Annotated in this window: 58 protein-coding genes, 2 tRNA genes and 1 riboswitch (2 of these 61 cut by a window edge); of the genes, 31 read left to right on the top strand and 29 right to left on the bottom strand. The window is 35.9% G+C overall.

The window, feature by feature from the left end; translation table 11 throughout:
• Positions 1–1,857, bottom strand: the 5' portion of a protein-coding gene (gene ppk1 / locus DF947_RS02945) for a polyphosphate kinase 1 (protein ID WP_109928176.1). Its footprint begins 201 nt before the window's first position; the window shows 1,857 of its 2,058 coding nt (coding positions 1–1,857); the start codon lies at positions 1,855–1,857; its stop codon lies beyond the left edge, outside the window.
• A gap of 100 nt (positions 1,858–1,957) precedes the next feature.
• Positions 1,958–2,572 (bottom strand): hypothetical protein, encoded by a 615-nt coding sequence (locus DF947_RS02950; protein WP_109928177.1) that lies wholly within the window; start codon positions 2,570–2,572, stop codon positions 1,958–1,960.
• Positions 2,573–2,648: 76 nt separating this feature from the next.
• Here DF947_RS02950 and DF947_RS02955 point away from each other — a divergent pair, with 76 nt between their 5' ends.
• From DF947_RS02955 to DF947_RS02970, 4 genes are all read left to right on the top strand, one after another.
• Complete coding sequence (locus DF947_RS02955) at positions 2,649–3,140, top strand: YajQ family cyclic di-GMP-binding protein (protein WP_109928178.1); 492 nt, start codon at positions 2,649–2,651, stop codon at positions 3,138–3,140.
• 67 nt (positions 3,141–3,207) lie between these two features.
• Positions 3,208–3,654: a GNAT family N-acetyltransferase gene (locus DF947_RS02960; protein WP_109928179.1), complete on the top strand. Its 447-nt coding sequence runs from the start codon at positions 3,208–3,210 to the stop codon at positions 3,652–3,654.
• A 69-nt stretch (positions 3,655–3,723) separates the two neighbouring features.
• A complete protein-coding gene (locus DF947_RS02965; protein WP_109928180.1) occupies positions 3,724–4,320 on the top strand; it encodes a DUF4142 domain-containing protein in 597 nt (198 codons plus the stop codon).
• 172 nt (positions 4,321–4,492) lie between these two features.
• Positions 4,493–6,091 carry a S8 family peptidase gene (locus DF947_RS02970; RefSeq protein ID WP_109928181.1) on the top strand — a complete coding sequence of 533 codons (1,599 nt, stop codon included), beginning with the start codon at positions 4,493–4,495 and terminating at the stop codon, positions 6,089–6,091.
• A gap of 64 nt (positions 6,092–6,155) precedes the next feature.
• Here the strand turns inward: DF947_RS02970 and DF947_RS02975 are convergent, their stop codons facing one another.
• The 3 genes from DF947_RS02975 to DF947_RS02985 are packed head-to-tail and all read right to left on the bottom strand — an operon-like array spanning position 6,156 to position 9,885.
• On the bottom strand, positions 6,156–8,279 hold the full coding sequence (locus DF947_RS02975) for a xanthine dehydrogenase family protein molybdopterin-binding subunit (RefSeq protein WP_109928182.1): 2,124 nt from the start codon (positions 8,277–8,279) through the stop codon (positions 6,156–6,158).
• A 2-nt stretch (positions 8,280–8,281) separates the two neighbouring features.
• Positions 8,282–9,265, bottom strand: coding sequence for an FAD binding domain-containing protein (locus DF947_RS02980; protein ID WP_109928183.1), 984 nt, complete (start codon positions 9,263–9,265; stop codon positions 8,282–8,284).
• Positions 9,262–9,885: a (2Fe-2S)-binding protein gene (locus DF947_RS02985; RefSeq protein ID WP_109928184.1), complete on the bottom strand. Its 624-nt coding sequence runs from the start codon at positions 9,883–9,885 to the stop codon at positions 9,262–9,264. Before DF947_RS02985 ends, DF947_RS02980 begins: the two co-directional genes overlap by 4 nt.
• A gap of 172 nt (positions 9,886–10,057) precedes the next feature.
• Between DF947_RS02985 and DF947_RS02990 the strand changes: the two genes are divergently transcribed.
• A complete protein-coding gene (locus DF947_RS02990; RefSeq protein WP_109928185.1) occupies positions 10,058–10,705 on the top strand; it encodes a YceH family protein in 648 nt (215 codons plus the stop codon).
• Positions 10,706–10,770: 65 nt separating this feature from the next.
• Here DF947_RS02990 and fabF read toward each other — a convergent pair whose 3' ends face one another.
• Genes fabF through DF947_RS03015 form a run of 5 tightly spaced genes read right to left on the bottom strand, consistent with a single transcriptional unit; the run spans position 10,771 to position 14,163 of the window.
• Positions 10,771–12,030, bottom strand: a complete 1,260-nt coding sequence (fabF, locus tag DF947_RS02995) for a beta-ketoacyl-ACP synthase II (RefSeq protein ID WP_109928186.1) — start codon at positions 12,028–12,030, stop codon at positions 10,771–10,773.
• A complete protein-coding gene (locus tag DF947_RS03000; RefSeq protein ID WP_109928187.1) occupies positions 12,027–12,260 on the bottom strand; it encodes a DUF2798 domain-containing protein in 234 nt (77 codons plus the stop codon). The genes fabF and DF947_RS03000 overlap by 4 nt, the downstream gene beginning before the upstream one ends.
• 11 nt (positions 12,261–12,271) lie before the next feature.
• Positions 12,272–13,039, bottom strand: a complete 768-nt coding sequence (locus DF947_RS03005) for an SDR family oxidoreductase (RefSeq protein WP_109928506.1) — start codon at positions 13,037–13,039, stop codon at positions 12,272–12,274.
• A gap of 11 nt (positions 13,040–13,050) precedes the next feature.
• The gene (locus DF947_RS03010; RefSeq protein WP_109928188.1) at positions 13,051–13,536 is read right to left on the bottom strand and encodes a PaaI family thioesterase; all 486 of its coding nucleotides are present in this window, start codon (positions 13,534–13,536) and stop codon (positions 13,051–13,053) included.
• A gap of 39 nt (positions 13,537–13,575) precedes the next feature.
• The gene (locus DF947_RS03015; protein WP_109928189.1) at positions 13,576–14,163 is read right to left on the bottom strand and encodes a TetR/AcrR family transcriptional regulator; all 588 of its coding nucleotides are present in this window, start codon (positions 14,161–14,163) and stop codon (positions 13,576–13,578) included.
• A 245-nt stretch (positions 14,164–14,408) separates the two neighbouring features.
• On the opposite strand from DF947_RS03015, the gene DF947_RS03020 reads away from it, so the two are divergent.
• From DF947_RS03020 to DF947_RS03030, 3 genes are all read left to right on the top strand, one after another.
• The gene (locus tag DF947_RS03020) at positions 14,409–15,320 is read left to right on the top strand and encodes a helix-turn-helix domain-containing protein (protein WP_109928190.1); all 912 of its coding nucleotides are present in this window, start codon (positions 14,409–14,411) and stop codon (positions 15,318–15,320) included.
• An 82-nt stretch (positions 15,321–15,402) separates the two neighbouring features.
• Complete coding sequence (locus tag DF947_RS03025; RefSeq protein ID WP_109928191.1) at positions 15,403–16,236, top strand: SDR family NAD(P)-dependent oxidoreductase; 834 nt, start codon at positions 15,403–15,405, stop codon at positions 16,234–16,236.
• A gap of 141 nt (positions 16,237–16,377) precedes the next feature.
• Positions 16,378–17,229, top strand: a complete 852-nt coding sequence (locus DF947_RS03030; RefSeq protein ID WP_109928507.1) for an SDR family NAD(P)-dependent oxidoreductase — start codon at positions 16,378–16,380, stop codon at positions 17,227–17,229.
• A 161-nt stretch (positions 17,230–17,390) separates the two neighbouring features.
• Here DF947_RS03030 and DF947_RS03035 read toward each other — a convergent pair whose 3' ends face one another.
• The 4 genes from DF947_RS03035 to mutS all read right to left on the bottom strand — a co-directional run bounded on the left by DF947_RS03035 (position 17,391) and on the right by mutS (position 21,751).
• On the bottom strand, positions 17,391–17,996 hold the full coding sequence (locus DF947_RS03035; protein ID WP_109928192.1) for a thioredoxin family protein: 606 nt from the start codon (positions 17,994–17,996) through the stop codon (positions 17,391–17,393).
• 6 nt (positions 17,997–18,002) lie between these two features.
• Entirely contained in the window at positions 18,003–18,470 is a 468-nt protein-coding gene (locus DF947_RS03040; RefSeq protein WP_109928508.1) for a TlpA disulfide reductase family protein, read from the bottom strand.
• Between the two features lie 132 nt (positions 18,471–18,602).
• A complete protein-coding gene (locus DF947_RS03045; protein ID WP_109928193.1) occupies positions 18,603–19,100 on the bottom strand; it encodes a C40 family peptidase in 498 nt (165 codons plus the stop codon).
• Between the two features lie 71 nt (positions 19,101–19,171).
• Complete coding sequence (mutS, locus tag DF947_RS03050; protein WP_240615311.1) at positions 19,172–21,751, bottom strand: DNA mismatch repair protein MutS; 2,580 nt, start codon at positions 21,749–21,751, stop codon at positions 19,172–19,174.
• Positions 21,752–22,135: 384 nt separating this feature from the next.
• Here mutS and DF947_RS03055 point away from each other — a divergent pair, with 384 nt between their 5' ends.
• Entirely contained in the window at positions 22,136–22,450 is a 315-nt protein-coding gene (locus DF947_RS03055) for an HPF/RaiA family ribosome-associated protein (RefSeq protein WP_109928195.1), read from the top strand.
• 120 nt (positions 22,451–22,570) lie between these two features.
• On the opposite strand, the gene DF947_RS03060 is transcribed toward DF947_RS03055, so the two are convergent.
• From DF947_RS03060 to DF947_RS03080, 5 genes are all read right to left on the bottom strand, one after another.
• Positions 22,571–23,347, bottom strand: coding sequence for a Fic family protein (locus DF947_RS03060; protein WP_109928196.1), 777 nt, complete (start codon positions 23,345–23,347; stop codon positions 22,571–22,573).
• Positions 23,348–23,404: 57 nt separating this feature from the next.
• A complete protein-coding gene (locus DF947_RS03065; protein WP_109928197.1) occupies positions 23,405–24,130 on the bottom strand; it encodes a menaquinone biosynthetic enzyme MqnA/MqnD family protein in 726 nt (241 codons plus the stop codon).
• A 165-nt stretch (positions 24,131–24,295) separates the two neighbouring features.
• Positions 24,296–24,922 carry a histidine phosphatase family protein gene (locus tag DF947_RS03070; protein WP_109928198.1) on the bottom strand — a complete coding sequence of 209 codons (627 nt, stop codon included), beginning with the start codon at positions 24,920–24,922 and terminating at the stop codon, positions 24,296–24,298.
• 94 nt (positions 24,923–25,016) lie between these two features.
• A complete protein-coding gene (mqnE, locus tag DF947_RS03075) occupies positions 25,017–26,210 on the bottom strand; it encodes an aminofutalosine synthase MqnE (RefSeq protein WP_109928199.1) in 1,194 nt (397 codons plus the stop codon).
• A gap of 363 nt (positions 26,211–26,573) precedes the next feature.
• Positions 26,574–27,068, bottom strand: a complete 495-nt coding sequence (locus tag DF947_RS03080; protein ID WP_240615312.1) for a hypothetical protein — start codon at positions 27,066–27,068, stop codon at positions 26,574–26,576.
• Positions 27,069–27,191: 123 nt separating this feature from the next.
• Between DF947_RS03080 and DF947_RS03085 the strand changes: the two genes are divergently transcribed.
• Positions 27,192–28,307, top strand: a complete 1,116-nt coding sequence (locus DF947_RS03085; protein ID WP_109928201.1) for a trans-sulfuration enzyme family protein — start codon at positions 27,192–27,194, stop codon at positions 28,305–28,307.
• 165 nt (positions 28,308–28,472) lie between these two features.
• On the opposite strand, the gene DF947_RS03090 is transcribed toward DF947_RS03085, so the two are convergent.
• Positions 28,473–29,477: a hypothetical protein gene (locus DF947_RS03090; protein ID WP_109928202.1), complete on the bottom strand. Its 1,005-nt coding sequence runs from the start codon at positions 29,475–29,477 to the stop codon at positions 28,473–28,475.
• A gap of 211 nt (positions 29,478–29,688) precedes the next feature.
• Positions 29,689–29,799: riboswitch (SAM riboswitch) on the top strand.
• 283 nt (positions 29,800–30,082) lie between these two features.
• Between DF947_RS03090 and DF947_RS03095 the strand changes: the two genes are divergently transcribed.
• From DF947_RS03095 to DF947_RS03105, 3 genes are all read left to right on the top strand, one after another.
• Positions 30,083–31,414, top strand: coding sequence for an O-acetylhomoserine aminocarboxypropyltransferase/cysteine synthase family protein (locus DF947_RS03095; RefSeq protein WP_205940722.1), 1,332 nt, complete (start codon positions 30,083–30,085; stop codon positions 31,412–31,414).
• A gap of 42 nt (positions 31,415–31,456) precedes the next feature.
• On the top strand, positions 31,457–32,515 hold the full coding sequence (locus DF947_RS03100) for a homoserine O-acetyltransferase family protein (protein WP_109928204.1): 1,059 nt from the start codon (positions 31,457–31,459) through the stop codon (positions 32,513–32,515).
• A gap of 154 nt (positions 32,516–32,669) precedes the next feature.
• Positions 32,670–33,914 (top strand): homoserine dehydrogenase, encoded by a 1,245-nt coding sequence (locus DF947_RS03105; protein ID WP_109928205.1) that lies wholly within the window; start codon positions 32,670–32,672, stop codon positions 33,912–33,914.
• Positions 33,915–34,152: 238 nt separating this feature from the next.
• On the opposite strand, the gene DF947_RS03110 is transcribed toward DF947_RS03105, so the two are convergent.
• Positions 34,153–34,923 (bottom strand): queuosine precursor transporter, encoded by a 771-nt coding sequence (locus tag DF947_RS03110; protein ID WP_109928206.1) that lies wholly within the window; start codon positions 34,921–34,923, stop codon positions 34,153–34,155.
• A gap of 170 nt (positions 34,924–35,093) precedes the next feature.
• Here DF947_RS03110 and DF947_RS03115 point away from each other — a divergent pair, with 170 nt between their 5' ends.
• Positions 35,094–36,320 (top strand): multidrug effflux MFS transporter, encoded by a 1,227-nt coding sequence (locus tag DF947_RS03115; protein ID WP_109928207.1) that lies wholly within the window; start codon positions 35,094–35,096, stop codon positions 36,318–36,320.
• 87 nt (positions 36,321–36,407) lie between these two features.
• On the opposite strand, the gene DF947_RS03120 is transcribed toward DF947_RS03115, so the two are convergent.
• Positions 36,408–37,097 carry a PepSY-associated TM helix domain-containing protein gene (locus DF947_RS03120; protein WP_205940723.1) on the bottom strand — a complete coding sequence of 230 codons (690 nt, stop codon included), beginning with the start codon at positions 37,095–37,097 and terminating at the stop codon, positions 36,408–36,410.
• A complete protein-coding gene (locus DF947_RS03125) occupies positions 37,063–38,586 on the bottom strand; it encodes a DUF2271 domain-containing protein (RefSeq protein WP_109928208.1) in 1,524 nt (507 codons plus the stop codon). Before DF947_RS03125 ends, DF947_RS03120 begins: the two co-directional genes overlap by 35 nt.
• Positions 38,587–38,823: 237 nt before the next feature.
• Between DF947_RS03125 and DF947_RS03130 the strand changes: the two genes are divergently transcribed.
• The 8 genes from DF947_RS03130 (at position 38,824) to DF947_RS03165 (ending at position 45,734) form a co-directional block, all read left to right on the top strand.
• Positions 38,824–39,969 carry a methionine aminotransferase gene (locus DF947_RS03130; RefSeq protein ID WP_109928209.1) on the top strand — a complete coding sequence of 382 codons (1,146 nt, stop codon included), beginning with the start codon at positions 38,824–38,826 and terminating at the stop codon, positions 39,967–39,969.
• Positions 39,970–39,987: 18 nt separating this feature from the next.
• A complete protein-coding gene (locus tag DF947_RS03135; protein WP_205940724.1) occupies positions 39,988–40,791 on the top strand; it encodes a nitrilase family protein in 804 nt (267 codons plus the stop codon).
• A 53-nt stretch (positions 40,792–40,844) separates the two neighbouring features.
• Entirely contained in the window at positions 40,845–41,879 is a 1,035-nt protein-coding gene (locus tag DF947_RS03140; RefSeq protein WP_109928210.1) for a N(4)-(beta-N-acetylglucosaminyl)-L-asparaginase, read from the top strand.
• A gap of 48 nt (positions 41,880–41,927) precedes the next feature.
• The gene (locus DF947_RS03145; protein ID WP_109928211.1) at positions 41,928–42,794 is read left to right on the top strand and encodes a YegJ family protein; all 867 of its coding nucleotides are present in this window, start codon (positions 41,928–41,930) and stop codon (positions 42,792–42,794) included.
• Positions 42,795–42,838: 44 nt separating this feature from the next.
• Complete coding sequence (locus DF947_RS03150; protein ID WP_240615313.1) at positions 42,839–43,624, top strand: copper homeostasis protein CutC; 786 nt, start codon at positions 42,839–42,841, stop codon at positions 43,622–43,624.
• Between the two features lie 184 nt (positions 43,625–43,808).
• Entirely contained in the window at positions 43,809–44,333 is a 525-nt protein-coding gene (locus DF947_RS03155) for a hypothetical protein (RefSeq protein ID WP_109928212.1), read from the top strand.
• A 102-nt stretch (positions 44,334–44,435) separates the two neighbouring features.
• A complete protein-coding gene (locus DF947_RS03160) occupies positions 44,436–44,957 on the top strand; it encodes a hypothetical protein (protein WP_109928213.1) in 522 nt (173 codons plus the stop codon).
• Positions 44,958–45,734, top strand: a complete 777-nt coding sequence (locus tag DF947_RS03165; protein WP_109928214.1) for a CPBP family intramembrane glutamic endopeptidase — start codon at positions 44,958–44,960, stop codon at positions 45,732–45,734. It abuts the gene before it with no gap.
• Here DF947_RS03165 and DF947_RS03170 read toward each other — a convergent pair.
• From DF947_RS03170 to DF947_RS03180, 3 genes are all read right to left on the bottom strand, one after another.
• The gene (locus DF947_RS03170) at positions 45,731–46,132 is read right to left on the bottom strand and encodes a DUF983 domain-containing protein (RefSeq protein ID WP_109928215.1); all 402 of its coding nucleotides are present in this window, start codon (positions 46,130–46,132) and stop codon (positions 45,731–45,733) included. The two genes, DF947_RS03165 and DF947_RS03170, sit on opposite strands and share 4 nt — an antisense overlap.
• Before the next feature lie 100 nt (positions 46,133–46,232).
• Positions 46,233–46,814, bottom strand: a complete 582-nt coding sequence (locus DF947_RS03175) for a Crp/Fnr family transcriptional regulator (RefSeq protein ID WP_109928216.1) — start codon at positions 46,812–46,814, stop codon at positions 46,233–46,235.
• Positions 46,815–46,825: 11 nt separating this feature from the next.
• On the bottom strand, positions 46,826–47,812 hold the full coding sequence (locus tag DF947_RS03180; protein ID WP_109928217.1) for a D-alanine--D-alanine ligase: 987 nt from the start codon (positions 47,810–47,812) through the stop codon (positions 46,826–46,828).
• 231 nt (positions 47,813–48,043) lie between these two features.
• On the opposite strand from DF947_RS03180, the gene DF947_RS03185 reads away from it, so the two are divergent.
• The 6 genes from DF947_RS03185 (at position 48,044) to DF947_RS03210 (ending at position 51,793) form a co-directional block, all read left to right on the top strand.
• A complete protein-coding gene (locus tag DF947_RS03185) occupies positions 48,044–48,817 on the top strand; it encodes a PASTA domain-containing protein (protein ID WP_109928218.1) in 774 nt (257 codons plus the stop codon).
• 17 nt (positions 48,818–48,834) lie between these two features.
• Positions 48,835–49,890 (top strand): endolytic transglycosylase MltG, encoded by a 1,056-nt coding sequence (gene mltG / locus DF947_RS03190; RefSeq protein WP_109928219.1) that lies wholly within the window; start codon positions 48,835–48,837, stop codon positions 49,888–49,890.
• Positions 49,890–50,297, top strand: a complete 408-nt coding sequence (locus DF947_RS03195; protein ID WP_109928220.1) for an acyl-CoA thioesterase — start codon at positions 49,890–49,892, stop codon at positions 50,295–50,297. The genes mltG and DF947_RS03195 overlap by 1 nt, the downstream gene beginning before the upstream one ends.
• Positions 50,298–50,306: 9 nt before the next feature.
• Positions 50,307–51,296 (top strand): YihY/virulence factor BrkB family protein, encoded by a 990-nt coding sequence (locus DF947_RS03200; protein ID WP_109928221.1) that lies wholly within the window; start codon positions 50,307–50,309, stop codon positions 51,294–51,296.
• Positions 51,297–51,390: 94 nt separating this feature from the next.
• Positions 51,391–51,477: transfer RNA gene (locus tag DF947_RS03205), tRNA-Ser, on the top strand.
• 229 nt (positions 51,478–51,706) lie between these two features.
• Positions 51,707–51,793, top strand: a tRNA-Ser gene (locus tag DF947_RS03210).
• Between the two features lie 76 nt (positions 51,794–51,869).
• Here the strand turns inward: DF947_RS03210 and DF947_RS03215 are convergent.
• The 3 genes from DF947_RS03215 to DF947_RS03225 form a co-directional block, all read right to left on the bottom strand.
• Entirely contained in the window at positions 51,870–52,514 is a 645-nt protein-coding gene (locus tag DF947_RS03215; RefSeq protein WP_109928222.1) for a sensor histidine kinase, read from the bottom strand.
• Between the two features lie 240 nt (positions 52,515–52,754).
• Complete coding sequence (locus DF947_RS03220; protein ID WP_109928223.1) at positions 52,755–53,147, bottom strand: response regulator transcription factor; 393 nt, start codon at positions 53,145–53,147, stop codon at positions 52,755–52,757.
• 44 nt (positions 53,148–53,191) lie between these two features.
• Positions 53,192–53,956, bottom strand: coding sequence for a DeoR/GlpR family DNA-binding transcription regulator (locus DF947_RS03225; protein ID WP_109928224.1), 765 nt, complete (start codon positions 53,954–53,956; stop codon positions 53,192–53,194).
• A gap of 156 nt (positions 53,957–54,112) precedes the next feature.
• Here DF947_RS03225 and DF947_RS03230 point away from each other — a divergent pair, with 156 nt between their 5' ends.
• The 3 genes in view from DF947_RS03230 to DF947_RS03240 are tightly spaced (at most 26 nt apart) and all read left to right on the top strand, a layout consistent with a single transcriptional unit that may run on beyond the window.
• Positions 54,113–55,708, top strand: coding sequence for a glycerol-3-phosphate dehydrogenase/oxidase (locus tag DF947_RS03230; RefSeq protein ID WP_109928225.1), 1,596 nt, complete (start codon positions 54,113–54,115; stop codon positions 55,706–55,708).
• A 21-nt stretch (positions 55,709–55,729) separates the two neighbouring features.
• Positions 55,730–57,220 carry a glycerol kinase GlpK gene (gene glpK / locus DF947_RS03235; RefSeq protein ID WP_109928226.1) on the top strand — a complete coding sequence of 497 codons (1,491 nt, stop codon included), beginning with the start codon at positions 55,730–55,732 and terminating at the stop codon, positions 57,218–57,220.
• 26 nt (positions 57,221–57,246) lie between these two features.
• Positions 57,247–57,671, top strand: the 5' portion of a protein-coding gene (locus DF947_RS03240; RefSeq protein ID WP_109928227.1) for an MIP/aquaporin family protein. 307 nt of this gene lie beyond the right edge of the window; only the first 425 of its 732 coding nucleotides appear in the window; its start codon is at positions 57,247–57,249; its stop codon lies off the right edge, out of view.

The following is a 57,671-nucleotide window of genomic DNA, read 5'->3' on the forward strand; positions in this document are numbered from 1 at the left end:
ATGTTCGAAATTTCTACTCATTAAATCAGCCGAGGAAAGGTACATATCGTTTTTGCCATTGTTACTAAAGATGTAAACCCGGGCATGCTCCAAAAACTTATCGATTATGCTAATTGCAGTAATATTTTCGCTAAAACCTTTAACGCCAGGTACGAGGCAACAAATTCCTCTAATAATTAATTGAACCTTAACACCAGCATTACTCGCCTCATAAAGTTTCGAAATAATTCCTTCATCGGCCAAACTATTTACCTTTAATAAGATATAAGCTATTTTTCCAGCTTTGGCATTTCTAATTTCCCGATTGATGAAATTCACCAACTTAGATCTACTTTCTAAAGGCGAAACAATCAGGTGCTTAAATCCTTTGGTAACTGTTCTTTTGCTCAAGGCATCAAAAAGCTTTACCAAATCGTTGGTGATTTCTTTTTTAGCAGTAAAAATACTATGATCGCAGTATAGGCCTGCGGTTTTCTCGTTAAAGTTTCCGGTAGCTAAATTGGCATAATAAACAGGCTTATCTTTTTCAATTCTTTTAACCAAACATATTTTTGAGTGCACCTTATAATCTGTTAACCCATAATTTACCTTTACGCCCTCTTCCATCAAACGGGTTGTCCAAAAAATATTTGCCTGCTCATCAAATCGGGCTTTTAGCTCTAATAAAACAGAAACATTTTTGCCATTTTTGGCCGCATTAATTAGGGCATTTATCACTTTCGAGTTTTCCGCAAGGCGATAAAGCGTGATTTGAATATCGGTAACCTTTGGATCTATCGCAGCCTCCCGAAGAAATAAAATAATGTAATCGTAAGATTGATAAGGCAAATTAATCAAATAATCCCTTTGCGCTATTTTAGCAAAAACACTCTCCGTTCTATGCAAACCGTGAACCTTTAAAGGCACATTTGGGGTGTACTCAAGCTCTTTTTTACCAACGTTCGGAAATGCAATGAAATCGCCAAATTTATGATATCGATTTCCCGGGATCAGACTTTCCGCTTCGAGCTTTAGTTTGTTAACCAAAACAGTAAGCATGTTTAAGGGCATTGCAGAATCATAAAGCAATCGCATGGGCTTACCTTTTTTTCGTTTTTCCAAACTGGTTTTTAAATCCTCGATAAATTTATCGTTGATGTTTTTATCTATATCAAGTTCTGCATCTCTGGTTAACTGAATGGAATATGCTTCCAAATTATCGTAAGTAAAAACATAAAATATATCATCCAAACAATAACGAATAATATCCTCGGCCAAAATGATAAATTTTAAATCGTTTGTTTCAGGCAGAACCAGGAATCTGGGCAAGCTTGGTGGCATTTCTATCAATGCATACTTCTCTTTTATTTTACTATCTGTTTTAGAAAGTTTTACAAAAAAATATAGAAATCGATCTTTAAGCTCAGGAAACGGTTTATCCATATCCAACATAATCGGAACTAGGTTGGACAGAATTTTATCACGAAAATGATTTTTAACAAACTCCCCACGACTTACGTTGAGTTGGGTATCATTTAAAATGAAGATTCGATTTTGAGCAAGTTCATTAATTAAAGTCGCCTGAAAAAGCTGATCGAACTTACGTTCTTGTTTAACAACGATATTTTTTATTTCGTTTAGAATTTTTTTTGGATTAAAGCCAAGTAATGCCTTTGCTTTTTCATTCAAATTAGTAAGCCTAGACATTGTGGCTACTCGAACGCGATAAAACTCTTCTAAGTTTGATGAAAATATGGAGAGAAACTTAATACGTTCGATAAGAGGAACCGTTTCATCGGCTGCTTCCTGTAACACACGTTCATTAAAATACAACCAGCTTATCTCTCGATTAAAAAATGGTAACTTCTTCTTGCTCATCTAAAAAAATAAAAATCCCTGCCAAAACAGGGATGTCTCAAAACTGCACATTAATTTGTTAAATTGATGTTAATTCATATGCCTATTAACGTTAACAAATTTATTTTTTTACGGCTGGTTTCACAACCTTTTTTGGTGCTGCTGATGGTTTAGCGGTTGCCTTTGTGGCCGTTTCTTTTGCAACAGTTGAAGAAGCTTTTACAGCAACTTTTTTAACAGGAGTAGCTTTAGCTGGTGTTGCACTTACTGCACTTTTAGCTTTTTCAATAGGCTTTGGAACTACTTTTTTAATTGCTGTAGTTGGTTTTGAAATTGCTTTTTCTGCCTTTTCTTCGGTAGCAATTGCACTAACTTTTATACTTTGAACTACTGGTTTAGCTTTAGCTACAGCTTTTTTCACAACTTTCTGTGCAGATTTTTCTGCCTTATTTGCAATTTTAACAATAGGTTTTTTAGCTTCCTTCCTTGCTGACTTAGAAGACTTAACCAATTCATCAATTTTTTGACCAACATCGGCTTTAATCATCGTAAATTTCTTTGTCAGTTTTTTAGCAACTCGTTTACTCGCTCTTCCCACTTCATCGCTAATATCGGAGACATCATGACCGAGACTTTTAATTACATCCAAAAACTTATTGGTTATAGATTCTTCTAACTGTTTCTTAACTTCTTTCTTAGTAACCTTTTTTAAAGACTTCGATTTAGTGGTTTTCATATTATTTTTCGTTTTTTTGTGAGGCCGATTTAATTTCTCTTAAATCTACTTATTTTTTTACTTTAAAGCTAAAAACATGCCTTCTTTTGATATTGTAAGTAAAGTTGATGCGCAAACTCTTGATAATGCGATTAATAATGCCAAAAAGGAAATTTTAAACCGTTTCGATTTTAATGGTTCGAAAAGTACCGTCGATTTGGACAAAAAAACAAATGTTGTAACCATCGTTACCGAAGATGATATGCGCTTAAAGGCGATTACAGATTCTATAATCTCTCGGATGATGAAACAAAATTTAGACCCAAAAAGTTTGGATTTTGGGAAAGAAACCGTTGCCTCAGGAAATATGATTCGTAAGGAGATAACAATTAAAGAAGGTTTGGATAAAGATGCCGCAAAAAAAGTAGTTGCAAAAATTAAAGCGAGTGGATTAAAGGTACAACCTTCGATAATGGATGATCAGGTACGTGTAACGGCAAAAAAGATTGATGATTTACAGGCCGTTATAAATGTTTGTAGAGCAGAAGATTTTGGTCAGCCATTGCAATATATCAATATGCGAAATTAATTAAGATTGTTTATGATCAATTGTCAGTTAAAAAACTAACCGATTTGGGCAATTTTTAAAAAATAAGATGGAAATAATAGAAAACGGTTTTATATTTTCGGATCAAAAAGAGCTTTTGCAGGTAGAATCTATTCATCAATATCTGAGTGAGGAATCTTATTGGGCAAAAAATATTCCTTTTGATACCGTAAAACGTTCGATTGAAAACTCATTGTGTTTTGGAATTTATAAAGACAATAAACAAGTTGGTTTTGCCCGCTGGATTACCGATAAAGCAACCTTTGCCTGGCTTTGCGATGTTTATATCGAAGAGGAATTTAGAGGTTTGGGATTATCAAAAAAGTTAATGGCTTTTATGATCTTTCATCCCGATCTTCAAGGGCTTAGACGTTATCAGTTAGCCACTTTGGATGCCCATGGTTTATATGAACAATTTGGTTTCTCGGCACTTCAAAATCCAGAACGACAGATGGGTATAGTTGTACAAAATATTTACGATCAAACCCCATCTTAAACTCAAATTAACTTCTTGAAAAAACCTTTTGATTGCTATAGTGTTGTAACTAAATCAAAACTAAAGAGCATGAAAAAGATATTTTATATAGGATTTGCACTTAGCTGTGCGTTAACATTTCAAGCCTGCCAGAGCGCAGACAAAAAATCATCAACAACCAAGGATAGTGTTCAAGGTGATACAAACATGGTTAATGGAAACCATGTTGGCGGTTCTGAGAGTACCCAAAGTGGCTTAGATGAAGAAGGTTCTACTTTTTTAAAGAAGGCCGCAATTGGTGGAATTATGGAAGTTGAGGCTGCTAAAATTGCACTAAAAAATGCAGAAAATGCAGAAGTTAAAAATTTTGCAAGCCAGATGCTTACTGATCATACTAAAGCAAATACCGAGTTAAAAGCGCTTGCTACAGAAAAAAAGGTAATCACTGCTGATGGGTTGCCTGCGGAAGATCAAATTCACTTAGATGAGATGAAAAAGATGACCGGATCTGCATTTGACAAACATTATATCGGCATGATGGTTTCGGATCACGAAAAAACTGTCGAACTTTTTAAGCAAGGAACTTTAAACAGAGATCAGGCGGTTAAAAGTTGGGCAACCAATACTTTAAAGGTAATTGAGGGCCATACCGAAATGGCAAAAAAAATTGCTTCAGATTTAAAGTAAAAAATATTAGATAAAATCATAAGTTTATAAATCCCGAGTGCAAAACGCTCGGGATTTTTACATATTTCAGATTTATGTAAATGCTAATGGCTTGCGCAATCATTTTTAACACAATTTCCATAATTCGAAAAATTAAAATTATCTTTCGACGTTAAATACAAAAAATACGTAAATGAATAAGAGTAGAATTTTTAAAACCCTGTTGAATATTGCAGTGGTTAGTGCTTTACCTTTCGCAGCTTCAGCACAAAAAGCTAATTGGCAAAATCTTGATCTTAAGTTAGATACAACTTTCGGAATTAGCACTGAGAAAGCATATAAAGAACTTTTAATAGGAAAAAAATCAACGAAAGTTATTGTTGCAGTAAATGATGGCGGTGTGGATGCTCAACACGAAGATTTAAAACGTGTGATGTGGGTTAATACAAAAGAAGTTGCCGGCAATGGTAAAGATGATGATAAAAACGGCTATATCGACGACATCCACGGATGGAATTTTTTAGGCGGTGCCAAAGAATCTATCAATTATGAAACTTTAGAATTAACCCGTTTGGTTCGTCGTGATCAAGTTAGATTTGCAAATACAACCGATGCAAATGTGTCCGAAAAAGACAAGAAAGATTTTGAAGCATTTAAAAAAGAAAGAACAGATTTAGAACAGCAACTTGGAGAAGCTAAGGCAAATTTATCCGGTATAACAGGATTTAAAAATGCTTTGGATGCCGTGGTGAAAAAAATTGGGAAAGATGTTCCTACTGCTGACGATTTCGCGAAATTTAAGCCAGAAACTCCGGTTGAAGGCAGAATTCAAAATGCTTTGGCAGGCGCTTTAAAAGACATGACTTTCACTGAGTTTTATAACGATCAGATTCTTGAAGGTATAAAATACTATGGTCAGCAAGCTAATTACAATTTAAACGTAGATTATGATCCTCGTGGAATTGTTGGAGATGATCCAAACAATAGCAAGGAAAAATTTTATGGAAATAATGATGTAGCTGGACCAGATGCACTACATGGATCGCACGTTTCAGGAATTATCGGTGCGGATAGAACCAATAAATTAGGGATTATGGGTGTTGCCGATAACGTTGCTATTATGGGTGTTCGCTGTACTCCAAATGGTGATGAACGCGATAAGGATGTTGCTAATGCAATTCGTTATGCTGTTGATAATGGTGCAAAAGTAATTAACATGAGCTTTGGTAAAGCTTATAGCTGGGACAAAGCTACTGTAGATGAGGCTGTTAAATATGCGGTTTCTAAGGATGTGCTTTTGGTACACGCTGCAGGTAATGACAATAAGGACTTAGAGATTGAAAACAATTTTCCAACCAGTAAATACTTGGATGGTACGGTTGCAAGTTCTTGGATTACCGTAGGTGCTTCTGGATGGAAAGATGATGAAACTCTTAAAGCTAGCTTCTCTAATTTTGGTAAAACTCAGGTTGATGTTTTTGCTCCGGGCGTAAACATTAATTCTACCATTCCAGGTTCTAAATATAAAGAAGAAAATGGAACCAGTATGGCATCACCGGTTGTTGCTGGCTTAGCCGCGTTAATTCGTTCTTACTATCCAAAATTAACTGCTGTTGAGGTTAAAGACATTATAATGAAATCAGTTGTGAAAGTAAACCATAACGTTTCATACAAAAAAGGCGAAGGCCCAGATGCTCAAAGCGTTTCTGTTCCTTTCTCTGATTTATGTGTTAGCGGCGGAATAGTTAATGCTTATAACGCATTAAAATTAGCTGCAACTTATAAGAAATAGAGTTTAGACTCGACTAGAAAAAGCGAACCAATGTGGTTCGCTTTTTTTGTTTGAAGCCGATAATTTAAGCAAGAATCTTATCTGGAGTGATTGGTAATGTCCGAATCCTTTTTCCAGTCGCATTAAAAACTGCGTTCGCTACAGCTGCAGAGAAACCGATTAAAGCAATTTCGCCCATTCCTTTTGCACCCATTGGGTTAACCAAAAAATCTGGCTTATCAATAAAAATCACGTCAATTTCTGGAACATCTGCATTAACTGGCACATGGTAATCGGCAAAGTTGTTGTTGATGTATCTTCCGTAACGATGATCTAAAATGGCTTCCTCTGTAAGTGCCATTCCAATTCCTCCTACCGCTCCGCCAACCATTTGGCTTCTCGCTGTTTTCGGACTCACAATTTTACCCGAATCTCCTACGGAAACAATTTTGCTCACCTTCACAACCCCAGTTAGTTTATGAACTTTTACCTGTACAAAGTGAATTGAAAAAGAGTACATGGAGTAATTGTCGCGTTCTTTTCCACTTTGGCTTTCCTTGGTTATTTCAACAGAAGGAAGTTTGTTTTTCTTAAGGACATCAACAAAATTGGAGGTAGCATCCATATTGGAGTTTGCGGCAAGCTCGGCAATTGTTGATTTTAGAGCTAAACAGACATCATTTACCGCTGAACCAATAGTTGATAACGTTGCAGAGCCACCTTGGCTTGGTGCAGGCGGCAGAGATGAATCGCCCAATTCGAATGTTATTTTATTTGTTGGGATATTTAGTAATTTACTGGCGATTAAGCCCATTCCAGTACCTGTTCCGGGACCAATATCACTTGTAGCACTTTGAAGCAATAAAGTTCCATCTGCTTTAAGCGTTCCTTTAACACTTGCTTTCCCTCTATTTGCATTAAATACCCCAACGCTAACGCCATAACCGGTTTGCCATGGTCCTTCAACCAAACTTCCAGGTTTATTTTTTCTTTCGCTCCAACCAATTTTTGCTGCGCCTAATTTATAGGCTTCCTTTATGTTTTTACTGGAGAATGGCTTGTTTTTCTGTTGATCCATTTCTGGATCATTTTTAATTCTAAAATCTAAAGGATCCATATCCAGTTCATGCGCCATCTCATCTATGGCACTTTCAAGAGCAAAAGCACCTGTGGCTTCCCCGGGTCCTCGCATCCAAATTGGAACACCTAAGTCTACCGGAACAATGGTGTATGATGTATTTACATTATCACATTGATACATAAACTTCGCCATATTAACCACACCCTCGGTAAAGTTCTCGTACGTAGCACTTTCTCCAAATGCCGTATGGGTTATTCCCGTTAACTTTCCATCCTTCGTGGCGCCCAAACCTACTTTTTGTATTGCTGTAGGGCGATTGCCAACCATTGTAAACATTTGCATTCTGGTAATTACAAGTTTTACAGGCTTACCAACATGCTTTGAAGCCATTACAGTGGCAATCTCCAATGGCCAGGTTTTTAAGCCCATTCCGAAACCACCGCCTACAAACTCAGAATTTACCTGAATATTCTCAATCGGAATTTTAAAAACGTTTGCAATAGTACCCTGCGTAGCCTTTACGCCCTGTGTTTTTGCGTAAACAGTAACTTTATTCGCTGGTCGCCAGTCTGCTATAATCCCATGCAATTCCATTGGATTATGTGTTTCGATTGGTAAAATATATTGTTGCTCTATTTTAATTTCTGCCGTTTTATATGCATTTTCTACACCGCGTTTATAATCGGGCTGGCCTTGTAATTTTTTAGCTTTAGGATCCTTTATTGCTTTGTCTAAATTGGTATTAAAATCTTCTTTTGCATAGCTTGTTTTAACCAAAGAAGCAGCATAAGTTGCTCTTTCGAAAGTATTTGCCACAACAATCGCAATTGGTTGACCATTGTAAAAAATTTTATCGGTATAGAAAATTTTCATTTGTGATCCGCCTTCCTGTTCGTACGCAGGCGCAGAAGGTTTATTTAAATGCGAAAGCACAGCAATTACCCCAGGTGCTTTTTCGGCCGCCTTTGTATCTAACGAAGTTATTTTTCCTTTCGTAATTGTACTCGTAACTAAAACCCCATATGTTAAACCGGGCAATTCATATTCTGCAAAATATTTAGCACCCCCTGTAACCTTCAAAAATCCATCTACACGATCATTTTCGTCTTTTAAAATTCGATTTTCCATAATTACGCTTTTCGTTTTGCAAGATTTAAAGCCTCAATAATTGTATTTGGAGCAAGTTTGAGCTTAAAGTTATTTTCTCCAAATCCTTTCGCATTTTCCATAGATAGCTTTGCAGCCTGCGCAAAATTTTCTTCAGTTGCTTCTTTTCCCTTTAAAAATTCTTCGGCCTTGGTTAATCTCCATGGTTTATGTGCAACTCCGCCCATTGCTAAATGAGCACTGAGAATTTTATTATCCTCAAGCTCCAATCCAGCAGCTACAGAAACCAAAGCGAACGCATATGACGCTCGATCTCTCACTTTTAAATAATATGAATGTTTAGCCAAATTATTTAAAGGGATCTCTACCCTAACGATCATTTCATCAGGCTTTAAATTATTGTCTAACTGAGGGGTATCTCCTGCAAGACGATGAAAATCTTTAAATAAAATTTTTCTCTCTCCTTTAGGCCCTAATAAAACAACTTCCGCATCTAACGCTACCAAAGCAACACACATATCACTCGGGTGCACAGCAATACATTTATCAGAAGTACCAAAAATAGCATGCATTCTGTTAAAGCCTTCCAATGCACCACATCCAGATCCTGCTTCACGTTTATTACAAGGCATTTCTGTATCATAAAAATAACCACAACGCGTTCTTTGCATCATATTTCCGCCAACTGTAGCAACATTTCTAAGCTGTGCAGAAGCTCCGGCTTGTAAGGCCCAAGAAAGCAATGGGAGTTTTTCTTTGATTAAAGCATGATCGGCCACTGCCGAATTGGTTGCCAATGCTCCAATATGGATTTTTGTACCTATTAATTCGATTTGCTTTAACGGAACATGATTTATATCTATTAATTTTTCAGGAGCAGTTACACCCCTTTTCATTAAATCGATCAAATTGGTTCCACCAGCAATAAATTTAGAATTTTTATCCTTTTGCAATAGTGCTAATGCAGATTTGGCAGAAGTTGTTCGTAGGTATTGAAAATTGATCATACGTTCATTCCTCCTTCTTTTACTTCAACTATTGCATCAACAATATTTGGATAAGCACCACATCTGCAAATATTTCCACTCATATATTCGCTTATTTCTGCACGACTGTTTGTATGTCCTTCTCTTACACACGCAACTGCCGACATGATTTGGCCCGATGTACAATAGCCGCACTGGAAACCATCGTGCTTAATAAAAGCTTGCTGCATTGGATGCAATTCTTCTCCTTTCGCCAATCCTTCAATTGTTGTAATTTTTTTACCCTCGTTCATTACAGCAAGACTTAAGCAGGAATTTATCCTTGCGCCATCAACATGTACGGTGCAAGCACCACATTGACCGTGATCACATCCTTTTTTTGTTCCTGTTAAATGAAGCTCTTCACGTAAGTAATCCAAGAGCGTTACTCGAGGCTCTATTGAAGCTTTATAAGCTTTATTATTAACTGTTATGTTGAGTGGAATTTTTTCAAAAAGCTCTGCAAACTTTTCATCTGCTTGACTTTCTGCTGCTTTCATGGCTACAGAGGGCGTTAATGCTACAGCAGTAATTAACGAACTCTTTTTAAGAAAATCACGCCTGCTATCGCCTGAGTTTTTTTTGTTATCGGAAGAATGCATAAGAAATATTTTAGAGATGGTTATCCTTTTCTAAGTTCGGAAACATAATGCTTAAAACACAGTGATTAAGAAATTTAGAATAATTCTATTGAGTAATATTTTAATGTAAGATAGCTATTGGCTAATCGAAAAATAATTTCGAAAATGTAAACTCAATTTCTATTTTTAGCAAATGGAAGATATAAAACCAATACCCAATTTATCTGCAGAAGAACAACGTGTTTTGGGTTCGCTAATTGAAAAAAGCAGAACAACGCCCGATTATTACCCAATGACTTTAAACAGCTTAACGGCTGCTTGCAATCAAAAAAGCTCTAGAAATCCTGTAGTAAATTATGATGAGGAAACGGTTACATTAACATTAAATTCATTAAAAATTAAAGGTTTAATCTCCACTGCGACAGGCGGTTCAAGCAGAGTAATTAAATATAAACATAATCTTGGAATCGTTTACCCCTTAGTTCCATCAGAACTTTCTATTCTCTGCCTTTTACTTTTACGCGGACCCTTAACTCCCGGCGAGATCAATAGCAATTCTGGCAGGTTATATGAGTTTGAAAGCATCGAAGAAGTACTTGAGCAACTTCAAAAATTATCAGATGAAGAACTTTCATTTGTAAAGCAATTGGCTAAAAAACCTGGGCAGAAAGAAGCTCGGTTTATTCATTTATTAGGTGATCAACCAGAAATAATCGAACATGAGCGTGAAATCGTTACTGCTGAGCAACCTCATTCTTCTGAATTGGAAAATAGAGTTACGAAATTAGAGCAGGAAATTGATGAGCTAAAAGAATTAATAAATTTATTAATGGACAAATAGTTAAATAAACCTGAGTATTATCTAAACCTGCAATATTTAATAAAGTTAAAAAAACTGACCCTTTTTTAGAATGATCCGCTTTTGTATTTTTTAAAAATCGTACTTGCTACGTGTCCGCCAAAACCAAATGTATTGTTTAAAACATAGTTGATTTCCTTCTTGATTGCTTTCCCTAAAATGATGTTTAATCCTTCAGGAATACTTGGATCGAGATTTAACGTATTAATGGTTGGCGGTATAATTCCCTCTTTAATGGAAAGAATACTGATTAAACTTTCCACAGCTCCGGCAGCGCCCAGTAAGTGCCCTGTCATGGATTTTGTTGCTCCGATAACAACAGGCAAGCCTTCAAATACGGTTTTAATGGCATTTAATTCACTCAAATCGCCTAAACCTGTAGAAGTTGCATGCGCATTTATGTAATCGATTTTATCCGCATTTATCCCAGCATCCTTTAAAGCTTTGGTCATTCCCAAAGCGGCCCCGATTCCATCAGGAGGAGTACCCGTTAAATGATAAGCATCCGCAGCCATTCCGCCTCCAACAATTTCGGCATAAATATTTGCTCCACGATTTAAAGCATGATCCAAATCCTCAAGAATTAATGCTCCAGCACCATCTCCCATTACAAAACCATCGCGATCGGCATCAAAAGGTCTAGAAGCGGATTGAGGATCATCATTTCTTTTTGATAATGCCTGAGATGCATTGAAACCACCAACCGACGATTTCGTGATTGCGGCTTCAGATCCTCCGGCAATCATAATATTGGCCTTACCCAAGCGTATGGTATCAAAAGCATTTATAATTGCTGTATTTGAGGATGCACAAGCAGAGACTGTGCAATAATTTGGGCCACGCAATTTATGTCGAATTGAAATTGCGCCTGCTGCAATATCAACAATCATTTTAGGAATGAAAAACGGACTAAATCTTGGTGTTCCATCGCCCTGATGAAATTCTTCTAACTGAGATTCGAAGGTCGTTATTCCACCATTTCCTGTTGCCCAAATTACGCCGACTTCAGCAAGCTGGTCATCGGTCATCAAAGTAAAATCTAGTCCAGAATCTTTTATAGCCTGATCGCTCGAAGCAATGGCATATTGCGTAAAAAGATCAAACTTTCTAATTTCCTTTTTATCTAAAAACAATTCTGGATTAAAATCTTTTACCTCACTAGCAAAATGAGTTTTAAATTTACTGCTATCAAATTTTGTAATTGGCCCAACCCCACTTTTACCCTCAACAATCTTCGCCCAAAAACTCTCTATTGTATTACCTAAAGGTGTTATTGCACCCAAACCGGTTACGACTACTCGTTTCATTTTATTATTTTTTTGTCTTTCTCCATAAAAAGATAATCGACCATTGATTCAACTTTAGGGGCAATAAACAAAATAGCAGGAATGGCAACTACATAAGAAATCCCCCACGATTTTAACCAAATCCTTATAAAGCCTGTTGTAAAACCTAAATTCACACTTATTGCTGCAAAAGTTACAATACCTGTTGTAAATATTGCCATAATAAACGCAAATGCTATTTTCTTTCTCATCCAGTTATACCTTACTTTACAGATGCTACCCAAGCTTTTCTGTTCGCGTTCATTACATTTAATGCATCTGAAGGCGATTGGCGAAACAGTTCATAAATTTTTGCAGTATCACCAACTCGAATTTCAAATTCATCCTTAGTTAAGGCAGCAATAAATTCATCAGCAACAACAGATGGCTTAATTCCATTATGGCCACCAATTTCTTTTGAAAACTCAGTATCGACCAATGGAGGCATTAGTTCGAAAACCTTAACATTGGTTTCTTCCAAGCTTAATCTAAGCGAGGTTGTGTATGAATGTAAAGCTGCCTTACTGGCAGCGTAAGTTGGCAAGGTAACACCTGGTACATAGGCCACAACCGATGAAACATTTATAATTGCTGATTCTTCTTGATGTTTTAAAATGGGCAGTAATTTTTGGTTAATTCTGATGATGGATAAATAATTCGTTAACATTTCATCTTCAGCATTGGCAAAAGCATCCTGATCGTTATCAGCCAAGTTGTAAACAATTGCTCTGCCTGCATTATTGATGACCATATTTAATTGAGGAAAATCTGCTTTTACACGATTTACCAATTGTTCAACATCTGCTGCCTTGCTAACATCAGAAACAATTGTTGTTACATTTTGAAGTGTTGCGTTTACGGCATCCAATCGTTCTTTATTTCTTCCTGTTATGATAACATGATTATTCAATGCGGTTAATTGTTTTGCTATTTCTAAACCGATACCAGCAGTTCCGCCGATGAGTAAAACGGTATTTTGTGATGTTTTCATTATATGATTTTTTAAAATTTTAAGATTAAACATGTGCTCACAGCATGAGCATAAATTATATTGTCATCATCAATAAGCTGAGCTTCTACCAAAGCTGTTCGACCACCTAGATTAATTACCTTACCAATTGTTTTTAATTTACCGGTTTTTATGGTAACGGCTTTTAAGAAATTTACTTTAAGCTCTAGCGTTGTATAGCCTTTTCCGGCAGGCAAAAGAGAATGAACGGAGCATCCCATTGCTGAATCCAAAACGGCAGAAATTACACCGCCATGAACTGTACCTATTGGATTGTAGTGAAATTCTTGTGGGGTGAATTCGAAGACCACATTTCCGCTTTCAATAGTAGTAACACTAAAATCAAGCGTATATAACAATGGTGGCAAAGGAAATTTAGCATCACTCATTGCTTTTAAATATTCAATTCCACTTATAGTTAATGCTTCTTTTGCCCCTTTCATTGGGTCTTCCCATTCTATTAATCTGGTTCTTTTCATATTTAAATACCAAACGGTATATTTTTTAATTAAAAAAAATTAGCCTAAACTATTGATGTACTTTTTTAGGGAGTCCATAATAAGATTCCAGTTTTCCAGTTTATTGGTGAGCCTGGATATCATTATTCCGCCTTCTATCATAGCAATAACTGTTAATGCAATTTGTTCAGGATTATTATCATCTTTAATTTCTTGAGTTTTAATTCCCTCTTCTACTAATTTGATGATACTTTTTTTCCAGGACAGAACAGCTTTTAAAACCTTTTCACGTAATGCTGGATGTGTATCATCAGCATCAATAGCGGTATTCAGAATCGGGCAACCACCTTGAGATATGCCACCAACCAAAAAGCTTTGATAGATATTTACATAGGCCAGAAGTTTTCCTTTCGTGGAATCCTGTTTCCTTATCTCTGCTTCGATTTTTGAAACATTGTTCTGAAAATTATAATCAAATGCTGCAAGGGCAACTTCATCTTTATTTGCAAAGTTGCCGTAAATACTTCCTTTTGTTAAGCCTGTGGCAGCAGTAATATCATTTAAAGAGGTGCCGGCATAACCCTTCATATTAAAAATGGGTGCCGTTTTCTCTACAATGAAATTCCTTGTTCTTTCTGCCTTGGTCATGATCTTTTAATTAGACAGTACAAATATATACCAATCGGTATATTAATTCCAAATTAATTTATCATGGTAATGTATTTTTAATTTGGGGGAAATCATTCATATACATTCTAGTCATCATGCCTAAATGCTACCATCTATCTGTTAAAATTCAGCATGAAGATGGGTAAGCATAGTGTAAAAAAGATTTTTCTGGTATGGTTAATACGACGATTTCTTTATTAGTTTGAATTTTGTAACTTTGATTTATGAGTAAGTCAGAATCCATAGAAGAATTTTATCAAAAGAAATTTGATTTTTTGCCAGACAGTTTGCAAAAAGACATCGGACATTTTAATGTTTTTAGAATGGAAGATTGTATTGGTGACGATAAGCCACCAATGAGTTACAGCAGAAGAGATTACTATAAAATCGCCTTAAACCGAGGTCATAACATATATCACTATGCAGATAAAAGTGTTGAAATTAATGGTACGGCATTGATGTTTTTTAATCCGCTAGTGCCATACACCTGGGAGTTGGCAAGTGGAAAAATGAGTGACGTTAGAGGTTTTTTCTGCATTTTTACCGAAGCTTTTTTTACCGAAAAAATTAGAGGTAATATTGGCGATTTGCCCATGTTTGCAGTTGGAGGAAAACCCGCATATGTTTTAAACGAAGAACAAGATGCCCATGTATCGCTCGTTTTTTCGAAAATGCTTGATGAAATCAACAGCGATTACATTTATAAGTACGACTTGCTTAGAAACTACATTACTGAAATTACACACTTTGCACTTAAAACAAATCCTTCTGAAGTTTTATACAAACATCCAGACGCAAATTCTAGAATTACATCTGTTTTTACCGAACTTTTAGAACGACAGTTCCCTATTGAAAATCCAGCTCAAAGATTCACAATGCGCTCTGCTAAAGATTACGCTTCGCAGCTTTCAGTACATGTAAACCACCTTAACCGAGCGATTAAAGAAACTACGGGAAGAACAACAACACATTATATTACGGAACGTTTATTAAGCGAGGCTAAGGCTCTACTTAAGCATACAGATTGGAATATCTCTGAAATCGGGTACTGTTTGGGCTTTGAGGAACCTACCCATTTTAATAACTTTTTCAAAAAATTAACCAACCACACACCTACTTCTTATCGAATTGTTTGAATTTCGTAATCATCAGTTTGATTCACGTAATAATAGATTTTAGTTTGTGATGTAATTTTGTTCTAACAAAAAGGATAAAATTATGGGAATTAAAAAAGTTTGGTTTGTTACAGGTGCCTCTAAGGGATTAGGCCTTAGTTTAGTAAATCAATTATTAAAAGCCGGACAATCTGTTGCAGCAACATCCAGAAACATTAACGATTTAACTAAAGCTGTAAATTCCAATTCGGAAAAATTTCTTCCATTAACTGTAAACCTAAGCGACGAATTAAGCGTAGAACATGCAATTAATGCTACCATAGCTCAATTCGGGAAAATAGATGTGATTATAAATAATGCAGGCTATGGCATTGGTGGAAGTATAGAAGAACTTACCGATGAAGAAACAAGACAGAGCTTTGACGTTAATGTTTTCGGAACATTAAATGTAATTAGAAAAGCGAGCCCACATTTGCGAACTCAAGGTTCCGGCCACATTATCAACATTGCATCAATTGCCGGAATAGCTGGCGCAACGGGTTGGTCGGTGTATTCGGCTACCAAAGCAGCTGTAATTGCGCTATCTGAAGTTTTGGCCGAAGACGTTAAAGAATTTGGAATAAAAGTAACCGTTGTGGCGCCAGGCGCTTTTAGAACAAGTTTCCTTACCCAAGAATCTTTGGTACTTGCCAAAAACCCAATAGACGCTTATGAGGACGTTCGTGCTGTACATGCCAAATATTTAAAAATGGATGGCGAACAAGCAGGCGATCCGGAAAAAGCTGCAGCTGCAATGATTTCTTTGGCAAGCATGCCGAATCCCCCAATTCATTTATTATTAGGTAACGATGCTTTGGCGAGGGCGTCTGCGAAAACCGAAGCGCTCACAAAAGAATATCAGGATTGGAAAGCAATAACGATTTCGACTGATTTCTAAACTACTCGTCATTGCGAGGCACGAAGCAATCTCTTCAACTATAATTCTTAGCTCGAGCATTAAGATTATAACGCAGTCGGTGATTTGGAACTTCGTGCCACGCAACAACAAAAACTATTAACATTTAAAAAACAAAAAATCATGGAAAATAAAAAAGTATGGTTTGTAACAGGCGCCTCAAAAGGCCTAGGATTAACATTAGTTAAAAAACTATTAAGCAAAGGAAATCGGGTTGCTGCAACTTCAAGAAGTGTAAACGATTTATCAAAAGCCGTTGGAGACAATGATAACTTTTTGCCATTATCAGTAGATTTAATGAGCGAAGAAAGTGTAGAAACTGCTGTAAATAAAACAATTAGTAAATTCGGTCAAGTAGATGTTGTAGTAAACAATGCTGGCTATGGAATGATTGGCGCCCTTGAAGAATTAAGCGACCAAGAATCTCGTGAAAACTTTGATGTGAATGTATTTGGATCTTTAAATGTGATCAGAAAATTACTTCCGCAGATGAGGAAACAGCAATCAGGGCACATTTTCAACATCTCTTCAATCGGAGGCTTCTCTGGAAATTTTCCTGGTTTTGGAATTTATTGCGCCACTAAATTTGCAGTTGCGGGTTTTACAGAATCGTTAGCTGCTGAGGTAAAATCATTTGGGATTAAAGCAACAGTTGTTGAGCCAGGTTATTTCAGAACTGAGTTTTTAACTTCTGGTTCACTCGCTGTTCCAACAAATCCAATTGATGCTTATAAAGAGGTCCGCGATTCTCAAAACGCACATCAAAATGATATTAACAATCAGCAACCCGGAGATCCAGCCAAGGGTTGTGATGTAATTATTGCAGCTGCTGAAAGTGAGCACCCGCCATTACACTTGTTTTTAGGTCCGGATGCTTATCACGTAGCAAATTTAAAGATTGCTGATGTGCAACAAGATATGGAAGCGTGGAAAGCTTTAGCAACTGCAACAAATTTTGATGAGGTCGAGGCTTAATCTGTATAACGTTATTGCGAGGTACGAAGAATCTCCCACAAAGCAATAAAAACCTTAACGGCTCAAATATTTTGGTCGGGCATTATTTTAATGAAAATGCGAACAAAAAGAGCGATTCTTCATTACATTCAGAATAACAATTACCTAAGAGGGATAAGCAATTATCCCTTTTTCCATTTTATACTACAACCAACCGCTTTAGTTAATGTGACAGCTGGTTTTTTACCTACTGATAAATCGCTGATGGCATTTTGAACATAATTAATTTTATCAGGGTTTTCGCCTTCTGCATCATTATCAATAGCCCCGATATATTCTACAACATTTCCTTTTTCCGATTTACTGAGCACAAATACATGAGGAGTTTTTAAAGCACCGAACTGTTTCGTAACGATATGGTTGGGGTCTAACAAATATGGAAAGCTAAAATTCTTTTCTTTAGCCAAAGCCTGCATTTTCTCAAAACTTTCATCAGGTACTGTACCTGCATCATTAGGATTTATAGCAATAACGGGATAGCCTTTACTTGCATAAGCGCTATTTAGCGCTGAAACACGTTCCTGATATCCTTTAGCCACAGGACAAGTGTTGCAGGTAAAAACTACAATATATCCTTTGGCATCTTTGTAATCTGCGAGAGAGACGTTTTTCGAATTAACATTTTTCAAAGCGAAATCTTTAACTACATCACCAACTTTATAGCCTTCAGTTTGCGCAATGGCAAAGCCCGAAACCAGCATAAAACCAATTAGAAATAAATTTTTCATAATAATCTATTTTAAGTTTAACAAAGTGCTTTTCAGTTCCTCCTCAGTAAATTCCTTTTCATAAAATTGCCTTACCTTTTTATTCACAAACAAAGTTGCAGGTATTGCCCCCGACCATTTTTTGTCAATTCTTTCTATATACTGCTGTTGGTCTTGCTCATTTAAAAGGAAAACCTCTGCTTTGATGTTATTTTTTTTAACAAATGGAATAACTTCTTTTTGAAGTTTTGACTTAAAATCTAAACTTACAAGAAGAACTTTAACCGGCTTTTTTAAATTAGCCACCCGCAGTTTCTCAAAATTTGGCAATTCGGCAACGCAAGGCGAACACCAGGTTGCCCAAAAGTTTATTACATACGTTGTATCTTTTCCTTGCGCAATGCGTTTTTCCAAATCATCAAGCGTAAGCAACTTCACCTGTGCACTACTCGAATAAGTAATTAAAGTTAAGCAGATTATAAAAAATATACGCATGGTTTTATAACGAATATTATGAGGTTTTGGTTTGAAAATTATCTTTACAGTAAGATAAAGCAGACTGCGATGAAATGAATATAGAATAAGCTCTGCAATCATTAATTGCCGTTGGTTTCAACCAACGGAATATTAATTAACAGAACCCGATTTAACTAAAACCCTTTGATAAGCAGGTAAATTCAGATCATCAACAATTACACCTCTGTTGGTGCTTGCATGTACAAAAAAGCCATTATTCAGGTAAACGCCTACATGGTCAACATCATTTCCTCCAAAAGAGAAGAAAACCAAATCGCCCTCTTTTAAATTATCGATGCTTTTTTTATTCACGGCTTTGGCTTGATCGCGGGAAATTCGGGGTAATGTTACACCATAAATTTCTTTCTCTAACAAAAAAGTAAAACCAGAGCAATCAATTCCGTTTTTATCCAAACCACCAAAACGATATTTTACACCTGTCCAATCGGTAATGAATTTATAAAGCTGTTTGCTTTTTAAATTTGCCATTGCATCAGCAGCTTTAGATGCCTTCGTATCACTTTTTACAGCATATTTTCTAGAACCACAAGCCGTTATAAGGAGTGAGAATATTAAAACTAGCCAAAAAGAATGTTTCGTTTTTATCATTATGCTTCTTTTGCTTTGCCAGAAAAATCCCGTGTTAATGTATCTCCGTGGCAGATTTACACTGTAAAAACCTAATTCTTAATCAATCTCTGAATTTCATCCAATTTAAGCAAAGCCTCTACAGGTGTTAACGCATTTACATCTAAATTATTTAGTGTATCTCTAATTTTAACCAACACAGGATCATCAATTGCAAACATCTGTAACTGGTAAGCCTGATTTTGAACTTTCTTAATACTGTCCTTAATACTCTGTCCTTCAGTCCTATCAATTTCCAGTTTCTTTAAAATTTCGTTTGCTCTGCCAATTAATTTTGGTGGCATACCAGCCATTTTTGCTACATGGATACCGAAACTATGCTCACTTCCACCGGGAACCAATTTCCTTAAGAAAATAACTTTATTGGACATTTCCTTAACTGAAACATTGAAGTTTTTAATGCGGGGCATGGTATTCGCCAGCTCATTTAATTCGTGATAGTGCGTGGCAAACAAAGTCTTTGGCCTAGATGTTGGATGCTGATGCAAAAATTCTGCAATGGCCCAGGCAATCGAAATCCCATCGTAAGTGCTCGTTCCGCGACCGATTTCATCCAACAATATTAAACTGTTATCAGAAATGTTATTTAATATACTGGCCGTTTCATTCATTTCAACCATGAACGTACTTTCTCCAGAAGATATGTTATCAGATGCACCTACACGGGTAAAAATCTTATCTACCAAACCCACATCAGCCGCTTTAGCAGGCACAAAACTTCCCATCTGCGCCATCAAGACAATTAAGGCGGTTTGTCTTAAAATTGCTGATTTACCTGCCATATTGGGGCCAGTAATCATGATGATTTGTTGCGAATCCGTATCCAGATAAACATCATTGGTGATGTACTCCTGCCCTACAGGCAATTGCTTTTCGATAACCGGATGGCGACCACCCTTAATATCGAGTACTTTTTCTTTATTTACACTAGGTTTAACATAGTGGTTTTTTTCTGCCAACTGAGCGAAACACAATAAACAATCCAACTGAGCAATTAAAAATGAATCGAGCTGAATCGGTTTGATGTAACTTGCCGTTTCGTACATCAATTCATTATACAAACGGATTTCGATGGCCTGAATCTTTTCCTCGGCACCTAAAATCTGTTCCTCATATTCCTTAAGTTCTGGAGTAATGTATCGCTCTGCGTTAACCAAAGTTTGCTTGCGGATCCAACCTTCGGGCACTTTATCCTTGTGCGTGTGGGTAACTTCTAAATAGTATCCAAAAACGTTGTTAAATGAAATTTTTAACGATGGGATTCCGGTTGCTTCAGCCTCGCGTTTTTGAATCTGCACCAAATAATCCTTACCCCCGAAAGCAATTTTCCGCAAGCGGTCTAAATCTTCATCAATTCCATCATTTATCACATTTCCTTTTATCAATAAAGCCGGTGGTTCGGGCTGTAATTCTTTTTCAATCCTTTCTCGAATGGCCAAACATGGATTTAACTGATCAGCTATTTTAATTAGAAAGGGGTTTTTAGAGTTCGATGCAAGATTTTTAACCGCCTCAATATGCGTTAAAGCCCTTTTCAGCGCCACCAGTTCCCTCGGACCAACACGTTGCAAACCAACCTTGGAAATCAATCTTTCTAAATCACCAATCTGTTTAATATGCGTTAAAAATTCCTGCTGAAGATCTTCATGTTTAACAAAAAAATCAACCATTCCTAATCGTTCTTCAATAGGCTTTAGCTCTTTTAATGGCATAATAATCCACTTTTGGAGCAAACGGGCGCCCATTGGGGTGCAGGTGTGATCCAAAATATCGAACAGCGTTACAGCATTATCATTTGCAGAATTCACCAATTCCAGATTACGAATGGTAAAGCGGTCAAGCCACATATAACGGTCTTCCTCAATCCTACTAATGGAAGTTATATGCTGCAAGTTTCTATGCTCGGTTTCTCCCAGATAGTGCAGTATAACGCCAGCAGCAATAATTCCGCTTTGTAAACGCTCAATTCCGAAACCTTTTAATGATGTTACATCAAAATGTTTAGTTAAGGTTTCTTCGGCATAATCAGAAGTATAAGGCCACTCATCCAATCCAAAAGTGTAAAATCGATCACCAAATTGCTCTATAAAATTCTGGCGCTTAGATTTTTGAAGTATCACTTCCGTAGGCTTAAAACCCTGTAAAAGTTTATCAATGTAATCGCTATTTCCTTGGGCAATCATAAATTCCCCTGTCGAAATATCTAAAAATGAAACCCCTAACTGGGTTTTATCAAAGAAAACAGAAGCTAAATAGTTGTTTGATTTTTGATTTAAAATATTATCGCCATAGGCCACGCCCGGCGTTACCAATTCCGTTACCCCACGTTTAACAATCGTTTTGGTTGTCTTAGGATCTTCAAGCTGATCGCAAATGGCCACGCGTTGTCCTGCCCTTACCAATTTCGATAAATAATTATCTAAAGAATGATGGGGAAAACCAGCGAGCTCTAAAGCACCGCCATTTGGCCCAGTCCCTCTTCTTGTTAATACAATACCTAAAATCTGAGAAGTTTTTATGGCATCCTCACCAAAGGTTTCATAAAAATCTCCAACCCTAAAAAGTAAAAGTGCACCCGGATACTTCGCTTTAATTGCGTTGTATTGTTGCATTAACGGGGTTTCTTTATTCGTGTCTTTAGCCAAAACTGAAATTAATTTGCAAAAGCTATAAAGATAGCACGATTACCCATTCTACCGACTGTTTTGTTGAAAAGTTGAAAGATTGTTATTTATTAATTGGATCATGGCCAATTGAACAGTTAACCGATTCTTGCAATTAAACAGATAACCTATATCAGAAAACAAACGGTTCTGTACTTTTCGGATGCTACAGTCCTGCTATACACTTTACTTCGTTTCACTCCGTGCCCGTTCCTATCAGGTTTAAAATGAAAGTACCCTAATAACCAATCGCTTATAATTAAATGTAGATATCCAAAAACGTTTCTTAAGTCTATCTGTTACTCCAATATAATTTAACCTAATATTTTTATCATGACGATTCAACTGAATACCGACAAGAGTTTAACGATCCATCAAGAATACGAAGACAAGATACAAACTCAAATTACTGAAGCATTAAGCAGATTTAACGATTTAATAACAAGATTAGAAGTTCATTTATCTGATGAAAACGGCAATAAAGATGGCTTGGATGATAAACGTTGTTTGTTAGAAGCTAGAATTTCTGGAAAGGAACCAATAGCAGTCACCAATTTAGGCAATACTTACGATTTAGCCATTACAGGCGCCTTAACAAAGTTGAAAAGTAAACTGGACACGATTGCAGGGAAATTAAAAACGCATTAAAATTACAATTTTGTCACGTTGAGCTTGTCGAAACGCTTCAATATAACTTTGAAAAGTCCTTCGACAGGCTCAGAATGACAGATTTAATATGAAGCAACCCCTTTTATCGTAATTCCGATCTTAAATCGATTTTGGCAACATTAATAAAAATGGCAGAGCTTTTTTATAATCGAGTTCTTCATATTCCAAACCTAAAGCTCTTAAATTTTGGTAGTACCTAAGATGATTTTCGTAATACATCTTCTCAGATTGCATGAACCAAGCTTTTGCGCCTAATTTCTGAGCCAAAAACCATTTTTCAATTAATCTTCCCATACGGCCGTTTCCATCATTAAAAGGATGTATTTTCACAAAGACCAAATGAATCATGGAGGCAAAAAAGAAAACTTCTTTTATATTTAATTTTAAATAGAGCAAAATACTTAAATCGTTATAAAATTTTCCCATTTCTTCTTCAAGTTTGAACGGGGAAACTGCAAAATATTCTATACGTCCATCAGGAGTAGAAACATACATATTGCTCATTCTAAATTTTCCTTGGTAATTTTTGGCAACAATATGCTTACTTAATAACCGATGAGCCGCTGAAAGATTTTCTTCGTTTAATAAATTTCCATTTGCAAAATCGTAAGCGGAATATAAATCATCAATTTTCTTTGTATAATCAGGTAAAAACTCAATCCCAAATCGTTTATGTTTTATATAAGAATCAAGCTCAATATCCTCACCCTCTATTTTGCTCGAATAAACTGAAGAAACTGAAGTATAAAAGCTGAATGCGCTTGTAGAAATTTCTGCATCCTGTAAGCCATCAAATTTCGCCTGCAAATCATCATCAACTTGCGAATAATAATCCTCAAGTAATTCTATAGGTATAATTTTCAGTTCATCAAGCATTATTGCAAATAGATTTCAAGCTAATTTAGCATTAGATTTTGTAAAAAACTATTCCGTTTAAAGTTGCTTAATATAACCTAAAAATAGTTGCAATGCCTTTTTTCGATCCTCCGTTACTTCAAATTGAAGCTTGTGATACAAATAATCTTCCAAATCGAAATTATTGGTTTTAGGTAAATCTTGTAAAACCTCATTTCTATGTGCTAAGCCAAACTTTAAAGCATCATTAAATTCATCTTTAAAGGCTTGTGAAATTTCTTTATTCGCCACCCAGGCAGCATACATAAATGGTAATCCGGTAAAGTTTTTCCACTCCTCACCCATATCATAAGCAAAAGCGTAGTCATCCTTTTTACCGAAAGTTCTATCACCTATTAACACAATAGCATCAGCTTTTGCATTTGGATCGGTTGTAAACTCTACTTCCTGCTTCCAATAAAATTTAAGCAATACTTTGGCGAGATTATTCGAAGTTCTAGAATGGGAATCCAGTCTTAAGGTTTTGATTTCTTCAACGGGAACATCACTAAAAATGAATACTGAATTTACAGCACCATCGCTCCCGATACAATAATCGGCAACAATATTGGCATTTGGAACTAAGGGAATTGCAGCTACAGGCATTAAACCTATATCTACCTGACCACTAATTACTTTAGCCGCACAATCTGATGGAATATCTAAACTTAAATCTATTTTGTTAATGATTTCGGAATGTTCTAAACCGTATATAAAAGCTTTGGTATTGGTGTAAGCAACAGCCGATATTTTTATCTTATTCAATGGTATTATTTTAATGTTTTAAAGTATTTCCATCATTGCGAGGCATGAAGCAATCTTAATGCGTTCGCTATTGCTATAGTTTAAGATTGCTTCTCTCCAATCAATGACGAGTTGGTTAGGCATCCGTTTGCCATGGTTTGTGTCCTCAAAAACCATTAAAACGAATTATTGCCCAATTACTAAACCATCCAAATGTATGGAGTTATTAAATTCAAGAACGGTAAAATTTCCATCTTCAAAACCCATTTTATACAAAACAGTATTCTGATGTGGAAACTCAGTCATTTCGCTTAAGGGCTTACCAAGTAACAAGCAAAGAAAAACACGCATCGCCCTGCCATGCATGCAAAGCAAAACCGTTTCTTCTTCAGGTCTGGTGGATAAAACTTTCATTGGTTCTTTCAATCGATCGTAAACATCCTGAACGCTTTCTCCGCCTTCGAAATGGGCGGTATAATCTCCACTCTCCCAAGATTGTAGCATTTCACGAAAAGCATCCCTGGAGCCCTCAGTATTCGGTTTTCCTTCCCAAATGCCCCAGGCTAACTCATCTAAACCCGATAGTTTTTCCCAAGGTAATCCAGAATCGATAAATTTTTGAACCGTTTGCCACGTGCGTTTTAAATCGGATGTATAGATTTTATCGAAAGGAATGTCTTTATATTTCTGATAGAAAGCCTCAGCCTGCGCTCTACCGGTATCATTTAAGTCAGAATTTATACCTCTACCCTGTACTATGCCTTGTCTATTAAGTTCTGTTTCGCCGTGGCGGATAATATAAATTTGCTTCATTTTTTAAATTATTGAATGATTGATTTTTGAATGAGTGAATGCTAATAACCCTATTGAAAAAATTCACTCATTCTGTCATTCACTCATTCTATCATTAATTTACGACAGGCAACTTATAATATTGCGGTTTCTTTTCCTCTTCAAAAACAACGTTTTCAAAATCGGTAACTACATTATATAAGGTATCGCGTTCTATTGCTTTTCTGCCAACTTGCTTAATCAAATTAACCAATTCCTTGGTACTCATTGCAGGTGTTTGCTCTTCAGCACCAGCCATTGAGTAAATTTTTGTGGTATCATCCAAAGTTCCATCAATGTCATCAACACCATAATTTAAGGATAACTGAGCTGTCTCGCGACTAATCATTGCCCAATATGCTTTAATGTGGTCGAAATTATCCATATAAATACGAGCAATAGCGTAATTTCTTAAATCCTCAATTACCGAAGACTCAGCCACATTGCTCATTTGATTATGTTGATTTCTGAATTTCAGTGGAATAAAGGTTTGGAAACCACCGGTTTTATCCTGCAATTCACGAAGTTTTTCCATATGATCCACTCTATGTTCAAATCTTTCTATATGACCATAAAGCATTGTTGCATTACTTCTCATTCCTAATTTATGCCATTCCTCATGTATCGCCAACCATTGTTCGCCTGTACATTTATCTTTAGCAATCTGCTCACGAATTTCAGGATGAAAAATCTCGGCACCACCGCCAGGCATAGATTGCAAGCCAGCATCTTTCATTAGTTTCATGCCTGTGGCATAATCAATTTTAGCTTTCTTGAATATATAATGATATTCGACAGGTGTTAGAGCCTTAACGTGTAAATCAGGACGATGTTCTTTAATTGCAGTAAACAATGCAGAATAAAAAGCAACATCGTACTGTGGCAAAACACCACCAACAATATGAACCTCTGTTACCCGTTCATCATCATATTTCTTAACAATATCGAGCATTTGCTCCATGGTTAAAGCCCAGCCCTCTTCTTTTTGCTTGATTAAGCGAGAATAAGAACAGAATTTACAATCGTAAACACAAAGATTTGTTGGCTCTAAATGGAAATTACGATTGAAATAGGTTTTATCGCCATGCTTTTCTTCACGGATGAAATTTGCCAAAACACCCAGATAACCTAATTCTGCATGCTCGTAAAGGTAAACGCCCTCATTAAAAGTAATACGTTCTTTATTAAGGACTTTGTGTGCTATGTTTTGTAGTTCAGTTGATAATGATGTATCAGCTAATATTTTTTCAACTTGCTCAGTTGTATTCATTCCTGATTTTATTTTGAACAAAAATACAATATTGAGGCGATTTGAAAATCATTTTCTTGTAACAAACGATGAGATAGCCACAGATTCGAAGATTTTGAGTTTTTAAAAAATAAATTAACCACAGATGGACACGGATAGACACAGATTTACATGGAATTAGAAATGTAGCCTCCGTGATTTCAGTGTTTCCGTGGCAAAAAATTGCCCCCAAAATATTAGTCAATATTAATCTGCGGCAAAAAAATACAAACCCAAATCCATGCATATCCTTTATTATCTGTGGTTAAAAAAATCTGTCGCTAAACAAAAAAGGCACCTCTTTTCAGAAGTGCTCTTCGCATTGTATTTCATAGGTAAATGAAATTATCTTGCAGCAGGTACAAATGTTAAAATGATATTTGCCGTTTTACCGCCAAACTCAATTGGAGATTTCATAACCATTTGTGTGCTAGAAAGCTCAGTTAAAACTAAACGATAACCTTCTGTAACGTTTTTAGCTTTATCACCTTCAAATATTTTCTTAAATTGAAATGTTTCCTCTTTTGGAGTTGCCGACCAAAAAATAGTCTGCATTACAGATCCACATGGGCTTGTTGCAGGTAAAGTATACGAACCGTTTCCACTGTTTGTTAGGTTCCAAGTACTGCCCTGAAAACACTTGTAAGATTTTTCGCCAAATAAACCTTGAACTGCTCCATCCGGTAAGCCATCTAAAGCAACATTGCTAACCACCCATTCGCGAACTACTGTACCTCTGCTACCTGTAACACCTGCAGTTACTCTTTTCGCTGTATTACAACTTTGTAACATTACTAATGTAGAACATGCAATTGCGATAGCTATAAATAATCTTTTCATTTTTGTTTAATTTAAATTTCGCCAAATAGAACACATAAATCTTGCCAAAACAAATTAAGGGATAAAATTAGTCTCAAATTCTTAAATTGCGCAATAAAAGAATTCGAATAAAGCTAAATCATCATGAAACCCGAAACCCTTGCTATTCACGCCTCTAATCTTGTTAAAAGTACTACCGGTGATGTTACACCACCTCTAAATTTATCCACAACTTTTTTTCGTGATGAAAATGGAGGCTACCCGGGTGGGCATATGTATAGTAGGGTAAGCAACCCAAATCGGTCTGCTTTAGAAAACACAGTGGCAAAATTGGAATTTGGAGAAGATGCCGCAGCTTTTGCCTCGGGTAATAATTGTGGAATGAGTTTGTTTCAGGCTTTAAAACCTGGCAGCCATATTATCGCTCCTGATGATATGTATTGGGGCATCAAAAAGCAATTGTTAACGATTTTTAATGAAACTTTGGAGTTTGATTTTGTCAGTCAGACAGATTTGGATTTGATTAAATCATCCATTAAACCAAATACAAAATTAATCTGGATTGAAACACCGTCTAATCCATTGCTAAAGGTTACCGATATTGCCGAAATTTCAAAGATTGCACAAGCAGACAACATAACTTTAGCCTGCGATAGCACATTTGCCTCGCCTATTCTACAAAATCCAATTTTGTTGGGCGCTGATATTGTAATGCACAGCAGTACAAAATACCTGGGTGGGCATAGTGATGTTTTAGGTGGCATTTTAGTTACAGCCAAAAAAGACGAGCTGTGGGATAAAATTAAAAATGTGCAGCAAACAGGTGGTGCAGTCCCATCTCCATTTGATTGTTTTTTGCTTTGCAGAAGTATAAAAACTTTGGCCTATAGAATGAAAGGCCATTGCGAAAATGGAAAAAAAGTTGCTGATTATTTGGTTCGCCACCCCAATGTTGAAGCTGTATTTTATCCGGGCTTGGAAAGCCATCCACAGCATGAAATTGCCAAAAAGCAAATGAAAGATTTTGGTGGCATGATGTCTTTCTTAGTTAAGGGTGATGTTGAAGCGACGAGTAAGGTGGTGAATAAAGTTCAGTTATTTGCACAGGCTACAAGCTTGGGTGGTGTAGAAAGTTTAATTGAGCACCGTTACTCAGTTGAAGGGCCAGATAGCAAGACACCTAAAAACCTTTTAAGAATTTCAGTTGGTTTAGAACATGTTGATGATATTATTGCTGATTTAGAACAGGCTTTAGGGTAATCCGACTGATTTTCAGCAATTAAATTCGTCATTGCGAGGCACGAAGCATTCTTAATACGCTCGCTATAACTGATCGGTGTAAGATTGCTTCTTGCCTCGCAATGACGGTTTCCTAAACAGCGGGGCGAAACCCCTAAGAATTACAATCCCGCTCATTTTCAAAATCTATTTAGGATTACAAATTGTCGTCAACTTTAACCCATAATTAGGATTTAGAGGCTCGTTAGTTTGAGCCAATCGCTGCGAACCTGTATTTGCCGGACAAGCAATATCTCCAGCTGCATCGTATACTAATTTTGTTCCGTCTGCAATTAATTCTTTGGGTACATAAACCTGTACTTTTGTAATCGAATAGCCCGAAGGGAAATAGCGAACGTAATAACCATCAGGATGTTTGGTCCAAATCCCACTCGGAACATCGCTTCTAGGAGGAGCCATACCTGCAATAATTGCATATTTTTCCATGTCAGCGTAAGTATAATTGCCAGATGCAACAAGTTGGCGGATGTTATTTTCTGCTTCAAAAACCGCTTTCACACCCGATGGAAGCTGATCTTTGGCTTTTTCCATTACATCAAAAGGAAGAACGCCAAGGGCACCTCCTTCTAACTGGGTGAGTTGTTTTGTTGTTAACAATTTAATCGCGGTTAATTTAACCTGACCGGAATAATCTGCAAATTTTGTTCTGGCAATTATGGTCCACAATAAGACCTGAATATCATGTTGTTCTACTTCAGGATGTTTTTCTGCACTCTTTAAAATTGATACCACAATTTCTTCTTTCGGACCTAAAACGGGTGCAAACATATAACCATCTCCTTTTGATGGTGCGAAAGTACCAGCTTTAAGGCAGTAACTTTTGTTTGTCATTTCATACAAACCTGCACAAAGCACAAAACCACCATCTGGATTTTTTGGCAATAAATATAAAGGTTGGGCTTTCAATGTGGCTTTAAAATCAGGCATCATCTCGCCTTCTCTATTTACATCCTCAAAACTTGTAGTAATAGCCGCCGGCTGTTTAAGTAGTTTATCAACGCCTAAAGCTTTTGCGCCTTGCGATGCGCCAACTTTTAAGAGCTTATCTTTTAATCCGCCAAATTGAGCCTGGGCATTATAAAAGCAACTTAAAAATAATAATGCAATACAGTAAGATTTTACGTTTTTCATAGTTAATTAAGATTAGATAGGTACCACAAACTTAAAATTTTAGAATTAATTCTGGGTTAGATTAATAATTTAAGTTCTCAAATTAAAATTACAAATTTGATTTACAACGAGTTAATTATTTTTCGAAATATAATTTTGTTGTTTAAAATATATTTCAGACATTTGAAATATTATTTGGCGAAAGACAAATAAAAGTCAATCTTCACGGGTTGATTTATAAAGAAGTGGCGAGAGACAGGCTCCGAGACCCACTGGCAACCCTCAGAAAGAGAAGGTGCCAATTCCTGACCGAATAACATGGTGTTATTTGGAGATATAAATTAGAACTTGATGAAAACATTAAATCTTCAATCGCTAAGCGAACCTAGTTTAAACCTCAATAAGGCAAAAAACTCTTCTATTTCATTGATTTGTTATGATATGCAGGCGATTATTTGTATGTGCTGTTGCATACAGTAATTAATAAATCTTCCTCTTTTGTTCTTATTCAAATTGGAAGGTCCCAATAAATTGGGATACGCCCCCTTGATAGGATTATCTGATTTCAGAATCTCTATAATCCAATTTAATCATTCAAATATTCATACAATCAATTATTAATAAAAATGTCAACTTCATATAAATTTGAAACTTTACAATTACACGCTGGTCAAGAAATAGATCCAACAACAGGTTCTCGGGCAGTTCCAATATACCAAACCACCTCATACGGATTCAAGAATGCAGAGCATGGCGCCAATTTATTTGCTCTAAAAGAATTTGGGAATATTTATACCCGTTTGATGAATCCCACTACCGATGTTTTTGAAAAAAGAATAGCGGCGTTAGAAGGTGGGGTTGCCGCATTAGCGGTTGCTTCAGGACAAGCAGCCCAATTTATCGCTTTGCATAACATTTTAGAGGCAGGTGATAGTATTGTTTCCTCTTCACATATCTATGGCGGAACTTATAATCAGTTTAAAGTTGCATTTAAACGTCTTGGGATTCATGTCGATTTTGCTAATCCTGATGAGCCAGAAGAATTTGAACAAAAAATAACCGATAAAACAAAAGCCATTTATTTGGAGACAATCGGCAATCCTGCGTTCAGCATCCCTGATTTCGAAAAAATTGCAGCAATTGCGAAAAAGCATGATCTACCTTTTATAGTTGATAATACTTTTGGTGCTGGCGGTTATTTGTTTAAACCATTGGAACATGGCGCTAACATTGTAGTAGAATCTGCAACAAAATGGATTGGTGGTCATGGAACGAGTATTGGCGGAGTTATTGTTGATGGCGGAAATTACAATTGGGGCAATGGAAAGTTTACCCAGTTTACAGAACCATCAGAAGGATATCATGGTTTAGTTTTTAACGATGTATTTGGAATTGGAGGCCCCTTTGGCAATATTCAATTCATTATTCGTGCCCGCGTTGAGGGATTAAGAGATTTAGGCCCTGCACTTTCTCCCTTTAACTCATTTCTTTTGCTTCAAGGTTTAGAAACATTATCCCTTCGTGTTCAACGCCATGTAGATAATGCTTTGGAGCTTGCCATTTGGTTGGAAAACCATCCATTGGTTAAAGAGGTACACTATCCTGGCTTAGCAAGCAGTAAATACAATAACCTTGCAAAAAAATACCTTAGCAATGGATTTGGAGGGGTTTTGTCATTTGAATTAGAAGGAAGTAAGGAAAATGCAACACAGGTAATCGATAATTTGAAACTGGTTTCGCATTTAGCCAATGTAGGTGATGCTAAAACATTAATTATTCAGCCCTCTGCAACAACCCATCAGCAATTAAGCGAAACGGAACAATTAGCCGCTGGTGTTAAGCCAAATGCCTTACGCGTATCTGTAGGTATAGAGCATATTGATGATATTAAGGCAGATTTTGAACAAGCTTTTGCTGCGATTGGTTCTACCATTAAAGCCGATGGTTTACACGCGTAATATTCTCCGATTCCAGTTTTAACAACAACAATACAAATTATAATGAGCTCAGTTTCCACATATAGTTATCCCAAACAATTCAAATTAGAAAACGGAAAAAAAATACGCAACCTTCAAATCGCATATCAAACTTATGGCAAGTTAAATGCGAAAAAAGATAATGTAATTTGGGTTTGCCATGCTTTAACAGCCAATTCAGATGTGTTTGAATGGTGGGAAGGTTTATTTGGTGTAAATGCGTTATTTAATCCGGCAGACCATTTCATCATCTGTGCAAATGTTTTAGGATCTCATTATGGAACCACGAGTCCTTTAAGTACAAATCCAGTAACAGGCTTACCATATTATTTAGGATTTCCACAATTTACCATTCGAGATTTTGTTTCTGCTCATCAACTTTTGGCCAATCACTTAGGAGTAACCCAGATTAAGGTGTTAATTGGAGGCTCTTTAGGCGGTCAACAAGCCGTAGAATGGAGTATTGCCGAGCCAAATAAAATTGAAAACCTCATTTTGGTCGCAACAAATGCAGCGCATTCTCCATGGGGAATCGCATTTAATGAAAGTCAGCGTTTAGCCATTACTTCCGATCGCACTTTTTTTGCAAACCAACCAAATGGCGGCAGTAAAGGTTTAAAAGTTGCTCGCAGCATTGCACTTTTAAGTTATAGAACTTACAATGCTTATGGCAGCACGCAAGTTGAAAGTGTTAACGATAAAACAGATAATTTTAGAGCATCTTCTTATCAAAACTATCAGGGAGAAAAATTAATTAATCGTTTCAATGCGTATAGTTATTACTATTTAACCAAAGCAATGGACAGCCACAATGTTGGAAGAAATCGCAAAAGCATAGCCGATGCTCTTAAGCTAATTAAAGCAAATACCTTGGTAATCGGAATTGAAAATGATGTTTTATTTCCGCTTTCCGAACAAAAATACTTGGCAGACCATATACAAGGAGCAGAATTCTATGCGCTACATTCCGATTATGGACATGATGGTTTCTTGATCGAAACCAATGCTTTAACCAATATTATCGGAAATTTCATTAAAGAAAGCAGTAATAAAAAAATTATCAAACTTCAGCACACCGCTTAAGATTAAATAAAAATAATCAAACACAGATGGGATTTCAAATTAACTTCTTGTTAAATCTGTAGTTGAATAAAATAAAAACATAAAAATAATTTAGTAGCGAAATGCTTTTTTTAGCATGTAGTCTTGATACTCGCTACCTGATACTGTAAATAATATGAGTAAGAATTTAAAAATTGGTTTATTTGGTTTTGGAGTTGTTGGACAAGGTTTATTGGATATTATTCAAAGTCAAAACCTAAACTTAGAGATCATCAAAATTGCAATTAAAGATCCAAGAAAAACACGTACCCTAAATAAAGATTTGTTTACCACCAACCGTGATGAAATTTTAGATGACACTGAAATCAACACCATTGTTGAATTAATTAATGATGCTGATGCAGCTTATGAAATTGTAACGAAAGCACTTAAAAATGGCAAAAATGTAGTGTCGGCAAACAAAAAAATGATTGCTACACATTTAAAGGAACTGGTAGATTTACAAAAACAATATGGAACATCTTTATTGTACGAAGGCGCAGTTTGTGGCAGTATTCCAATTATCCGCAATTTGGAAGAATATTATGATAATGAACTTTTCCATGCCTTAAGTGGTATTTTCAATGGGTCTTCAAATTATATTTTATCGAAAATATTCAATGAGAATCAAAGTTATGGTTCGGCCTTAAAAGAGGCGCAAGATTTAGGTTTTGCAGAAACTGACCCAATTTTGGATGTTGGAGGGTACGATCCTAAATACAAACTGGCAATTGCTACTGCGCATGCATATGGCTTGTTCATCAATCCAGATCACATTTTAAATATCGGCATTCAAAACCTTTCGCAGTACGACATTAACTATGCGAAAGAAAAAAACTTTAAAATTAAGCTGGTGCCAACAGCAAGAAAAATAGATACAAAGCAAATCGTAACTTATGTTTTGCCAAAATTGGTAGCTAAGGATGATTTCTTATACAATGTAGAAAACGAGTATAATGCAGTTACCGTTCAGGCTGCATTTGCAGATAAGCAATTCTTTTTTGGCAAAGGTGCTGGCGGGCATCCGACTGGTGCTGCCGTTTTATCGGATATTGCTGCTTTGCGCTATGATTACCGCTATGAATATAAAAAATACCATCAAGAAAATGGAGTAATCCACACGGAAAATATCTTATTAGAAATTTATTTGCGTTATGCCGATGAAGATTTAATTACATTATTAGAATTCGATAACATTAGCGAACGCTATTCGGCTAGTAGTTATAAATATGTTATTGGAACAGTTAAGTTAGAAAACCTAATTAAAAATCGTGATCTACTTTTAGATGAGGCTGTATTTATTGCTTATACTGGAAGACAGATCTACAAAGAAGAAAAGATTTCGACGACAACTTTTGTTGAAGCTGAAGCCGTTTTGTAAAGAATTTTTAAGGTTAATTTTTTTATTTGTTTTGTTGTTAAGCATAAAGGTCGGAGCGAGTCCGACCTTTTGCATTATTTAAAGTTGTCCAGGATTCATTGCCGATCTTCGTTTTCCTTATCATTTTTATGGTAAAGTTCTATAAATACAATCTTTTTTTTATCTGGAAAATAAGCGTAATCATTTTTAACATGGTTTTAATACAAAACAATAACATGTTAGATTATTAAACAACCCCCTATCCTCTTCCTGCCATATCCATCAGCTTGTGCGCCAATTCTTTGCCAAGATAACCATCAATGATTCTATGAACGATATACAGAATTGGTGTCATTAAAATGGCAACAATAAATTTGTAAGTATATCCAACCAAACCTATTGCAAAAACCTGTTGCCAGCTATAATGATATTGTGGGTTTACATAAAAGGCGATAAAGATTACAACAAAACTATCTACAAATTGAGAAACCAATGTTGAACCCGTTGCACGAAGCCACAGTGCCTTTTCTCCAGTGATTTTTTTTATTCGATGAAAAATAACTACGTCTACCATCTGTCCAATAATAAAGGCAGTAATAGAACCAACAATTATCCACATACCTTGACCGAAAATGCCAGCAAACGCATTGTTCATATTCAGATCTTCACCATTTATGTTTTGGTGAACCCAGAAATCGGCAGCGCTTAAATGCATTGATCCCCAAACCACAATAAAGGCAAAGGCAATTAGAATGGAAGTCAAAATAGATAAAAATCGAACTTGTTTAACGCCAAAATATTCATTGATAATATCCGTCATAATAAAGATTATTGGCCAGGTTAAAACCCCAGCAGACATTACAAATGAAAGATGTGGAACGCCAAATAAATTGATGTCGAATTTTTTAAAGCCTAGGGTTTCTTCTACGCTAAATAATTTTACACCAATAAACTCTGATAATATTGCATTGGCCACAAAAAAACTACCCAGAACGAGTAATAAACGGCTTTCTTTCGTTTTAAAAGTCATAGACTATAAATCTAAAAATAAAATGCATCACATTACAGTTCAAATATTAATTTTTATTGATTTTTATTTTTTTTATAAATATTATCCCTTTTTACAATCATTCGACCTTAAAAATAGTTTAAGAACTTAAATCTCCCAATCTTTGCGGCTTCAAAAAACCGGAAATCCTTATGGCTAAAAAACAGCACTTTTATCTCATTTTAATTTTGGGCTCTTTAGCCGCATTAGGTCCGTTTTCGATTGATATGTATTTGCCAGGCTTTATTGATATAGCCAAGGATTTGCGTACAACAGAATCGGCAGTATCGCTATCCTTATCCAGTTTTTTTATCGGGATTTCTGTAGGTCAACTTTTGTACGGACCACTGTTAGATAAATACGGCCGAAAAAAACCTTTGTATTTTGGTTTAGTGCTTTATATTGTTGCTTCTATTGGTTGTTTGGCAGTTACAGATGTTAATCAATTAATTGTTTTGCGTTTTGTGCAAGCGATTGGAAGTTGCGCTACAGCAGTAGCTTCTGTAGCCATGGTTAGAGATTTATTTACCGTTGAAGAAAGCCCAAAGGTTTTTGCATCCTTAATGCTTGTAATTGCTGTATCTCCTATGCTAGCTCCAACAGCTGGGGGGTATTTAATCTCTGCCTTAGGCTGGAAATACGTTTTTGTATTTTTAGGCTTTATGGCGGTTTTGATGCTATTAGCCTCAATCTTTAAATTGCCAGAAAGCTATAAGCCTGATCCTGATTACTCCTTAAAACCAAAACCGATCTTAACCAACTTTCTTGTCGTTTTAAAAGAACCTCAATTTTATACTTATGCGCTAATTAGCTCGATAACCTTTTCTGGTTTATTTGCCTATGTATCATCATCTCCAACTGTTTTCATGAAAATTTATGAAGTAAGTAAAACCGGATATGGTTGGATTTTTGCACTTTTATCTGTTTCATTTATTGGCTCAAGCCAAGTTAACAGCATAATATTGAAATGGTTTAGCAGTAAGAAAATTGTAACATGGGCATTAATTGCTCAATGTATCTTCAGTTTAGTATTCTTGATTTTTGCAATGAGCGATTGGTTAAGTTTGTATTCTACAATTGGTTTTATTGCATTATTTTTATGTTGCCTTGGGTTAATCAACCCAAATGCTGCTGCTTTATCTTTGGCGCCATTTAGCAAAAACGCGGGAAGTGCATCGGCTTTAATGGGCGCTTTACAAATGGGCTTAGGTGCTTTGGCATCTGTAATGGTAAGTTTATTTAGCGAACATTCCGTTGTCCCGATGCCATTGGTTATGGCGGTGGCGGCATTTACAGCCCTATTCTGTTTGCTTATTGGCCGAAGATTTATTAAAACAGAAATTGAAGCTTCTGCAGATGCAGCAGTTGTTGCACATTAAATTTGGTTAACTATTTTTAAATAAAAAAGCCACTGATTTAAGGTTTCGGTGGCTTTTTATTTATTGTAAAATGGATTTGCTTATGATTTATGGCACAAATAACTTATAAATTAAATAACAGGCTATTGTTCCCACAGCAACAAGAATAAATCCACTTAATCTCTTTTTCTTGATGAAACAAATTAGGATAATCCCAGATATAGAAACCAAAGTCATTAACACAGCAGAGATATCGATAATCCAAGACCAAGCCTTACCAGAATCCCGGCCTTTATGCAAATCATTTATCACCGCAAAAACACCCAGTCTTGTAACTGTTAATTCATATTTTCCCGTTTCACGATCAACGAAAGAATCTGCTATGTAACCCGGACCATTAAAAGTCATACTGCATTCACGGTCATCAATTCTGAAATCACTGAGGGCACCTTTAACCTGATGTTTGTTTCTAAAGTATTCTACCAATTGCAACTTGTTAATTTTAGTTGTGTCTGGTTGGTTTACCCATTTAACATTCACATTTCCAGAGTCTTTAGTTACTACTTCTTTACCTGATGTAAACCAATCTGCATGATTTAAAGTTAAACCAGATACCGCAAAGAATAATAAAATGGTAAAGCTTACCATTGATAAATAAATGTGCAACCAACGGGATAAACCAGCTAAACGCTTTTTACCCTTGCCTTTTCCACTTTCCTTTTTTACCGCTTTTTTCCCTAAACCGGAAGGTGCAGCAATTACATTACTTTTTTGGGGTTGAAATTTTTCTGTAGTCAAGGGATGCTGAAGCTAATTCTGTATTAGGGGTTAATTCTACTTTTTTTGCCGAACCAGTAAATTTCATAGTTTGAGAAAGAATTTGATACGTTCCATGTTCTCTGGCAACTTCTATATAAACAGTATAAGTACCAGCTTTAACTAAGTTTCCGCTATCATCTTTACCATCCCAAGCTAGGCTGTACTTTCCAGGACCACGAGTTGCAGAACTGGTTGAACTTAATTTACCTTCAGCACCTTTTTTAAATTCATCACCGTTTGTGCGTGTCCAGGATTTTAAATCTGGTAACCAACGCGGTTTGTTGTACCAAATAGCAAGGTTACGAACAGGTGCTTTCGCAGCATCTTCTACCCAAACGGCTACAAACGGGCGACGAACCCTCATTCCTTCAATCTGTGCTATTTCTAAATTTACTACCAATTCATATTTAGTATTCCAAAGTTTATCAGCTTTGTTGTTGGTTGTTGAAATGGCAACTGGCTTTTCTACTTTTATTTCATATTTAGACCAACCCTTGCTTTTAATTTCTTCTCCATTTTTGGTAATCAACAGATATTCTAAATCATTTCTTGAGGAAGCTAATTTTTCTATTTCACTAACAGATAATACATTAAATGAAGTTGCCAATGCACCAGCTTCACTTGCATTTGGTGCAATTACTGTAGCGCTAATGATCTCAGAAACTGGATTACCTGTACGCGGATCAACAATATGCGAATACCATTTGCCATTTACGCTAAAGCCTCTGCGGTAATTTCCGCTTGTAGCAACAGCCATATTTGAAACTTTAACAGTAGTTAAGGCTAAATCATTTTCAGCATCTGCCATAGGGTCTGCAATTTCAATACTTTCTGATTGAGATCCTTTTACAACCATATCGCCACCAATATTTACAACTACGTTTTCTATTCCTGTTGTATGGATTGCCTTATCTGCCGCTTTATTAATAATGTAACTTTTAGCGAAAGAGTTCAAAGCTAAAGGCACTTCATCCAAGCGTGTAACCGTTTGGGTTTTTTCATCCAAAACATAATGCTTTTGCTTTACCTTAGCAACTGCAGTTTGTAATTCAGTTACAGAAGGTAAACGATTTTCGCTAGATGCTTTCTTCCAAACTTTAGCAATTACTTCTGCAGATGCATCTAAAGCGCCATTGGTTAATATTTTATAATTTTCGAAAGCTTGTAAAACCTGAAATAAATCAGCAGATATCTTTGTAGGTTGATTACCATTTTTCATCCACTTATTAAACTCGCTATCAGCTTTATAAGCACTTAAAACATTATCTAATCGATCAATTTCCATTAAAGTATTAGTTTCAGCTTGATCGGCATCGGCTTGATTTAAAGCTTTAAATTTTAACTCTAAAGATGTTCCCAATACATTTTCGTAATTGGATACAAAAGTTCTTGACGCTTTCTTTGGTGTTACGAAGGCAGACGCCGTAACAACCAGTAAACTAATGGTAAGTATGTGCTTAAATTTCATAAATTAAGAAATGTTTATATTTATCTGCAAATAAAAGGCTTTATTTGGATTAATTATAGATAACATTGAAATATATTTGAAATAATACAAAATGAGTTTATTCAAAATTTGCTGTGAGATTATGCAATAAGGTCACTGATTTTTAAAACTGTGAGTGAATTTTAGTGATTACCGAATGGCTTGGCTTTAACCTTTATCCTTTAATCTTCGATGCTTTTTTCTTATTTTCGCTAATAGATGTTGAATATACAATCGAAACTTCCAGGCGTGGGCACAACCATTTTCTCGGTCATGTCTAAACTCGCTACAGAACACAATGCGATAAACCTATCACAGGGTTTTCCAGATTATGCATGCGATCCTAAATTAATAGAGCTGGTTAATAAGGCAATGAAAGATGGCTTTAATCAGTATGCACCAATGCCTGGCTCCAATTTATTAAAAGAGAATATTGCCGAAAAAGTAGAAAAACTTTATCAGGTAAAATACAATCCAGATACTGAAATAACAATTACCGCTGGAGGAACACAGGCAATTTTTACGGCTTTAACTACCGTTATTAATCCTGGCGACGAGGTAATTATTTTCGAACCCGCTTATGATAGTTATGCCCCAACAATTAAACTGTTGGGTGGCATCGTGAAAACTTATGAATTGGCTCCACCAGATTATGGCATTAACTGGGAGATGGTTAAAAAGTTATTTACAGCCAATACAAGGATGATTATTTTAAACTCACCTCAAAATCCTACCGGAAGTATTTTGGCTGCTGAGGATATGCAGGCTTTGATTAAGCTAATCAACGGAACGGATATCTTGATTTTAAGCGATGAAGTTTATGAGCACTTAATTTACGATGGGCAGAAACATCAGAGTGTCATGCTCTATCCAGAATTACGCCAGCGAAGTTTTATTATCGCTTCTTTTGGAAAGCTCCTGCATGCCACCGGCTGGAAATTGGGTTACTGCCTAGCGCCAGAAAAATTAACTGCTGAATTTAGGAAAGTACACCAATTTAATGTTTTTAGCGTTAATAGTGCAATGCAACAAGCAATAGCGACTTACATTAAAGAACCAGACAATTATACCGGTATAGGCAATTTCTTTCAACAGAAACGAGACTACTTTAGAGCACTCTTAGCCGATAGCCGCTTTAAATTATTACCTTGTAACGGCTCATATTTTCAATGCGCAGGTTATAATGAAATAAGTGATGAGAGTGATAAAGATTTTAGTATAAGATTATTAAAAGAATTTGGAGTTGCCACCATCCCAGTTTCGGCATTCTACCAAAAGGGTACAGATCATAAAATTATCAGGTTCTGTTTTGCCAAAGAAAATTCCACACTTTCTAAAGCAGCAGAAAAATTAAGAAAAGTTTAACATCCCAAACAAACACATATGGAAGCACCTGTTTATACCCAAATAGAAAACCTGAAAGTAACTGTATTTCAGGCGTATCTTTTTTGGGAAAACATTGAAAAAAACCTGTTAAATCTTGCTCTGAGGCTCTCTATGGGTGTTCGGGAGAAAACCGATTTAATTGTGTTGCCAGAAATGTTTAACAGTGGCTTTAGTATGAATGCAGAAGTGTTGGCTGAAGAAATGGGCGGAAAAACCATGCAGTGGATGCAAAAAATGGCTTATCAATACAATTGCATCGTTACCGGAAGCTTAGTAATCAAGGAAAACAATCAATATTTTAACCGTTTAATTTGGATGGAACCAGATGGTGAATATCAACATTATGACAAGCACCATTTATTTGGCTTGGGTGATGAAGATAAGAACTTTACTGCTGGTAATGATAAACTGATCGTAAAGCTCAAAGGTTGGAAAATACGTTTGGCCATTTGTTACGATTTGCGTTTTCCGGTCTGGCTAAGAAACCAAAATGAGGAATACGACATTCTGTTACTTATCGCCAGTTGGCCAGATAAAAGGTCGCTCCATTGGAAAGCACTTATTACCGCTAGAGCCATTGAAAATCAAAGCTATGTCATTGGCGTTAATCGAGTTGGTCACGATGGCAATCAGGTTTATCATAGCGGGCATTCTATGTGTATAGATCCATACGGAAGTACAGTTTATTATAAACCAGAAGATGAAGATTTGTACACTTTTAGTATTAACTACGAAGAATTGGTAAAAATAAGAAGGCAGTTCCCTTTCCTTCGAGATGCCGACCAGTTTACGATTACTTAGCAATTTAAATATTCAGTTTACCAAAATAACCGATTCAAGCAATTAGTCTAAAAATGTTTAACCGTCGTAAATTTATTAAAGCCTCTGCCCTTTCGGCCGGCTTATTGGCTCTGGATAAAACCAGCATGGCTGAAGTTTTACCTGCAAAACCTAAAACAGCAACCAACTTTCCGATTGTAATTTCTACCTGGGATTTCGGCATTGCAGCAAATGCCGATGCCTGGAAAGTGCTTTCAAAAGGCGGACGTGCTTTAGATGCTGTTGAGCAAGGTGTTTGGGTTCCAGAGGCTGATGAAAAAAATCAATCGGTAGGTTACGGTGGTTTACCGGATCGCGATGGAAACGTTACGCTTGATGCCTGCATAATGGACGAATTTGGTAATTGTGGCGCCGTTTTAGCACTTGAGCATATTAAACACCCTATTTCAGTTGCTCGTAAAGTAATGGAAAAAACACCTCATGTTATGCTTGCCGGAGAGGGTGCACTACAATTTGCTTTAGAGCAAGGTTTTAAAAAAGAAAATCTGCTAACGCCTGCCAGTGAAAAAGCATGGAAAGAATGGCTTAAAACAGCAAAATATGCTCCCGTAATGAATATCGAGAATAAACTTTACGAAAAAGCCGCACCTCAAAAACTACCCGGAAATCAATACAACCACGATACGATTGGAATGCTTGCCATTGATGATAAAGGAAACATTTCTGGGGCCTGCACAACAAGCGGAATGGCTTATAAACTACATGGAAGAATTGGAGATAGCCCTATAATTGGTGCCGGCTTGTATGTAGATAATGAAGTTGGTGGAGCAACATCAACAGGTGTTGGAGAAGAAGTGGTTAGAAATGTAGGTTCTTTCTTGGTAGTAGAACTTATGCGCCAGGGCTTTACACCGGAAGCAGCCTGCAAGGAAGCGGTAATGAGAATCATCAAAAAGAAACCCGAAACAGCCAAAAATATTCAGGTTGGTTTTTTGGCCATTAACAAAAAAGGAGAATATGGCGCTTACGCCATTCAGCAGGGCTTTAGTTACGCGGTATGCAATGCCGAAAAGCAAGATCTCTTAATTAAAGGAAAAAGCTATTACTAAAAATAAAAATCATCCCAAATCAAATCTTAAAAATTAATTAAAAAAAGAATGGGATTACTATCTAAAATTTTCGGAAAAAAAAATGTAGAAGAACGTCAGGGCGAGCCAGATATGGTTTATGTACCCAACGAAGACGAACGCATGAACTGGGCAATTGAAAAGGCTAAATTAACACTTTGGTACTTTGAAGAAAGCCTGGCAAACCCACAGCAGCATCAGGTTTACTTCTCTGTTAAAGTTCATATAATTGATGGAGATAACGGCGAACATATTTGGTTAACCGAGCCGCACTTTGATGATGAAGGCAATCTATATGGTACAATTGGAAATGAACCGGTTAATGTGTCAACAGTAAAATTGAATCAAAAAATCGGCATTGATAGAAATTTGATTTCTGATTGGATGACCATTGAAAACGGCCGACTAATTGGTGGTTATACCATTCGAGCAATTAGAGATGGGGTTCCAGATGCAGAAAAACCAGCTTTTGATAATAGCATAGGTTTGTACATTGATGAGGGTGTAGATCATTTTAAAGCCGATTTTAGTACGCCCGAAGGTGCTATTTTATCCTTAGAAAAAGCTTATAACAATCAGGATCTTGATGGAGCAATTGCTTGTAAAGATTTTGATGAGGAAGCTAAAGCGATGCTGTCTGGTATGAAAATGGATTTTGATGAAGAAATAATCAATAATACAGCTGAAGTTTTAAGGCTTTCATTCATTAATAATATCGAAGAACAAGGTTTCCCCGATTTCACCGTAACGCAATCTGCATTTCCTGAGCGGGAGAAGATAGACGAAAATCACTTCATCATTACCGAAGTTTGTTGGTTTCCCGATGGTGGAAAATCTATTCAGAAACTTAATACTTTTAAATCACAAAATGGATGGAAAGTTATAGGGCCAGTTTAATGTCTAACTTTTTCAATACAGGAAGATATTAATCTAAACACTTTATGAGTTCCAATGTAATGGATAGAAATTCAAACTCCTCTGTAGAAAACTGGGGATTGGAAGTATGTGCCAATGGTTATGAATCTGCTTTGGCAGCACAAAACGGTGGCGCCAAACGGGTAGAACTATGTGATAATTTGGCCGAAGGTGGAACTACTCCAAGTTACGCCCAAATTGCTTTGGCAAAAAAAAATCTATCGATCGAGATTTGGCCAATAATTCGGCCAAGAGGAGGAGATTTTTTATACACTGATCTGGAATTCGAGCTCATTAAAGAAGACATAAAAATCTGTAAATCATTGAATTGTGATGGAATTGTTATCGGGATACTTAAGGCTGATGGAGAGATAGATAAAGAACGCTGTGCAACCTTAATAGAACTTGCAAAACCTTTATCTATTTCGTTTCATAGAGCATTTGACATGAGCAACAACCTAGAAAAATCGTTAGAAGATTTAATTGAACTCGGAATTGTTAGAGTATTATCTTCTGGAGGCTCTTCATCAGCAATTAAAGGAGCAGAAACGCTGGCAAGGCTAGTTCTACAGGCTAAGGGAAGAATTTCGATTATGCCTGGCGCTGGCATTAATGAAAATAACTTACAGCAATTAATTGATAAATCCGGTGCTACCGAATTTCATGCTTCGGCTAAAGAATTTGTGTCCAGCAAAATGAAGTTTAGAAATAGCGAAAGTAAAATGGGAAATATTGACGACGAATATCAGTACGAGCTAAGTTCGGTAGAAAAAGTAAGGGCTTTGGTTAAAATTATTAATGATAACCAATAAATTTAATTTAATCTAATGCCTGGTGTATCATTGGGCATTTTGATTTATAGCGAAATGGTCTAAGTCATCACATCAGGTTTTAATATGAATGAAAAGTCTGGCTTAAATTACTCAACCAAATACAATCTTTTAATATTCAGATAATTAAGTATATTTAATAAACCAATTAACTAAATTAATTATTATGAAAAAATTCTCATCCCTAATGCTAATTGCACTGCTTTTTGCAGCCTGCCAAAGTAAAAATGCAACCAGTTCTGACTCAGCAAAGGCTGATACGACAAAATACCCTTACACTATAAAAAAAGCGAACAATTGGGAAATAAATACAGATAGTAAGAACCTTGTAATCGCAACTACGCTTATTAAAACCTTCGAAAACCTAGATACTGTTAATATGAGCAAAGTATTGGCAGACAGTGTTTGGTTTGTTCTTGATGGTTATAAATTTAAAGGGACAAAGCCTCAGTTTCTGAAACAGATACAGGAAGAGTTTGGTAAAATGAGCAGTTTCAAAATCCAAATGCAAGATATGGAATCTGTTGTAAATAAAGATAAAAGTGAAGAATGGGTAAGCCTTTGGTATAATCAAATATCTACCACAAAAGACGGAAAGAGCGATACCATTAATTTGTTTAATGACATCAAATTAAAAAACGGCAAGGTTGAAGGATTATCAGAATACGTACAGCATCCTATGAAAAAATAGAATTTTCTGTAAATAATTAAATACGAGGAGATAATTTCCTCGTATTTTTTTTGCTTTGATTTTTTACAATTCTATATTTATGGAAATTTTAACGCTCAAAAAATGGAAATTCCTACAAACAGCCATTGTAATGCTTGCTATAAAGCTTACTCACCAACCGATTTATTTTGTAATGGTTGTGGTTACCCACTTCAGGGTACTCCACAAGAACAAGATTTCTTTTTATCAGAGCGAAATGTAAAGGAAATCGATTTATCTTCAATGAACGAAGCAGTTAGAAAAGCTGGCAACTCCCTTTTCTGGATTGCCGGTTTAACCGCAGTTTCATCTTTATTTATTTTGGGAACAGTAGCCGAAGAAGATAGATCATCAGTTTTAATAGCGAACATAGTTTTATTTGTTGCCTTTTTAGGACTTGGTTTTTTAAGTAAATCGAAACCAACAGCAGCTTTAATCTCTGGCTTATCGCTCTATTTAATTATCCAGATTTTAAATGCCATTGACAACCCCTTAACCATATTTTCTGGAATAATCTTCAAAGTAATTATTATTGGTTATTTAATAAAAGGAATTAAAGCGGTTTTAGATGCTGATAAATTAAAGAAAGAGCTTAATATAGACTAAGTGGATAAAGAAAACCTTTCTTTTAAACTTTGCCAAAATTGTCAGCAGGAAATTCTCTTAAGCAATAGATTTTGTAATCACTGCGGAAAATCACAATTAGAGATTGACAAACAGGTTCATGAAAACAAATGGCTAAGCTTACAACAGGTTGCATTGTTTTTTACAATTGAAGTTTTATGCTGTGCCTCCTCATTTCTCATAGAGGAAAATAATCTGTTCACTTTATATTTTCTTGATGCGGTTATGGCAATTTCAGCTATTGCTTTTTTCGGCTACAGCTGGATTGAGAATAAAATTATACTCAAATGGCCAAATTTTTCATTTTTGAAATTGACTTGGTTAATAATTGCAACAATTTTAACTTCGGTAGTTGTTACATTTTTAGTCAATCATCTTAATAGAGATCTTTTGCACAAAGATCTTTCCTATTATTCAATTTTTGAATTTCATAAATACGGAAGGTATTTGATGTTTGCCTCTATGGCGCTGTATCCAGCAATTTTTGAAGAGTTAGCTTACAGGGGTTATTTAATGCAGAAATTATTAACGGTTGTTGATGAAAAAGAAGCGGTTTACATTTCTTCGGTTTTATTTTTCATCATCCACTTTAGCTTTTTATCAATTTTTTGGCTATTTCCTTTTGCCCTATTTCTTGGGTATCTTAGAATTAAAACCAAAACAATTTGGTATGGTGTATTTGTCCACTTCTTTTTTAATCTTACCGCTTGTTTTCTAGATCTTTATCCTTTGGAGGATCTCTATAAAATGATTTTCTAATTCTGGTTATCCCCACTCCCTGGAACGTAACCTAGTCCTGGAGTTAACCAGTGTAATAGAATAACTCTAGAATATCGATAGTTGATTGGAGACAATAACAGAACTCCAGCTAAGATTAAGCCCACATAATACCAAAGGTTCTCGTAAATTAGTGGCAAGCCTAAAATGTACGAAGCAACCCCTATTGTGATAATCTCTGCAACGTTCATGGCATAACTTACAAACATTGCAACGTAGAAAAAACCTGGCTCACGCTCAAATTTTAAATTGCAATAAGGACAACTGATGTTGGTTTTTTGTAATCGAAAAGCGTAAGCACTACCTGTAAAAATATCGCCTTTACGGCAACGTGGACATTTACATTGTAAAACAGCTTGAAATTTAGATAGCTCTGCCATAATTTTTTATTTGATGATGCAAATTTAAGTAATAGCTTATTCCTAAAACATGACCTACATCATACCATCAAAACCTTTTTTCATCTTAATGGTTTTAGAATTATCTTTTTATAATCTTGCCTCGTTTCAATTCAATGAGTTGTTTATCAGCAAGTAACTTAACTCCTCTAATTACAGTTTCTACACGCAATCCTGTCATATCGGCTAACTCTTGCCTAGTAACTGTTAAGCTGGCGCCGACTTCCAGATCAGTAAAAAGATAGTTTATTATGGTTAGCAATCGATGTTCTGCCTTTTCGTTCGCCAATTCTTCGAGCATCATAGATTTATAAAAAAGCCTGTTACTCAAAACCTTTATTAAATCCATACTGAAATCTGGATCTTCTTTGAGCAGATTCAAAAAGTCTATTTTACCAACAGGTATAATCTGTGCATCTTTATTTGCGATGGTATATGCTAAATAAGGTCGATCAACCAAAACTGCAGGTTCTCCAAAATATTCACCGATTTTAAAAACACCTTGAATAAATTCTTTACCGTCATCGCTAACCGTAACCATCCTTATTTCTCCGCTTTTAATAAAGTAAACAAACCGTGGTTTTCCGGAAGGTTCATAAATTATCGAATCTTTTGGATATTCTTTAACAGCGAACCCTTGATCTATTAATTTTTGAATATCCATTTATTTGATGCCTAACCTAAAGTTTCTTTCATTAAGCGTGAGTAGAATTCTTTCAGGGTTAAACCCATAGCTGCAACTTGCTGGGGAATAAAACTTGTGGCAGTTTGACCTGGAATGGTGTTAATCTCGATAAAATAGAATTTACCAGTTTCGTGTTCTAAGAAATAATCAATTCGAACCACCCCCCTACAATTTAGCTTTTTATATACATCAGTTACCACTTGTTGTACTCTTACCAGTTCTTCATCATTCATACGGCCTGGTGTAATTTCTTCGGTGGCACCGGGAGTATATTTCGCTTCGAAGTCAAAAAATTCGTTGGCAGGAATTACCTCCGTGGTTGGTAAAACGGTAATTTTTCCTTCAGCACCAAAAACTCCTATCGAAAACTCTCTTCCACTTACAAATTCTTCAATTAAAATCTGATCATCCTCTTTAAAAGCCTTCTCAATAGCAATTTCCAAATCATCGGCATGTTTAACCTTACTCATCCCGATACTACTGCCACCACTGTTCGGTTTTACAAAGTAAGGCAACCTTAAATCTTGCTTAATTTTACTTAAACTATGATTTCCACTTTTAAAAATCTGAACCGATTTAGCAGTAAACAAGTTATCGATACCTTCTACAATGGCTTTAGTGTAGCCTTTATTCATTGTAATTGAGGAAGTTAAAGCATTACAGGTAGTGTATGGGATATTAAGCATATCAAAATAGCCCTGCAATTTTCCATCCTCTCCTGGCGAACCATGAATAACAATAAAAACACCATCAAATTTAATTTTACGGCCTTCAAGTGTTAAGGAAAAATCATTTTTATCTATTTCTATCTTAACAGAATCGGCAGGCTCATAAAACCATCCCTTATCATTAAGCATGATTTGGTAAACGTCGTATAAATCAGCATCAATATTTTGAGCAATAGTTGCAGCACTTTTTACTGAAACAACCCATTCGCCTGTGGTACCGCCTGTTAACAATGCAATAGTTTTCTTCATGTTGAGAATACTTTATGAAATAGAATTTGTTATAAATATATCCCCAAAAATATAAATATCTTTGTGCAATCCTTAATTTTGATGGCCTGATTATTGAATTAAAAACAAGAAAAGATGATTATTATTTTAAATAATATTGGACGATGTTTTTTAAGCCTCTAATCATTCCTTATTCAATAATTAAATTAATTACATTTGAGTTTGTACGCATAACACCAGAATTTAAGATTCATGTCTAAATTTATAGATTATTTAAAAACCCGATCATTTAGAAACAATGTTTTAGCTGCTATTATTACTGTAGTGGTACTTTTGCTTATTGCTTTCTTTAGTTTAAGATATTACACCAAACATGGTGAAGGATTAAACGTACCAATGGTTAAAGGCTTAACATTTGAGCAGGCCGTTATTAAATTGGAAGAAGCCGGATTAAAGTACGAGGTTGATTCGGTTTATATTATGGATCAGCCCCCTGGCATCGTAATTGATCAAGATCCCGATCCCAATACTTTTGTAAAAGATAACAGAACGATATACCTGACGATTAATGCAGGTAAAACTCCAAACACTAAATTTCCCGATATTGAATTTAAATCTTTAAGAGAAGCACAAGCTATTATTGAAAGCTCTAGATTAAAATTAGGCGACACCACATACAAAGCCGATGTGAGCAGAGACGTGGTTTTACAGGCATCGTTTGGAGGCCAACCCATAAAAGTGGGACAAATTATCCCCGTTGGTTCGAGAATCGATTTAATATTGGGAGATGGCCGCGGAAGTGAAGAAGTAGATATCCCGCAATTGGTTGGCTTAACTATGGATGAAGCTAAATTTAGTTTAAAAGGATCCAATTTAGTTTTGGGAACAATCCTTTATGAAGGGCCGATTACTGATAGTGCCAATGCGATAATCATAAAACAAGATCCAATGCTTGTAGATTCATTAACCAAAGTTTCGATTGGAACACACATTAACATTACCCTATCTAACAAACAACAACCATAAATACGTAGAATACAAAAATGACTGAAGTAGAAAAAAAGAGCATGAGTGCGGGAAAAAAAATTACCCTTACCATAGCTGTTGTAGTTATATTAATTGCCGGGTATTTTGCCTTAAACCTGTATAAAGTTTACTTTGCCCCTAACGTAACCGAAAATCAAAAGTATTTATACATTAAAACTGGAAGTAATTTTGACACCTTAATTGAAGGTTTAAAGAAGAAGGATATTGTTAAAAGCATATCTTCTTTTACTACGGCTGCAGAAAAAATGAATCTCTCTGCAAATGTAAAACCTGGTCGTTATCGTTTAAAAAAAGGAATGACCAATCGCACTTTAATTAACATGATTAAAGCTGGTAATCAAGAACCTGTAAAACTGAAATTCCAAAACATCCGCAAAAAGGAAAATTTCGCGGCCTACTTAGCGAATAATCTGGAAGCCGATTCTTTAAGTTTCATCAACGTTTTAGATTCTGCTGCGCTGATTGGTAAATATGGCTTTAATGAAGATAATGTTTATGCCATGTTTATTCCAAACACTTATGAAATGTACTGGAATGTTTCTCCGGTTGATTTTTTTGAGCGCATGCATAAAGAGTATGATAAATTTTGGAATGCAGAGCGTAAACAAAAGGCAGCTGCTTTAAATTTAACTCCAGCCCAAGTTTACACTTTAGCATCTATTGTAGATGCTGAAGCGCTTTATGATAAGGAAATGCCAATTATTGCTGGCTTATATTTAAACAGATTAAACCGTGGTACCTTACTACAGGCTGACCCAACAGTAATCTTTGCCAATAACGATTTTACGGTAAAGCGTGTAACCAATAAACTCCTACAGGTTCAATCGCTATACAATACTTATAAGTATGTAGGCTTGCCACCAGGACCAATCATGATGCCGAGCATTAATGCCATTGATGCCGTTTTAAATCGAGATAAAAACGATTATATTTATATGTGTGCAAAAGAAGATTTCTCTGGCTTCCACAATTTCGCGGCTACAAAAGAACAGCATGAAATTAATGCAAAGAAATACCGCGAAGCCTTAAATAAAAGAAACATTTTTAAATAATGTATAGCCACAGTACAAAAATTAGGGTTCGTTACGGTGAAACAGACCAAATGGGCTATATGTATTATGGAAATTATGCACAGTATTATGAGGTTGGCCGAGTAGAAATGTTGCGAAGCCTAGGCATGAGCTATAGTTCTATGGAAGCTGAAGGCATTATGATGCCAGTATTGGAATTGAAATGCAAATATATTAAGCCTGCTCTTTACGACCAAGAAATTACAGTTAAAACCATAATTAAGGAATTGCCGGGAATAAGAATTTATTTCGAATACGAGTTGTATAATGAAAAGGAAGAACTGATCAACTTAGGCTCTACAACGCTTGTTTTTGTTGATATGAAAAAAAACAAACCAACAACTCCGCCGGTAAATTTTATGGATAAGCTTTCGGTATTTTTTAATTAATAGCTACAGATGGAATGGTTACACAGGCAACTACTTAAACTTAAAATTTATTCAAAATTTATTGAATGGACTAAGTTTTGTGTTTTACCTGGGTTTAGCCCGCTTCCTCTTTATACCGTTGCCACTTTCTTTTTTAGAGAAATTGGTAAAGATTCTTTGGTAAACAAATCCTCATCTTTGGCTTACAGTTTTATGCTGGCCATTTTTCCAGGGATAATATTTTTATTTACATTAATCCCTTTTATTCCAATTAAAGGTTTCCAGGATCAGTTATTAAGTTTAATTGAGCTTGTTCTCCCGCATAATGCTTATGATGCTTTTGAAACCACATTAAAGGATATCATTAAAAACCAAAATAGTCGTTTACTTTCCTTTGGTTTTTTCTCGGCCATTTTCTTTGCCACAAATGGAGTTAAGAATTTAATGAAAGCCTTTAATAAATCATCATTAATTATCGAAACCCGTGGCTGGCTCAAACAGCGCTTTATTGCACTAGTTTTAACTACGGTAATTTGCTTCTCTATTATCATCTGCATAAGCGCTATGGCACTTGGAGAAATCCTATTAACCTATATCAAAAATGAGCTTCATATTAAAGATAGCTTAGTTGTTTATGCAATTCAGTTTACGAGATGGGCATTGCTTGCAGCATTATATTTTATTACCATATCCATTTTATATCGATACGGTCCATCACATACCAAAAAATGGAGACTTTTTAGCGCTGGTTCTTGGTTGGCTACCATTTTGGCCTTTATCACAATCTGGGGATTTTCTTTTTACATTAACCACTTCGCTTCCTACAACAAAGTTTATGGCTCTATAGGAACTTTAATCGTTGTAATGATTTGGCTTTACCTAAATTCTTTAATACTTTTAATTGGCTTTGAGTTAAATGCAAGCGTAGATGTGAGTAAAAGAAGCGTTAAAATCATCCGTCCAACCTTCAATTTGTTCAAAAAAACAGCCCCAATTGAAGAAAATATCAGCAAGAAATAACTTTTTCTCTCTCTGTGTTAAGCCATTATCAACTTTTTATAAAAAAAAAGTCAACACAGTTTGCAGATTTAAATCGGATTTGTACTTTTGTCGCGGAGAGTTGGCAGAGTGGTCGATTGCGGCAGTCTTGAAAACTGTTGACTTGTTAAAGGGTCCGCGGGTTCGAATCCCCCACTCTCCGCACTAAAATGCTGCCCAATAGGGTAGCATTTTTTGTTTACACAATTTCTGAGCTCTACCCTGTAGTTTTAATTAAATCTATTTCAGGAAAAAATCCCAGAATCCACTTTGGCTCCGAACAACATGCTGTAAACCAGCACATTAATCACGGCATTTATTTTATATAAAATTTACTCAAAAAAATTGCAATAAAAGTTTGCAGTTTTAACTGGGATTTGTACTTTTGCGCCGGAGAGTTGGCAGAGTGGTCGATTGCGGCAGTCTTGAAAACTGTTGACTTGTCAAAGGGTCCGCGGGTTCGAATCCCCCACTCTCCGCACTTAAATGCTGCCCAATAAGGGTGGCATTTTTTGTTTTAAATATTTGTTTGATCGTATGGTTTTACAAATAAATTTACTGCTCATTAAAATAAACAACGACCTCCAATTGATTTTGTGAATATTCCCTGAAGACCATTCTTCCTGAAAGAAGATAAACGATAGAACGAAGCTTTTCTGCAAAATCCGTTCTGGGTACCAAAGGTCCACTAGGATCAAATGCAAAGCCATAAGTTAAGCTAATCACTTCATTATCCAATCTTCCTACACTCATGCTTAACCCTCTTAAAAGATCAATATCAATACAATCTAGTGTTTGTTGAGTAAGTCTGAAAATAGCAAGCTCCATTTCCTCGCTTAAATTATCAGGCAGTTTAATAAAATTACTAAAAGCCTCGTGACTTATAAATTTAAAGCGAGTAGAAAATAACTCCTTAAGTGCGGCAAAAAGACCAAATGTTTCATAAATTTTCGGTCTCAGTTCAAATGAAGCATTGCGGACCCGATCTAATGCATGTGAGATCTCTAACTGTAATTCGGAGCTAAGATTATGATCAGATTGACTTTTTAACTGGAATAAAAGCTGGGCTATATCATCGTAAAGAAATGATGCCAAATTCCCCTTTTCAATTTCCGAGTCTAAAAAAATAGCTTTGCGAAGATCTTCTTCCGTTTCTATTATTGGCTCTAAAGCTCTTGGTTGTAGTTTAGGAATTTCCATTTAAACTTCAAATTGCAAAAAATAATTAATAAATGAAAGCTTAAATTTACCAGAAATAAAAAATACCCTTAATTGGGTATGCAAAATATTTAGTTAAAAAGCTTCATCTGCACAAAACGGTAAAAAACTGAAAATTAAATATGATAAAGATTTCGTCTAAATAAATATTATCAGAATAATGGCCAAATAAAAAACTCCAGGCTTTTGGGACTGGAGTTTTTTAAAAGATCTTTCAAAGATTTAAGCTTGCGAGGTTCTTCTTTCTTCACTGCGTTTCAGCTGGGCATTTATTCTGGCCAAAACATCATAAATATCAAACGGCTTGCTAATGTAGTCATCTGCAAATGCATCAATAGCTTTTTGTTCGCTATTATTCTGAGCAGACATTACAATAATGGGAATGTGTTTTGTAAAAATATCAGTTTTTAAATCTTCACAAATTTCAGCGCCATTACCATCTGGCAACATCACATCTAATAAGAAAAGATCAGGCATAGCATCTTGAATATTTTTTTTCAATTCAGAGAATGATGATGATAATTGTAGTTCAAAACCTTCTTCTTTCAACAGAATCTCGATCACGTTTCTAATTTCTTGATCGTCTTCTAAAATGTGTATTCGTTTTTTTTCCATGTTCAAATTATACTTTTTGGTTTAGCTGCATAGATTGGAATTTCCTATACGATAGTTACAGTAACACCTAAACCCTCTAAATGTTTAACAATTTGTTCAGAAATTCCTTTATCTGTAATTATATGATCAATTTCTTCTAATCCGCATATTTTTCCGAATCCCCTTTTCCCGAATTTTGTTGAGTCGGCCAATACGATTGTTTTTTGCGAAACGCCGATCATTTTTCGATTAAGATGGGCCTCCATAGCATTGGTAGTCGTTAATCCGAAATCTAAATCAATTCCATCAACACCTAAAAACAGTTTGTTAAAATAAAAATCCTGCAAAACCTGCTCGGCGTAACTGCCCATTACAGATGATGAGCTTTTTCTCAATAAACCGCCCAATTGTATTACCTCAATGCTTGGCTCACGCATGAGCTCTAAAGCCACGTTTAATGCAGAAGTAACCACCGTTAAATTTGTGCCCGAAGCAATATTTTTTGCAAAATATAAAACAGTTGTACCCGAGGCAATCACAATGGAATCATTATCGTTGATTAGCGAAGCTGCAGCAATACCAATTTTGTTTTTTTCGGTAGATTGAATTTTTTCTTTTTCATTCACGGGTCGATCCACAGTATATGGATTATTTACTGTTGCACCGCCATGCGTTCGAAAAAGTAAGCTTTTATCTTCAAGTAGTTTTAAATCCTTTCTTATTGTTACAGATGACACTTTCAGTTCCTTACATAAATCTACAACATTAATATATTGATCCTTTTGCAATCGACTAAGTATAAACTGGTGCCTCTCAGCTAAATTCATCATAAACTTGTTATTATATAGTGTGCAAATTAGCAAATAAAATAATCACAAAAATATTTTCTAGGAATATTTAATCAAATTTTAACAAATTGATAATATTGTTTCGATAATAATTTTATATACTTGCGTATTGTTTCGTTTTATTATTTTTAAACATAAATGGAAAGATTACATCATACGATAATACCAGAAAGTAATAAATGGGACCTGATTATAATTGGTGGTGGCGCTACGGGTTTGGGTACTGCATTAGACTCTGCCAGTCGCGGATTTAAAACCCTGCTGGTAGAGCAGTCTGATTTTGCCAAAGGAACATCGAGCAGAAGTACAAAACTGGTGCACGGTGGAGTTCGTTATCTTGCTCAAGGCGATATAGGCTTAGTAAGACACGCATTAAAAGAAAGAGGCTTATTACAACAAAACGCAAACCATCTGGTAAACAAGGAAGAATTTATTATTCCATGTTATGATTGGTTTTCTGTTACCAAATATCTTGTAGGACTAACGCTTTACGATTGGCTTTCGGGTAAGTTTAGCTTTGGAAAATCTAAATTCTTTTCAGCGAAAGAAACCTTAAAAATAATGCCTGGAATTAAAGCTAAAGGCTTAAAGGGCTCTATTCGATATTTTGATGGAAAATTTGATGATGCAAGATTAGCCATAAACATTGCCCAGACAGCCATCGAAAATGGTGCTACGCTTCTAAACTATACAAAGGTTACCAATCTGATAAAAGATGCCGACGGCAAAATAAGCGGAATTGAAACAGAAGATATGTTAACGGGCAAAAAGAATTCCTTTAATGGAAAAGTAGTGATCAATGCAACGGGTGTTTTTGTAGATGAAATTTTGCACATGAACAATCCACATTCTAAAAAGATGGTACGGCCCAGCCAAGGCGTTCACATTGTGTTAGAAAAGAGTTTTTTAAATAGCGAATCTGCTTTGATGATTCCAAAAACTTCGGATGGCAGGGTTCTTTTTGCGGTACCTTGGCACAATCACCTATTGGTTGGAACAACGGATACACCATTAGATGAGCACAGTTTGGAGCCAAGGGCTCTGAAGCAAGAAGTCGATTTCATAATGAACACGGCTAGCACTTACTTTAATAAACCACCATTAGAAAGTGATATTTTAAGTGTATTTTCTGGCTTACGCCCTTTAGCAGCGCCAACAAGTGGAGATGGAAACAGTACGAAAGAAATTAGCAGAGATCATAAATTGATCGTATCAGCTAAGGGTCTAATTACAATAACAGGTGGAAAATGGACAACTTACAGAAGAATGGCAGAAGAAACTGTCGATTTAGCCATAAGCCATACTGGTTTAGAAACGAAAGCATGTGTAACTCAGAATTTAAAAATCCACGGAAGTACGGAGCAAAAAACTGAGAGCCATTTAAATATTTATGGTTCAGACCAATCTAAAATAGAAGATTTGATGGAGGCACAACCCGAATTAAAAGCTTTACTTCATCCTAAATATCCATATACCGAAGCAGAGGTTGTTTGGTCTGCACGACATGAAATGGCTGAAACTGTTGAAGATATTTTAAGCAGGCGATTAAGAATTTTATTTATCGATGCACATGTTGCGAAAGAAATGAGCCCAAAAGTTGCTTACTTGCTTGCGAAAGAATTAAATGCAGATAAGATGTGGGAAAACCATCAAATAGAAATTTTTAATAAATTAGCTGATGGCTATATCTACAATTCAAATCGGACCATCAAACAACCAGAATTAGCCAATTAAAACCTAACCAAATTTTAAATTATGAGTAAATATATCCTGTCTCTCGATCAGGGAACCACAAGTTCGAGGGCAATAATTTTTAATCACGACGGAGAAATCGTGGCAATAGCACAAAAAGAGTTTACACAAATATATCCGCAGGCAGGTTGGGTAGAACATGATCCTCTAGAAATATGGTCAACGCAGTTATCCGTTGCGGCAGAGGTAATAGTAAAAGCTGGTTTAACTGCAAAAGACATTAATTCTATTGGGATTACAAACCAAAGGGAAACAACCGTAATATGGGATAGGGAGACAGGACAGCCCATTTACAATGCGATTGTTTGGCAAGACAGAAGAACCTCTACCTATTGCGATGAGATAAAAAAACAAGGTTTATCAAAAAAAATACAGGATAAAACAGGCTTAATCATCGATTCCTATTTCTCTGCAACAAAAGCAAAGTGGATTTTAGAAAACATTGATGGTGCTAGAGAGAAAGCCGATGCAGGAAAACTTGCTTTTGGAACCATAGATAGTTGGCTGATCTGGAAATTAACCAACGGAAAGACGCATGTAACCGATGTAACAAATGCATCAAGAACAATGATGTATAACATCCATACTTTATCTTGGGATGATGAACTCTTAACACTCTTTGGAATTCCAAAACAGATGTTGCCAGAGGTTAAATCTTCAAGTGAAGTTTACGGAGAAACAGCGGGAAATATTCTTGCAGCGAAACTACCAATCGCCGGGATTGCAGGCGATCAACAATCTGCTTTATTTGGCCAAATGTGTACCGAAATTGGAATGGTCAAAAACACGTACGGTACAGGCTGTTTTATGCTCATGAACATTGGCAAAGAACCTAAAATATCAGCAAATAATCTTTTAACAACAATTGCATGGAAAATCAACAATGAAGTATTTTACGCTTTAGAAGGAAGTATTTTTATTGGAGGGGCAGTTGTGCAGTGGTTAAGAGATGAAATGGGTTTGATTTCCAAATCTGCTGATGTAGAAACCTTAGCTCAAAAAGTTAAAGATACCCAAGGTGTTTATGTGGTTCCGGCTTTTGCTGGTCTAGGTGCCCCACATTGGGATCAACATGCCCGTGGAACCATCACAGGCTTAACCAGAGGGACAAATAAATCGCACATTGCAAGAGCAGCCTTAGAAAGTATTGCTTACCAAACCATGGATGTTTTAAAAGCGATGGAAGCTGACGCAGGTGTTAGCATAGCAGAATTACGTGTGGATGGAGGTGCTACAGCAAATAATTTATTAATGCAGTTTCAGGCCGATCTATTAAATTGCAAAGTAATTAGGCCAGAAGTTACAGAAGTTACGGCCATTGGTGCTGCCTACCTAGCCGGATTGGCAACAGGTTTTTGGGAAAGTATAGATCAAATTAGATCGCAATGGAAAATAAACCAAACTTTTATAGCCGAATCAGGCATAAATAATACAGAAAGAATTAAGGGATGGAACAGGGCAATTAAGGCCGCTCGGGTAAACGCTGAAGACTAATATAACATATACTAACCAAATATATCATGACAGAATTTGTAGCAGAATTTATTGGCACAGCCCTTTTAATTCTATTGGGAAACGGCGTAGTTGCAAATGTGGTGCTAAAAGGAACAAAGGGAAACGATAGTGGCTGGATTGTTATTACAACTGCTTGGGCACTTGCTGTTTTTGTAGGCGTAGTAATTGCAGCTCCATACAGTGGGGCGCATTTAAATCCTGCCGTAACCATTGCTTTGGCGTTGGCACAAAAATTTGCCTGGATTAAAGTTCCGTATTATATTCTCGCCCAGTTATGTGGTGCGATTGTGGGTTCCTTTTTAGTCTGGATAATGTATAAAGATCATTTTGATGCAACCGAAGATCAGGGATTAAAGGCTGCTCCTTTCGCTACTTCGCCGGCAATTCGAAACTTAAAATCAAATCTATTTTCTGAAATTTTAGGAACATT

Origin of the sequence: Pedobacter paludis, from assembly GCF_003173575.1 — a bacterium.
Classification (GTDB): Bacteria; Bacteroidota; Bacteroidia; order Sphingobacteriales; family Sphingobacteriaceae; genus Pedobacter; species Pedobacter paludis.

Coding starts and splice junctions, on each gene's coding strand:
- DF947_RS03100 (WP_109928204.1), top strand. CDS start 31,457: ATGAGCTCAGTTTCCACATATAGTTATCCCAAACAATTCAAATTAGAA.
- DF947_RS03095 (WP_205940722.1), top strand. CDS start 30,083: ATGTCAACTTCATATAAATTTGAAACTTTACAATTACACGCTGGTCAA.
- DF947_RS03040 (WP_109928508.1), bottom strand. CDS start 18,470: ATGCGTATATTTTTTATAATCTGCTTAACTTTAATTACTTATTCGAGT.
- DF947_RS03005 (WP_109928506.1), bottom strand. CDS start 13,039: ATGAAAACATCACAAAATACCGTTTTACTCATCGGCGGAACTGCTGGT.
- DF947_RS02980 (WP_109928183.1), bottom strand. CDS start 9,265: ATGATCAATTTTCAATACCTACGAACAACTTCTGCCAAATCTGCATTA.
- DF947_RS03010 (WP_109928188.1), bottom strand. CDS start 13,536: ATGAAAAGAACCAGATTAATAGAATGGGAAGACCCAATGAAAGGGGCA.
- glpK (WP_109928226.1), top strand. CDS start 55,730: ATGAGTAAATATATCCTGTCTCTCGATCAGGGAACCACAAGTTCGAGG.
- DF947_RS03015 (WP_109928189.1), bottom strand. CDS start 14,163: ATGACCAAGGCAGAAAGAACAAGGAATTTCATTGTAGAGAAAACGGCA.
- DF947_RS03115 (WP_109928207.1), top strand. CDS start 35,094: ATGGCTAAAAAACAGCACTTTTATCTCATTTTAATTTTGGGCTCTTTA.
- DF947_RS03030 (WP_109928507.1), top strand. CDS start 16,378: ATGGAAAATAAAAAAGTATGGTTTGTAACAGGCGCCTCAAAAGGCCTA.
- DF947_RS02975 (WP_109928182.1), bottom strand. CDS start 8,279: ATGGAAAATCGAATTTTAAAAGACGAAAATGATCGTGTAGATGGATTT.
- DF947_RS03045 (WP_109928193.1), bottom strand. CDS start 19,100: ATGATAAAAACGAAACATTCTTTTTGGCTAGTTTTAATATTCTCACTC.
- DF947_RS03155 (WP_109928212.1), top strand. CDS start 43,809: ATGAAAAAATTCTCATCCCTAATGCTAATTGCACTGCTTTTTGCAGCC.
- DF947_RS03200 (WP_109928221.1), top strand. CDS start 50,307: ATGGAATGGTTACACAGGCAACTACTTAAACTTAAAATTTATTCAAAA.
- mltG (WP_109928219.1), top strand. CDS start 48,835: ATGACTGAAGTAGAAAAAAAGAGCATGAGTGCGGGAAAAAAAATTACC.
- DF947_RS03025 (WP_109928191.1), top strand. CDS start 15,403: ATGGGAATTAAAAAAGTTTGGTTTGTTACAGGTGCCTCTAAGGGATTA.
- DF947_RS02970 (WP_109928181.1), top strand. CDS start 4,493: ATGAATAAGAGTAGAATTTTTAAAACCCTGTTGAATATTGCAGTGGTT.
- DF947_RS02950 (WP_109928177.1), bottom strand. CDS start 2,572: ATGAAAACCACTAAATCGAAGTCTTTAAAAAAGGTTACTAAGAAAGAA.
- DF947_RS02960 (WP_109928179.1), top strand. CDS start 3,208: ATGGAAATAATAGAAAACGGTTTTATATTTTCGGATCAAAAAGAGCTT.
- DF947_RS03130 (WP_109928209.1), top strand. CDS start 38,824: ATGTTGAATATACAATCGAAACTTCCAGGCGTGGGCACAACCATTTTC.
- DF947_RS03090 (WP_109928202.1), bottom strand. CDS start 29,477: ATGAAAAACGTAAAATCTTACTGTATTGCATTATTATTTTTAAGTTGC.
- DF947_RS02990 (WP_109928185.1), top strand. CDS start 10,058: ATGGAAGATATAAAACCAATACCCAATTTATCTGCAGAAGAACAACGT.
- DF947_RS03035 (WP_109928192.1), bottom strand. CDS start 17,996: ATGAAAAATTTATTTCTAATTGGTTTTATGCTGGTTTCGGGCTTTGCC.
- DF947_RS03230 (WP_109928225.1), top strand. CDS start 54,113: ATGGAAAGATTACATCATACGATAATACCAGAAAGTAATAAATGGGAC.
- DF947_RS03160 (WP_109928213.1), top strand. CDS start 44,436: ATGGAAATTCCTACAAACAGCCATTGTAATGCTTGCTATAAAGCTTAC.
- DF947_RS03080 (WP_240615312.1), bottom strand. CDS start 27,068: ATGAAAAGATTATTTATAGCTATCGCAATTGCATGTTCTACATTAGTA.
- fabF (WP_109928186.1), bottom strand. CDS start 12,030: ATGAAACGAGTAGTCGTAACCGGTTTGGGTGCAATAACACCTTTAGGT.
- DF947_RS03105 (WP_109928205.1), top strand. CDS start 32,670: ATGAGTAAGAATTTAAAAATTGGTTTATTTGGTTTTGGAGTTGTTGGA.
- DF947_RS03140 (WP_109928210.1), top strand. CDS start 40,845: ATGTTTAACCGTCGTAAATTTATTAAAGCCTCTGCCCTTTCGGCCGGC.
- DF947_RS03020 (WP_109928190.1), top strand. CDS start 14,409: ATGAGTAAGTCAGAATCCATAGAAGAATTTTATCAAAAGAAATTTGAT.
- DF947_RS03125 (WP_109928208.1), bottom strand. CDS start 38,586: ATGAAATTTAAGCACATACTTACCATTAGTTTACTGGTTGTTACGGCG.
- DF947_RS02955 (WP_109928178.1), top strand. CDS start 2,649: ATGCCTTCTTTTGATATTGTAAGTAAAGTTGATGCGCAAACTCTTGAT.
- DF947_RS03185 (WP_109928218.1), top strand. CDS start 48,044: ATGTCTAAATTTATAGATTATTTAAAAACCCGATCATTTAGAAACAAT.
- DF947_RS03000 (WP_109928187.1), bottom strand. CDS start 12,260: ATGAGAAAGAAAATAGCATTTGCGTTTATTATGGCAATATTTACAACA.
- DF947_RS03110 (WP_109928206.1), bottom strand. CDS start 34,923: ATGACTTTTAAAACGAAAGAAAGCCGTTTATTACTCGTTCTGGGTAGT.
- DF947_RS03180 (WP_109928217.1), bottom strand. CDS start 47,812: ATGAAGAAAACTATTGCATTGTTAACAGGCGGTACCACAGGCGAATGG.
- DF947_RS03145 (WP_109928211.1), top strand. CDS start 41,928: ATGGGATTACTATCTAAAATTTTCGGAAAAAAAAATGTAGAAGAACGT.
- DF947_RS03225 (WP_109928224.1), bottom strand. CDS start 53,956: ATGATGAATTTAGCTGAGAGGCACCAGTTTATACTTAGTCGATTGCAA.
- DF947_RS03215 (WP_109928222.1), bottom strand. CDS start 52,514: ATGGAAATTCCTAAACTACAACCAAGAGCTTTAGAGCCAATAATAGAA.
- mqnE (WP_109928199.1), bottom strand. CDS start 26,210: ATGAATACAACTGAGCAAGTTGAAAAAATATTAGCTGATACATCATTA.
- DF947_RS02985 (WP_109928184.1), bottom strand. CDS start 9,885: ATGCATTCTTCCGATAACAAAAAAAACTCAGGCGATAGCAGGCGTGAT.
- DF947_RS03135 (WP_205940724.1), top strand. CDS start 39,988: ATGGAAGCACCTGTTTATACCCAAATAGAAAACCTGAAAGTAACTGTA.
- DF947_RS03060 (WP_109928196.1), bottom strand. CDS start 23,347: ATGCTTGATGAACTGAAAATTATACCTATAGAATTACTTGAGGATTAT.
- DF947_RS03070 (WP_109928198.1), bottom strand. CDS start 24,922: ATGAAGCAAATTTATATTATCCGCCACGGCGAAACAGAACTTAATAGA.
- DF947_RS03195 (WP_109928220.1), top strand. CDS start 49,890: ATGTATAGCCACAGTACAAAAATTAGGGTTCGTTACGGTGAAACAGAC.
- DF947_RS02965 (WP_109928180.1), top strand. CDS start 3,724: ATGAAAAAGATATTTTATATAGGATTTGCACTTAGCTGTGCGTTAACA.
- DF947_RS03170 (WP_109928215.1), bottom strand. CDS start 46,132: ATGGCAGAGCTATCTAAATTTCAAGCTGTTTTACAATGTAAATGTCCA.
- DF947_RS03085 (WP_109928201.1), top strand. CDS start 27,192: ATGAAACCCGAAACCCTTGCTATTCACGCCTCTAATCTTGTTAAAAGT.
- DF947_RS03220 (WP_109928223.1), bottom strand. CDS start 53,147: ATGGAAAAAAAACGAATACACATTTTAGAAGACGATCAAGAAATTAGA.
- DF947_RS03055 (WP_109928195.1), top strand. CDS start 22,136: ATGACGATTCAACTGAATACCGACAAGAGTTTAACGATCCATCAAGAA.
- DF947_RS03150 (WP_240615313.1), top strand. CDS start 42,839: ATGAGTTCCAATGTAATGGATAGAAATTCAAACTCCTCTGTAGAAAAC.
- DF947_RS03175 (WP_109928216.1), bottom strand. CDS start 46,814: ATGGATATTCAAAAATTAATAGATCAAGGGTTCGCTGTTAAAGAATAT.
- mutS (WP_240615311.1), bottom strand. CDS start 21,751: ATGCAACAATACAACGCAATTAAAGCGAAGTATCCGGGTGCACTTTTA.